Source organism: Campylobacter showae (assembly GCF_900573985.1).
In the GTDB taxonomy this organism is placed as follows: Bacteria; Campylobacterota; Campylobacteria; order Campylobacterales; family Campylobacteraceae; genus Campylobacter_A; species Campylobacter_A showae_E.
The window spans coordinates 344,165-400,159 of record NZ_UWOK01000001.1 but is presented as its reverse complement, the minus strand read 5'-3'; the positions used below and the strand labels follow the sequence as shown (position 1 = coordinate 400,159).

At 44.6% G+C, this 55,995-nt stretch carries 60 protein-coding genes, 5 tRNA genes, 1 other RNA gene and 1 pseudogene (2 of these 67 only partly in view); 32 read left to right on the top strand and 35 right to left on the bottom strand.

Annotated features, from left to right (window positions below):
* On the top strand, positions 1–130 hold the end of the coding sequence (locus EE116_RS02105; protein WP_122873036.1) for a surface array protein. It extends 908 nt beyond the left edge of the window; 130 of the gene's 1,038 nt are visible here — the last part of the coding sequence; the start codon falls outside the window, past its left edge; its stop codon occupies positions 128–130.
* Between the two features lie 267 nt (positions 131–397).
* Here the strand turns inward: EE116_RS02105 and EE116_RS02100 are convergent, their stop codons facing one another.
* Complete coding sequence (locus EE116_RS02100) at positions 398–1,216, bottom strand: CsgG/HfaB family protein (RefSeq protein ID WP_122873035.1); 819 nt, start codon at positions 1,214–1,216, stop codon at positions 398–400.
* Positions 1,217–1,328: 112 nt separating this feature from the next.
* Here EE116_RS02100 and EE116_RS02095 point away from each other — a divergent pair, with 112 nt between their 5' ends.
* The 7 genes from EE116_RS02095 to EE116_RS02065 all read left to right on the top strand — a co-directional run bounded on the left by EE116_RS02095 (position 1,329) and on the right by EE116_RS02065 (position 8,072).
* Positions 1,329–1,724, top strand: coding sequence for a hypothetical protein (locus EE116_RS02095; RefSeq protein WP_009494763.1), 396 nt, complete (start codon positions 1,329–1,331; stop codon positions 1,722–1,724).
* Between the two features lie 84 nt (positions 1,725–1,808).
* Positions 1,809–3,149: a Na+/H+ antiporter family protein gene (locus tag EE116_RS02090; protein ID WP_122873034.1), complete on the top strand. Its 1,341-nt coding sequence runs from the start codon at positions 1,809–1,811 to the stop codon at positions 3,147–3,149.
* Positions 3,150–3,432: 283 nt separating this feature from the next.
* The gene (gene flgE / locus EE116_RS02085) at positions 3,433–5,691 is read left to right on the top strand and encodes a flagellar hook protein FlgE (RefSeq protein WP_122873033.1); all 2,259 of its coding nucleotides are present in this window, start codon (positions 3,433–3,435) and stop codon (positions 5,689–5,691) included.
* Between the two features lie 73 nt (positions 5,692–5,764).
* Positions 5,765–6,043 carry a BrnT family toxin gene (locus EE116_RS02080; protein ID WP_122873032.1) on the top strand — a complete coding sequence of 93 codons (279 nt, stop codon included), beginning with the start codon at positions 5,765–5,767 and terminating at the stop codon, positions 6,041–6,043.
* Positions 6,040–6,252, top strand: coding sequence for a CopG family antitoxin (locus tag EE116_RS02075; RefSeq protein ID WP_122873031.1), 213 nt, complete (start codon positions 6,040–6,042; stop codon positions 6,250–6,252). The genes EE116_RS02080 and EE116_RS02075 overlap by 4 nt, the downstream gene beginning before the upstream one ends.
* Before the next feature lie 84 nt (positions 6,253–6,336).
* Positions 6,337–6,957 carry an FAD-dependent thymidylate synthase gene (gene thyX / locus EE116_RS02070; protein ID WP_122873030.1) on the top strand — a complete coding sequence of 207 codons (621 nt, stop codon included), beginning with the start codon at positions 6,337–6,339 and terminating at the stop codon, positions 6,955–6,957.
* An 86-nt stretch (positions 6,958–7,043) separates the two neighbouring features.
* Positions 7,044–8,072, top strand: a complete 1,029-nt coding sequence (locus EE116_RS02065; RefSeq protein ID WP_122873029.1) for a DUF6892 domain-containing protein — start codon at positions 7,044–7,046, stop codon at positions 8,070–8,072.
* A gap of 94 nt (positions 8,073–8,166) precedes the next feature.
* Here EE116_RS02065 and ruvC read toward each other — a convergent pair whose 3' ends face one another.
* Complete coding sequence (gene ruvC / locus EE116_RS02060; protein WP_122873028.1) at positions 8,167–8,640, bottom strand: crossover junction endodeoxyribonuclease RuvC; 474 nt, start codon at positions 8,638–8,640, stop codon at positions 8,167–8,169.
* Positions 8,641–8,753: 113 nt separating this feature from the next.
* Between ruvC and dnaA the strand changes: the two genes are divergently transcribed.
* The 6 genes from dnaA to EE116_RS02030 all read left to right on the top strand — a co-directional run bounded on the left by dnaA (position 8,754) and on the right by EE116_RS02030 (position 16,936).
* The gene (gene dnaA, locus EE116_RS02055) at positions 8,754–10,064 is read left to right on the top strand and encodes a chromosomal replication initiator protein DnaA (RefSeq protein WP_009494753.1); all 1,311 of its coding nucleotides are present in this window, start codon (positions 8,754–8,756) and stop codon (positions 10,062–10,064) included.
* A 138-nt stretch (positions 10,065–10,202) separates the two neighbouring features.
* The gene (gene dnaN, locus EE116_RS02050; RefSeq protein ID WP_122873027.1) at positions 10,203–11,270 is read left to right on the top strand and encodes a DNA polymerase III subunit beta; all 1,068 of its coding nucleotides are present in this window, start codon (positions 10,203–10,205) and stop codon (positions 11,268–11,270) included.
* 17 nt (positions 11,271–11,287) lie between these two features.
* Positions 11,288–13,597: a DNA topoisomerase (ATP-hydrolyzing) subunit B gene (gyrB, locus tag EE116_RS02045; RefSeq protein WP_122873026.1), complete on the top strand. Its 2,310-nt coding sequence runs from the start codon at positions 11,288–11,290 to the stop codon at positions 13,595–13,597.
* A 1-nt stretch (position 13,598) separates the two neighbouring features.
* Positions 13,599–14,990, top strand: coding sequence for an EAL domain-containing protein (locus EE116_RS02040; RefSeq protein WP_122873025.1), 1,392 nt, complete (start codon positions 13,599–13,601; stop codon positions 14,988–14,990).
* A 9-nt stretch (positions 14,991–14,999) separates the two neighbouring features.
* Positions 15,000–15,710, top strand: a complete 711-nt coding sequence (gene queF, locus EE116_RS02035) for a preQ(1) synthase (RefSeq protein ID WP_122873024.1) — start codon at positions 15,000–15,002, stop codon at positions 15,708–15,710.
* The gene (locus EE116_RS02030; RefSeq protein WP_122873023.1) at positions 15,707–16,936 is read left to right on the top strand and encodes an HD domain-containing protein; all 1,230 of its coding nucleotides are present in this window, start codon (positions 15,707–15,709) and stop codon (positions 16,934–16,936) included. Before queF ends, EE116_RS02030 begins: the two co-directional genes overlap by 4 nt.
* Before the next feature lie 5 nt (positions 16,937–16,941).
* Here the strand turns inward: EE116_RS02030 and ffs are convergent.
* An RNA gene (gene ffs, locus EE116_RS02025) (signal recognition particle sRNA small type) lies at positions 16,942–17,039 on the bottom strand.
* A 53-nt stretch (positions 17,040–17,092) separates the two neighbouring features.
* Between ffs and EE116_RS02020 the strand changes: the two genes are divergently transcribed.
* Both EE116_RS02020 and EE116_RS02015 read left to right on the top strand, forming a co-directional pair.
* Entirely contained in the window at positions 17,093–17,527 is a 435-nt protein-coding gene (locus EE116_RS02020) for a hypothetical protein (RefSeq protein WP_122863124.1), read from the top strand.
* Positions 17,528–17,615: 88 nt separating this feature from the next.
* Positions 17,616–18,245 (top strand): DUF5625 family protein, encoded by a 630-nt coding sequence (locus tag EE116_RS02015; RefSeq protein ID WP_163028013.1) that lies wholly within the window; start codon positions 17,616–17,618, stop codon positions 18,243–18,245.
* 61 nt (positions 18,246–18,306) lie between these two features.
* On the opposite strand, the gene EE116_RS02010 is transcribed toward EE116_RS02015, so the two are convergent.
* On the bottom strand, positions 18,307–18,993 hold the full coding sequence (locus EE116_RS02010; protein WP_122873021.1) for an anaerobic ribonucleoside-triphosphate reductase activating protein: 687 nt from the start codon (positions 18,991–18,993) through the stop codon (positions 18,307–18,309).
* A 17-nt stretch (positions 18,994–19,010) separates the two neighbouring features.
* Positions 19,011–19,172: an anaerobic ribonucleoside-triphosphate reductase gene (gene nrdD / locus EE116_RS02005; protein WP_004321737.1), complete on the bottom strand. Its 162-nt coding sequence runs from the start codon at positions 19,170–19,172 to the stop codon at positions 19,011–19,013.
* Between the two features lie 148 nt (positions 19,173–19,320).
* Between nrdD and tpx the strand changes: the two genes are divergently transcribed.
* Positions 19,321–19,845: a thiol peroxidase gene (gene tpx / locus EE116_RS02000; protein ID WP_122873020.1), complete on the top strand. Its 525-nt coding sequence runs from the start codon at positions 19,321–19,323 to the stop codon at positions 19,843–19,845.
* Positions 19,846–19,993: 148 nt separating this feature from the next.
* Here the strand turns inward: tpx and EE116_RS01995 are convergent, their stop codons facing one another.
* The 4 genes and pseudogenes from EE116_RS01995 to purB form a co-directional block, all read right to left on the bottom strand.
* Entirely contained in the window at positions 19,994–20,389 is a 396-nt protein-coding gene (locus EE116_RS01995; protein WP_122873019.1) for a TIR domain-containing protein, read from the bottom strand.
* A 10-nt stretch (positions 20,390–20,399) separates the two neighbouring features.
* Positions 20,400–20,813 (bottom strand): annotated as a pseudogene (locus EE116_RS13200) (RipA family octameric membrane protein).
* A gap of 31 nt (positions 20,814–20,844) precedes the next feature.
* Positions 20,845–23,220, bottom strand: a complete 2,376-nt coding sequence (locus EE116_RS01990; protein WP_122873018.1) for a ribonucleoside-diphosphate reductase subunit alpha — start codon at positions 23,218–23,220, stop codon at positions 20,845–20,847.
* Entirely contained in the window at positions 23,220–24,563 is a 1,344-nt protein-coding gene (gene purB / locus EE116_RS01985) for an adenylosuccinate lyase (protein WP_122873017.1), read from the bottom strand. Before purB ends, EE116_RS01990 begins: the two co-directional genes overlap by 1 nt.
* A 126-nt stretch (positions 24,564–24,689) precedes the next feature.
* Between purB and EE116_RS01980 the strand changes: the two genes are divergently transcribed.
* Genes EE116_RS01980 through EE116_RS01970 form a run of 3 tightly spaced genes read left to right on the top strand, consistent with a single transcriptional unit; the run spans position 24,690 to position 26,089 of the window.
* On the top strand, positions 24,690–25,598 hold the full coding sequence (locus tag EE116_RS01980) for a pseudouridine synthase family protein (RefSeq protein ID WP_122874422.1): 909 nt from the start codon (positions 24,690–24,692) through the stop codon (positions 25,596–25,598).
* A 10-nt stretch (positions 25,599–25,608) separates the two neighbouring features.
* Positions 25,609–25,791, top strand: a complete 183-nt coding sequence (locus EE116_RS01975) for a hypothetical protein (protein WP_122873016.1) — start codon at positions 25,609–25,611, stop codon at positions 25,789–25,791.
* The gene (locus EE116_RS01970) at positions 25,736–26,089 is read left to right on the top strand and encodes a hypothetical protein (protein ID WP_163028012.1); all 354 of its coding nucleotides are present in this window, start codon (positions 25,736–25,738) and stop codon (positions 26,087–26,089) included. The genes EE116_RS01975 and EE116_RS01970 overlap by 56 nt, the downstream gene beginning before the upstream one ends.
* A 156-nt stretch (positions 26,090–26,245) precedes the next feature.
* Here the strand turns inward: EE116_RS01970 and EE116_RS01965 are convergent, their stop codons facing one another.
* The 5 genes from EE116_RS01965 to hisF form a co-directional block, all read right to left on the bottom strand.
* Positions 26,246–26,479, bottom strand: a complete 234-nt coding sequence (locus EE116_RS01965) for a hypothetical protein (RefSeq protein ID WP_241091613.1) — start codon at positions 26,477–26,479, stop codon at positions 26,246–26,248.
* A 77-nt stretch (positions 26,480–26,556) separates the two neighbouring features.
* The gene (bcsF, locus tag EE116_RS13195; protein WP_122873014.1) at positions 26,557–26,661 is read right to left on the bottom strand and encodes a cellulose biosynthesis protein BcsF; all 105 of its coding nucleotides are present in this window, start codon (positions 26,659–26,661) and stop codon (positions 26,557–26,559) included.
* Positions 26,658–27,749 carry a dual-specificity RNA methyltransferase RlmN gene (gene rlmN / locus EE116_RS01955; protein WP_122873013.1) on the bottom strand — a complete coding sequence of 364 codons (1,092 nt, stop codon included), beginning with the start codon at positions 27,747–27,749 and terminating at the stop codon, positions 26,658–26,660. The genes bcsF and rlmN overlap by 4 nt, the downstream gene beginning before the upstream one ends.
* A complete protein-coding gene (locus tag EE116_RS01950) occupies positions 27,746–28,411 on the bottom strand; it encodes a purine-nucleoside phosphorylase (RefSeq protein ID WP_122873012.1) in 666 nt (221 codons plus the stop codon). The genes rlmN and EE116_RS01950 overlap by 4 nt, the downstream gene beginning before the upstream one ends.
* Before the next feature lie 37 nt (positions 28,412–28,448).
* A complete protein-coding gene (gene hisF / locus EE116_RS01945) occupies positions 28,449–29,204 on the bottom strand; it encodes an imidazole glycerol phosphate synthase subunit HisF (protein ID WP_122873011.1) in 756 nt (251 codons plus the stop codon).
* 199 nt (positions 29,205–29,403) lie between these two features.
* Here hisF and rsmA point away from each other — a divergent pair, with 199 nt between their 5' ends.
* The 4 genes from rsmA to EE116_RS01925 are packed head-to-tail and all read left to right on the top strand — an operon-like array spanning position 29,404 to position 34,109.
* Entirely contained in the window at positions 29,404–30,267 is an 864-nt protein-coding gene (gene rsmA / locus EE116_RS01940) for a 16S rRNA (adenine(1518)-N(6)/adenine(1519)-N(6))-dimethyltransferase RsmA (RefSeq protein ID WP_122873010.1), read from the top strand.
* Complete coding sequence (locus EE116_RS01935; protein WP_206159228.1) at positions 30,215–32,365, top strand: ribonuclease J; 2,151 nt, start codon at positions 30,215–30,217, stop codon at positions 32,363–32,365. The genes rsmA and EE116_RS01935 overlap by 53 nt, the downstream gene beginning before the upstream one ends.
* A 9-nt stretch (positions 32,366–32,374) precedes the next feature.
* Entirely contained in the window at positions 32,375–33,334 is a 960-nt protein-coding gene (locus tag EE116_RS01930; protein ID WP_122873009.1) for a KpsF/GutQ family sugar-phosphate isomerase, read from the top strand.
* A gap of 1 nt (position 33,335) precedes the next feature.
* The gene (locus EE116_RS01925) at positions 33,336–34,109 is read left to right on the top strand and encodes a pseudouridine synthase (protein ID WP_122873008.1); all 774 of its coding nucleotides are present in this window, start codon (positions 33,336–33,338) and stop codon (positions 34,107–34,109) included.
* 399 nt (positions 34,110–34,508) lie between these two features.
* Here EE116_RS01925 and EE116_RS01920 read toward each other — a convergent pair whose 3' ends face one another.
* From EE116_RS01920 to EE116_RS01850, 15 genes are all read right to left on the bottom strand, one after another.
* The gene (locus EE116_RS01920) at positions 34,509–35,018 is read right to left on the bottom strand and encodes a hypothetical protein (RefSeq protein WP_122873007.1); all 510 of its coding nucleotides are present in this window, start codon (positions 35,016–35,018) and stop codon (positions 34,509–34,511) included.
* Entirely contained in the window at positions 35,015–35,968 is a 954-nt protein-coding gene (locus tag EE116_RS01915; protein ID WP_122873006.1) for a hypothetical protein, read from the bottom strand. The genes EE116_RS01920 and EE116_RS01915 overlap by 4 nt, the downstream gene beginning before the upstream one ends.
* Positions 35,965–36,639 carry an ABC transporter ATP-binding protein gene (locus EE116_RS01910; protein WP_122873005.1) on the bottom strand — a complete coding sequence of 225 codons (675 nt, stop codon included), beginning with the start codon at positions 36,637–36,639 and terminating at the stop codon, positions 35,965–35,967. The genes EE116_RS01915 and EE116_RS01910 overlap by 4 nt, the downstream gene beginning before the upstream one ends.
* Positions 36,636–37,745, bottom strand: coding sequence for an ABC transporter permease (locus EE116_RS01905; RefSeq protein WP_122873004.1), 1,110 nt, complete (start codon positions 37,743–37,745; stop codon positions 36,636–36,638). The genes EE116_RS01910 and EE116_RS01905 overlap by 4 nt, the downstream gene beginning before the upstream one ends.
* On the bottom strand, positions 37,735–37,923 hold the full coding sequence (locus EE116_RS01900) for a hypothetical protein (RefSeq protein WP_122873003.1): 189 nt from the start codon (positions 37,921–37,923) through the stop codon (positions 37,735–37,737). The genes EE116_RS01905 and EE116_RS01900 overlap by 11 nt, the downstream gene beginning before the upstream one ends.
* Positions 37,920–39,056, bottom strand: coding sequence for a nitrous oxide reductase accessory protein NosL (locus tag EE116_RS01895; protein ID WP_122873002.1), 1,137 nt, complete (start codon positions 39,054–39,056; stop codon positions 37,920–37,922). The genes EE116_RS01900 and EE116_RS01895 overlap by 4 nt, the downstream gene beginning before the upstream one ends.
* Positions 39,057–39,070: 14 nt before the next feature.
* On the bottom strand, positions 39,071–39,916 hold the full coding sequence (locus EE116_RS01890; RefSeq protein ID WP_122873001.1) for a tetratricopeptide repeat protein: 846 nt from the start codon (positions 39,914–39,916) through the stop codon (positions 39,071–39,073).
* Between the two features lie 12 nt (positions 39,917–39,928).
* A complete protein-coding gene (gene ccsA, locus EE116_RS01885) occupies positions 39,929–42,625 on the bottom strand; it encodes a cytochrome c biogenesis protein CcsA (protein ID WP_122873000.1) in 2,697 nt (898 codons plus the stop codon).
* An 18-nt stretch (positions 42,626–42,643) separates the two neighbouring features.
* Positions 42,644–43,615, bottom strand: a complete 972-nt coding sequence (gene nrfD, locus EE116_RS01880) for an NrfD/PsrC family molybdoenzyme membrane anchor subunit (protein ID WP_122872999.1) — start codon at positions 43,613–43,615, stop codon at positions 42,644–42,646.
* Between the two features lies 1 nt (position 43,616).
* On the bottom strand, positions 43,617–44,300 hold the full coding sequence (locus EE116_RS01875; RefSeq protein WP_122872998.1) for a 4Fe-4S dicluster domain-containing protein: 684 nt from the start codon (positions 44,298–44,300) through the stop codon (positions 43,617–43,619).
* A 36-nt stretch (positions 44,301–44,336) separates the two neighbouring features.
* On the bottom strand, positions 44,337–45,149 hold the full coding sequence (locus EE116_RS01870; protein ID WP_122872997.1) for an FKBP-type peptidyl-prolyl cis-trans isomerase: 813 nt from the start codon (positions 45,147–45,149) through the stop codon (positions 44,337–44,339).
* Positions 45,150–45,203: 54 nt separating this feature from the next.
* Positions 45,204–47,270, bottom strand: coding sequence for a cytochrome c3 family protein (locus EE116_RS01865; protein WP_122872996.1), 2,067 nt, complete (start codon positions 47,268–47,270; stop codon positions 45,204–45,206).
* Positions 47,271–47,367: 97 nt separating this feature from the next.
* Complete coding sequence (locus EE116_RS01860) at positions 47,368–48,807, bottom strand: ATP-binding protein (RefSeq protein ID WP_122872995.1); 1,440 nt, start codon at positions 48,805–48,807, stop codon at positions 47,368–47,370.
* Positions 48,791–49,486: a response regulator transcription factor gene (locus EE116_RS01855; protein WP_122872994.1), complete on the bottom strand. Its 696-nt coding sequence runs from the start codon at positions 49,484–49,486 to the stop codon at positions 48,791–48,793. The genes EE116_RS01860 and EE116_RS01855 overlap by 17 nt, the downstream gene beginning before the upstream one ends.
* 138 nt (positions 49,487–49,624) lie before the next feature.
* Positions 49,625–49,700: transfer RNA gene (locus EE116_RS01850), tRNA-Ala, on the bottom strand.
* A 118-nt stretch (positions 49,701–49,818) separates the two neighbouring features.
* Between EE116_RS01850 and EE116_RS01845 the strand changes: the two genes are divergently transcribed.
* The 5 genes from EE116_RS01845 (at position 49,819) to EE116_RS01830 (ending at position 50,384) form a co-directional block, all read left to right on the top strand.
* Positions 49,819–49,893, top strand: a tRNA-Gly gene (locus tag EE116_RS01845).
* Between the two features lie 25 nt (positions 49,894–49,918).
* Positions 49,919–50,005, top strand: a tRNA-Leu gene (locus EE116_RS01840).
* A gap of 10 nt (positions 50,006–50,015) precedes the next feature.
* Positions 50,016–50,089, top strand: a tRNA-Cys gene (locus EE116_RS01835).
* 19 nt (positions 50,090–50,108) lie between these two features.
* A complete protein-coding gene (locus tag EE116_RS12380; protein ID WP_163028011.1) occupies positions 50,109–50,264 on the top strand; it encodes a hypothetical protein in 156 nt (51 codons plus the stop codon).
* Between the two features lie 30 nt (positions 50,265–50,294).
* A tRNA-Ser gene (locus tag EE116_RS01830) sits at positions 50,295–50,384 on the top strand.
* A gap of 127 nt (positions 50,385–50,511) precedes the next feature.
* Here the strand turns inward: EE116_RS01830 and EE116_RS13190 are convergent.
* The 4 genes from EE116_RS13190 to EE116_RS01815 all read right to left on the bottom strand — a co-directional run bounded on the left by EE116_RS13190 (position 50,512) and on the right by EE116_RS01815 (position 52,798).
* On the bottom strand, positions 50,512–50,757 hold the full coding sequence (locus EE116_RS13190; RefSeq protein ID WP_122872993.1) for a DUF4209 domain-containing protein: 246 nt from the start codon (positions 50,755–50,757) through the stop codon (positions 50,512–50,514).
* Entirely contained in the window at positions 50,730–51,044 is a 315-nt protein-coding gene (locus EE116_RS12560) for a hypothetical protein (RefSeq protein ID WP_206159227.1), read from the bottom strand. Before EE116_RS12560 ends, EE116_RS13190 begins: the two co-directional genes overlap by 28 nt.
* Positions 51,045–51,221: 177 nt before the next feature.
* Positions 51,222–52,283: a DUF7380 domain-containing protein gene (locus tag EE116_RS01820; RefSeq protein WP_206159226.1), complete on the bottom strand. Its 1,062-nt coding sequence runs from the start codon at positions 52,281–52,283 to the stop codon at positions 51,222–51,224.
* A 26-nt stretch (positions 52,284–52,309) separates the two neighbouring features.
* Positions 52,310–52,798, bottom strand: a complete 489-nt coding sequence (locus EE116_RS01815; RefSeq protein WP_122872992.1) for a YbaK/prolyl-tRNA synthetase associated domain-containing protein — start codon at positions 52,796–52,798, stop codon at positions 52,310–52,312.
* A gap of 205 nt (positions 52,799–53,003) precedes the next feature.
* Here EE116_RS01815 and ung point away from each other — a divergent pair, with 205 nt between their 5' ends.
* Positions 53,004–53,690, top strand: coding sequence for a uracil-DNA glycosylase (gene ung, locus EE116_RS01810; RefSeq protein WP_122872991.1), 687 nt, complete (start codon positions 53,004–53,006; stop codon positions 53,688–53,690).
* A gap of 212 nt (positions 53,691–53,902) precedes the next feature.
* On the opposite strand, the gene EE116_RS01805 is transcribed toward ung, so the two are convergent.
* Positions 53,903–54,208, bottom strand: coding sequence for a hypothetical protein (locus tag EE116_RS01805; protein ID WP_122872990.1), 306 nt, complete (start codon positions 54,206–54,208; stop codon positions 53,903–53,905).
* An 80-nt stretch (positions 54,209–54,288) separates the two neighbouring features.
* On the opposite strand from EE116_RS01805, the gene EE116_RS01800 reads away from it, so the two are divergent.
* Entirely contained in the window at positions 54,289–54,807 is a 519-nt protein-coding gene (locus tag EE116_RS01800) for a pyridoxamine 5'-phosphate oxidase family protein (protein WP_122874420.1), read from the top strand.
* Positions 54,808–54,921: 114 nt separating this feature from the next.
* On the opposite strand, the gene EE116_RS01795 is transcribed toward EE116_RS01800, so the two are convergent.
* On the bottom strand, positions 54,922–55,194 hold the full coding sequence (locus EE116_RS01795; protein WP_122872989.1) for a DUF5339 family protein: 273 nt from the start codon (positions 55,192–55,194) through the stop codon (positions 54,922–54,924).
* 156 nt (positions 55,195–55,350) lie between these two features.
* Here EE116_RS01795 and EE116_RS01790 point away from each other — a divergent pair, with 156 nt between their 5' ends.
* On the top strand, positions 55,351–55,995 hold the beginning of the coding sequence (locus EE116_RS01790) for a TonB-dependent receptor domain-containing protein (protein ID WP_122872988.1). The gene runs 1,509 nt beyond the window's last position; only the first 645 of its 2,154 coding nucleotides appear in the window; the start codon lies at positions 55,351–55,353; its stop codon lies beyond the right edge, outside the window.

The window sequence follows — 55,995 nt, the reverse complement described above, 5'->3', positions numbered from 1 at the left end:
CTATTTTCCGCGTAAATTTCTGCACGATACGTGGTTTCATCTAGTGCCCGAGGCCAGAGATATGCGCACGCAAAAGCTAATCGAAAATCTCGAAAAGTCAAAATACGCAAAAGAGCTACACGCGAAGTAAAATTTAATATTTGCTAGCGAGCGTAAATTTGAGTTTTTGGTTTATGGCTAGATCAAATTTGAGTAATTTTTACTAACCGCTATAATTTTTCGAACTAGAATTTAAAGTAAATTTAACACAGGTTTTTGAAATAGGAAACCCAAATTTGACGTAGAAAAATATGTAAATTTGAGCCCGAAAGCTCAAATTTAAGCTCAATGTAGAGATTGCTTTGCGCTTATAAAAGGCTAGAGCGATTCTGGTCACTCTAGCCTAACGAAGATAAAATCAATCCGCTACTTTCATCGCGCCGCCCGCGCCCAAACCGCCTTTTACGGTTTGCATTTTGTAGTTTCTGACGGCTTCTATTAGGTTATTCATCGAGTCGGTGAAGGCTGCTACTATGACTTTGCCCTCAGGCGTGTTGGCATAGGCTCCTAGCGATCCGCCGGCTTTGCTGCCAAATAGTCCTCCAAGTCCTGCAAAGTCCGTATTCCTAGCGCTTCCCTCGGCTGCCGCTAACTGTACGCCCGAGCGATTTTCGATTAGCGTTAGAACAGTACTTACGTCGCTTGTGCTAAACCCGCCGGCTACGGTACCTGCAACCGAGCCGAAAAATGCGCCGACAACGCCGCCTAGTCCGCTAGTATTGCTCTCGCTAAATGTTATCGTAGGAGTTAAGGTATAGTCCGCGGCGACCATCTGACCTTTTTTGAAATTTGAGTTCTTTCTAAGCTCGCCCGACTCCATCAACGCGCGCTCTTCTAACATTTGGTTAAATGCCTTGCTACGCTCGACGACTACGAAGCAGTTTGACTGCTGAGCTAGGAGCCTAAGAACCGGGATAGTAGATGTTAGTTTGTACTGCCCGGTTACGACGGAGTACCAGTCGCTATTTCTATCCTCATAAATCGTAACCGTACCCATAGACTCGGTACATCTGGTTAGTCCAGAGTTAGTATTGTGCGCGCTTGAACCCGCAGCTGAGCCAGTAGCCGTCGTTTTAGCCCCAGGCGATCCCATACTCATCGACGACATACAACCCGTCAAAAGAAAAGGCAAAGCCAAAGTCGCAATCTTCGATGCGTTAAAAAACGATTTTTTCATTTATAACTCCTTAGATAAATTTACAAAATTGTAATATATTTGCGCTAAAAATTTACTTTATTTTAAATTTGATGTTATAAAATGATTTAGAAATAACCAGAAAGGATTTAACATGAAAAAACTTGTTTTAATCGCTCTTTTTACAGCGTTTTGTTTAAATTTGGCAAACGCTTACGACCGTTATTCAAACGAATCTTTAATAGTCATCCCGGATAACAGCTACAAATACAAAAAACGCCGCCACCGAGATAGATACGACGACGACGTAGTGATATATATGGACCCTCCGTACGGCGGCTACAAACAAACCGACCGAGGCAGAGACTATCGCGACAAACTAGTCGATCAGTACATAAAAAACAATAACATAAAAAAAGGCGGCTCGAGCAAATCGGACGACCGAAGCTACGAGAGAGGCTATGACGACGGATATGATGACGGATACCGCGACAGACGCGATGATTATTACTATTCGCCTCGCCCGCAAGTAGGCATCCGCGTTAGATAAATTTGACGCCCGTTCGCCGCTAGTCGTCAAATTTGACCGGCGGCGAAATTTGATTTACGAATTTGATTTACAAAAAGGAAAATAATGCTAACCAATCCCGTCGTGATCAGTATCCTCGTGATGACTGTGCTTTGTTTGTTAAGGTTTAACATCCTGCTTTCCATCCTCGTCTCCGCCCTAGTCGCGGGTCTCATCTATCACGGCGGATTTGCCGGCGTAGGGGCGTTTTTCGACGCGCTAACAGCTACCACATCAACGCTGATAACGGGCATGAAGGGCAACCTAGAAACCTCGCTCAGCTACATCCTGCTCGGCGCTCTCGCAGCCGCGATAGCCAACACAAACCTAACCGCGATCCTCATAAACGCCGTTAGCAAGGCTCTAGCAAAAACTAGCACCTATTTTGCTCTGATAATCGCCGCGATTGCGTGCTTTTCGCAAAATTTGATCCCGGTTCACATCGCTTTTATCCCGATTCTCATCCCACCGCTTTTGCCGCTGATGAACCGCCTAGGCATCGACCGCCGAGCCGTCGCGTGCGCGCTAACTTTCGGACTAGAGGCGCCGTACGTGAGCCTTAGCGTTGGTTTTGGACTTATTTTTCACGGTATCATCAAAAAAGAGCTCGCAAACAACGGCGTAGAGGTGCAGATGAGCGAGATCTCAAGCGTAATGTGGATCGGTGGCCTTTCTATGCTAGTGGGCTTGCTTTTAGCCGTTTTCGTCTTTTACCGCAAAAAACGCGACTACGCGCACACCAAATTTGAAACAAGCGAAGAGCAAGAGGCGCAGTTGGCCGCAAGCCTAAAAATGACGAAAAAAGAGTGGGCGGTGCTTGGCGGCGCGGTTGCGGCGTTTGGAGTGCAAATTTATACCGAGAGTATGCCGCTTGGCGCGCTTTTAGGACTGTTAGTTATGGTCATTTTCGGCGGTATCGAGTACCGTAAAATCGACAAAATCATGGACAGCGGCCTAGCGATGATGGGCTTTATCGCATTTATCATGCTCGTTGCCGCGGGCTTTGGCTCGGTTTTACGCGAGAGTGGCGGTATCGAGCAGCTAGTGAGCTTTGCTAGCGCGGTCGCAGGCGGCAAAATAGGCGGCGCGATACTGATGCTGGCTATCGGCTTGCTCGTTACTATGGGTATCGGCACGAGCTTTGGCACGATACCGATCATCGCGGCGATCTACGTGCCGTTTTCGCTTTCGCTGGGATTTTCTCCGGCGGCTATCATCCTGCTAGTTGGTATCGCGGCGGCTCTGGGCGATGCGGGCAGCCCTGCTAGCGACAGTACACTAGGGCCTACGAGCGGTCTAAATGCCGACGGCCAGCACAACCACATATATGATACGTGCGTGCCGACTTTTATATTCTTTAATATACCGCTACTAATCGGCGGCGTTATCGGAGCGATGATTCTCTGATCTAGTCTCGTCTTTTGAGTGCTTTTTGCGGAGTTTGCTAAAATTTTGCTCGGCAGACCATATGTCTAGCCTATGCAAAATTTTAGCCGCACAGCCCCAAAAATCATCTCAAAATACTTCGCCTTAACTTTTTCTGCTTAAATTTGAAGTAAATTTACAAATTTTAACTCATATACTCTTTTTCGCTACTACCTTCGCAAATACTAAACTAAAATCAAATTTAAATTTGGAACGTCTTTTGCTTAAGTCATCTTAAAATTCACTTTTCAAAAAGGATAAAGCTATGATGAGATCACTTTGGTCGGGCGTTACGGGACTACAAGCTCACCAGATCGCTATGGATGTTGAGGGTAACAACATCGCTAACGTCAACACAGTCGGATTTAAATACAACCGTGCAAATTTCGACGACCTTATCTACCAAACTTCGCGTATCGCCACCGCACCGCAAAATCAACACGGCGGCGTAAATAACATGGAAGTTGGCCTCGGCACGCAGATAAACTCCACTACGAGGATTTTTAAGCAAGGCTCGCTGCAAACCACCGACAAACAAACCGATATCGCGCTTCAAGGCGATGGATTTTTCATGGTGAGCTCAGACGGCGGCAAAACCACCTACTACACCAGAAACGGCGACTTTTCAAGAGACAGCGAAGGTAACTTCGTCGATAACGGCGGAAATATCGTGCAAGGCTGGATGAGGGACGAGGAAACGGGAGAGATAGATCCTACTAGACCTATCGGCGATATAAAGATTCCAGTCGGCCTAACCGTGCCTGCTCGCGCTACAACAAACATCGCGCTAAAAGGAAACTTGGACAGCGGTAACGACGTAGGAAATAAAAAGATACCTATCTATAAGCTAGATCAGCATCACAACTGGGTTGATCTCAATAACGACGGCGCAAGAACTGCCAACGAAATACACGATGAAAATAACGTCGGAGAAAATAGATTCTACGTAAATAGGAACGGCGAACAAAGGATGACGGAGCGCGGAGCCGATTTGGGAGTATTGTTTAATAGCAACGGCGATGCATATAACCTAAGAGACGCCCAGGGAACCGGCGGACAAGGCATATGGGCTAGCTATGCAGACGCCAAAACCAATGCGCTAGATTTAGGTGCGGCTGCAGACGGTACTTTTGCTACCCCTCCAGCCCCAGGCAAAAATCTTAACATAACTTTAAATGGGCAGAATATAACCGGTACTAATATAATGACCATAGGTCAATTAGCAGCTCTAATAAACGGAAAATATAGCGAAACCGGCGTAGAAGCAAGCGTAACAAACGGTAATAAGCTAGTTCTAACAAATAGGAACAATATTGGAACTACAGTCAATACAAAAAATATAAAAATGACTGTAAATAATCCTGCTGATTGGACAGGAACAGATTTTGTCAATACTAAAATAATAACCGCATATCAGTATGTTTACAATAAAACTAATGTGGCCGCTACGCATACTTATGATGATGCGCATGAAAGAGAAGTAACAACAACTGAGGACTTGCGTGAAGCTATGCAAGAGGATGCTAGAAAATTTACAAACTATACCCATGAGCAAAACCCAACTACTCTAGCTGCGACCAATGATAACAACGGCGTAGAAGTAACGGTAAACGAACACGGTCAATATCAATTTAAAAATCCTAGCGCTGCAGGCGCCAAGGATATGAATATCTCTGTAACCGGTTTAACGAACGCTACTAAAAACGTAACGGAAAACGTCAAATTTACCGCATCTATGGCGCCAATTTCAGGATCTTTAAGCGCAGGCGGTTCAACTAGGGTAACCGATAGCCTAAACATGGCCGCTCATAGCTCTAGCACCGATCTTTACGATAGCTTAGGTACGAAGCATAATATAAAAATGGACTTCGTAAAACGCGGTTACACAGAAAACGGCGGAACCGAGTGGACGATGGTTATCCAAGTAGCCGAACCAAACTCTATAAATACGGTCGAGCCTAGAAACGTAGTAACAGGTTACGTGAGATTTAACCCGGACGGCTCGCTAGCGACGTATAGTCCTGCCAGTATCACTTTCGGCGCGCAAAACGGTTCGGCTATCGGCCAGCACATCGAGCTAAAATTCGGTACTACGCAGACCACCGACGGACTAACGAGCACCGATAATAACTCAAGCACCGCTGATATCAGCCAAGACGGCTACGCTAGCGGCGAGCTAAACGGTATCAGGATAGATCAAAGCGGAACGCTAGTAGGATCATTTACGAACGGTAGAAGCCTAGGACTAGCGCAAGTGGGCGTAGCTAAATTTGCAAACAATCAAGGCTTAGCCGGCGAAGGCGGAAACCTCTTCTCACGCACGGCAAACTCCGGCGATCCTATCATCGGCGCTGCTCAAACGGCCGGACGCGGTAAGATCTCAGCCTCAAGCCTAGAGATGAGTAACGTCGATCTATCTCGCTCGCTAACTCAGCTCATCGTCGTACAGCGCGGCTTCCAAGCCAACTCAAAGACGATCACCACGAGCGACGAAATGCTAAACACGCTGCTTCAATTAAAATAATTTTACCTCATCGGCTCTCTTTTTGAGAGCCGAATTTATCTTTTTATAATTATTCTATCATTATAATCACATTATGAATTACGAATGGAATTTGATCAAAGAACGGCTAAATGTCGCAAAGCACGGGGTCGATTTTGAAGAAGCTAAAAGCGTATTTGCCGACGAATTTGCGTTAGTGCTTTTTGACGAAGATCATTCAAACGATGAAGAAAGATTTTTAATTTTAGGCATGAGTCAAAAGGAGAGAATTTTACTCGTCGTACATTGTTACCGCGAAAACGATACGATCAGAATAATCTCTTCAAGAAAAGCAACAAAAAGCGAAGCCAAACAATATAAGGAGCGAAAATGAAAAAAGAATACGACTTCTCAAAAGCGATAAAAAATCCGTATGTAGACAAGCAGTTAAAAAAGCAAATTTCGATGAATATAAATGCCGATACAATAGAATATTTTAAAAATATGGCAAATAAAAAAGGCGTACCATACCAGACGCTCATTAATATTTTTTTAACCGACTGCATGAATAAAAAACTCGACATCGCAATCGTACAAGGGTAAATTTGCCCAACTATTGGATATAAAATCAAATTTTTATTGATTTTTAGCTAAATTTACCGCTAAATTTAGCTAAAAGAGTCAAAAATGCAAGTAACGCTTCTAAATTACACCCCGCTAAATATCTGCTCGCATGCGATCCGCACATGTTGGCAAAGCTTTGAAAAAGGCGACAACGGCGGAGAAAAAGACGTCGAGCTCATCGAGCGTGTCGGCAATAAATTTAAACACGCCAGCACGCTTGAGCACCTTTCCTACAACTTCTACATCCAAGGCATCTCGCGCGCCCTGCTACAAGAGCTAGCCCGTCACCGCGTAGCAAGCCTCAGCGTCAAATCAACGCGCTACACGCTAAAAGAGCTAAAAAAAGAGGCTAAATTTGAGCTTGGCGACTTTGAGCGGGCGGCGAGATTTATAGTATTAACGGGCGACGAAACGGTCGATAACGCAAGCATCAAAGCGCTAGAAAACCTGCGCGAAATCCTAGCAAATACGACAAAAAGCCTCGACATCGTCAAATACTGCCTGCCAGAGTGCTACAAAACCGAGCTCACGTGGAGCGTAAACGCGCGCAGTTTGCAAAATTTCCTCTCGCTTCGCAGCTCAAAATCAGCGCTTTGGGAGATCAGAAACCTCTCGCTAAAGCTTTACGAGTCGCTACCACAGGAGCATAAATTTATCTTTGAAGATCACGTAAATCAAGAATAATAAAGCGCTTTGTGCCGCCTCCAAGATAAAAGCAATGCTGTGTGAAAATTTAAGACGAAATTTAAGGAAAAATCAGGAGCGACAAAATGGGACTATTTGATATTTTTAAAAAGGATAAATTCAACGTCGACGTGCGCTCAGACGGCGTTTTCATCGGCGGCGTAAACTGCGGGTTTGATCTGGCTAAATTTAACGAAGCCTTGGGCCAGCCGCGCGTGATCGATGACGGAGATGGAAAAAGCCGCTATTTTTGGGATGAGGCGGGGATTTTCGCCTTCGTGCGCGCAGACGGGCGCGCAGGAGAGCTCGCAGAACCGAAGCTTTCCGAGATAATTTTGATGCTTGAGGTCGCAAAGGGCGTGCAGCACGAGGTTCCGCGCAAGCTCTACGGCGGCGCGTTCACGATAGATGGCAGGCCGCCGCTTGAGGCCGTACCCGAGCAGGAGCTGCGCGGCGCATATATATTTTTGGAGCTTAGCCTAGGTAAATTTGAAGTATCGCTAGCACTCGCGCAGGCCGTGCAGGAGCGTATAGGCGCGATGGACTTCGCCGAGCGCTTCGCTAAGCGCGACACCGACGAGATCGCAGACATCGTGCGAGCTGCGAAAATGCCGATAGGGCGCGTCTGTATCAATCAGAAAACGAAAAAGGTAAAACGAAAGCCGAGCGATAAATTTAAGCTTCCGCGCGCGGCCGGTGAGACGCTAGCGTTTAAAAATTTCAATTTCAAAATCGCCGTGATGAACGAGCTGATGTATGAAAAAGCCCTGCTACAGCCTAAATTTGACGTGTTTGAGTACTGCGAGGAGCGCGGCATCGATCCGTATGCGGACTTCGGCGCGCTGCCGCAAGCCAAAAAGTGGTTCAAGGACTATCCGGTCCCTGCGGATTTGGTGGAGCGGGTGAGCGAGCTCTATCTTGACGGCGGAAATGAAATTTACCTGCAAATCGCGCCTGATTGGGACGGCGAGGACGATCTTTTCGACATTAAAAACATCGATGCTGCCGAGCTTGTGCCCCTCAAAAATCTTAAAAAAATCGAAACGACCGGCATAGGCATATCCAAAAAGGCGCGAAAAGCCTGCGCGGATGCGGGGATCGAGGTAGTTGATTGAGCGCGGAGATAAATTTTCAAGCAATCAAATTTTGCGCTAAAAATGGGCAAAATTTGAAGCCAAAATTTAATAAATAACAATCAAAAATTTGAACTTATTTTAAGCGTAAATTATTCGCATGCGTTAGCGCGATAGCGATAGCGTCGGTGATGTCAAGCGGTTTGATCTCCTTTGTTATACCGAGAATTTTCTTAACCATAAAGGCCACCTGCTCTTTGTCGGCCTTGGCTTTGCCCGTGACCGTTTTTTTAACCTGAAGCGGCGTATACTCGGCAAAATCACCGTGAAGCTGTAAAATTTTAAGACTGAGCGCGCCTCGAAACTGCGCGAGCTTTAGAACCGTTTTTGGATTATAAGCGAAAAATATGTCCTCGATCGCCACTTCGTCAAATTTATGATTTTTAAAAATCAGGTCAAGTCCCTCGCAAAGTTCGGTGATTTGATACTGCAAAGAATTCAGTTTTATTTTGATTAGTCCCGCCTCGATCAAAATAGTTTTCACGGGCGTCTTTTCGACGATTGCATAGCCGCAATTTCGCGATCCCGGATCGATTCCTAAAATTTTCATCTCATCCTTTTCAACGGTTTTTCACGCTTTTTTCACGGCGTGAAAAACGAATTTCAACGCCATTTTAACAAATTTAAGATAAAATCTAGCGAATTAATCTTAAAGGCAAAAATTTGGTCGCAAACGAGGTTTTGGAGCTACTTTCCAAAGAAATTTTACCGTCGGAATTTGAATGCTACATCAAGCAGCTTAAATTTAACGAAAAAAGCTCAAATTCGACGAACGTCGTATTTAACGCGCCAAACGAGATTATCGCCAAATTTATCCAGACCAAATACGCCTCCAAAATCGCTCATCTTTTTGAAGTAAAAACTGGACAAAAGCCCGTAATCAACGTCCTAGCCGCGACCAAAACGCAAAGCAAACCGGCTAAAAAAGTGGACGTAAAAGAGATAAAAGCGCAAAGCAGCCTGCTAAATCCAAGCTACACTTTTGAAAATTTCGTCGTCGGCGACTCGAATCAATTTGCATTTTTAAGCGCGAAAGCCGTATCCGAGCAGCTGGGTAAAATTTACAATCCGCTTTTTATCTACGGCCCGACGGGACTTGGCAAAACTCACCTTTTGCAATCAGTCGGAAATTTTTGCCTAAACGGCGGCAAAATGGTTATTTGCGTCACGAGCGAGCAGTTTATAACGGATTTTACCTATAACCTCAACAACCACTCGATGGAGCGATTTCGCGAAAAGTACCGAAACTGCGACGTTTTACTCATCGACGACGTACAGTTTTTAGGCAAAACGGATAAAATCCAAGAAGAGTTTTTCCATACGTTTAACGAGCTTCACGCTAAAAACGGCCAGATCGTGATGACCTCGGACCGCCAGCCAAAGCTACTAAAAGGCTTTGAAGATAGGCTAAGAACGCGTTTTGAGTGGGGTATCATCGCCGATATCACGCCACCGGAGCTCGATACCAAAATCGCAATCATCAAGAAAAAGTGCGAATTTGATAAAATTTACCTCGACAAAGACGTCATAAACTATATCGCAACAAACATGGGCGACAACATTCGAGAAATCGAAAGCGCAATAATAAATTTAAACGCTTACGCAAGGCTCATGAGGCAGGAAATCACGCTAGAGTTTGCCAAAAATATCCTGCGCGATCAGATAAAAGAAAAACGCGAAAATATAAACCTAGAAAATATCGTTGAAATCGTGAGCAAAGAGCTAAATGTCAAACCAAGCGATATGAAAAGTAAATCCCGCTCGAAAAATATCGTCGAAGCTAGACGCATAGTGATATATCTGGCTAAAAATTTGACGCCAAACTCGATGCCGCAGATCGCACAATTTTTCAACATGAAAGATCACTCGGCAGTAAGCCACAGCATAAAAAAAATAAACGAACTAATAGAAACGAATGAATATTTTAAAGTTCGCGTCGAAGAACTAAAGAATAAAATTTTAACCAAAGAGTAAAAACGTGAATAAAAGTGAAAAAATAAACCGTTTTTTTAACGCCGCAAATGTCCTATTTAAAGCAAATAAAAGCAGTTTTAAACTTTTCACGCCCCCTACTAATGCTACTAAAAGAAATTTAAAAACAAAAGGAAAAAAATGAAAGTCGCGATTAATAAAAACGCTTTAGAAAGCATCGTAACAAATAGCAATTCTTACCTAGAGAAAAAAGATCTAAGCGCTATAACTTCGCATATATTTATCGGAGCTAAAGACGGTATCCTAAATATCAAAGCAACAGACCACGAGATCGGTCTAGCCTATAAACTCTCAAACGTCAAAATAATGGACGAAGGAAACGCTACTGCAAACGGTAAGAAATTACTTGACATCATAAGAAGCTTAAAAGACGAAGAAATCACACTAGAGACGGTAAATAACTACCTCTACATAAAACAAAAAAACTCAAAATATAAGCTTCCGATGTATAAATTTGAAGATTTTCCAAATTTCCCGACGATAGAAAATAAAAATAAATTTGAAGTCGATGCCGTAATGCTTGGACGAAGTTTAAAGAAAATTTTTACAAGCATCGACAATAATAACCCTAAATTTGAACTAAACGGCGCACTTATAGACATCAAGCAAAACTACATAAATATCGTCGGTACCGACACGAAAAGGCTTAGCGTATTTAGATTTGAAACGCCGACTCAAAGCGAATTTTCTTTGATAATCCCGAAAAAAGCCATTAGCGAAATTCAAAAGCTATTTTTTGATAAGATCGAAATTTACTACGACGATACGACCCTGATCGCTCAAAGTGCAAATTTCGAGTTTTTTACAAAGCTTATAAACGGCAGATTTCCTGACTACAACAGAGTAATCCCGCAAGAAATCAAACGAAGACTAAGACTAAGCAGAGATAAAATGGTAGAAGGCATCAAAACCGTCTCAATCATCTCTGAGAGCACGAAAATCGTATTTGCTCCTCAAACCATAAGCTTTGAAAGCATCGTAGAGGATAACTCTGAGGCTAAAACAACGATAGAATTTGCAACCGGACTAGAAGAAGAAATCTACGTCGGCGTGAAAAATAGATACTTGCTTGATTTCTTACAAAGCATCGAAGAGGAGCATTTCGAATTTGGATTTAACGACTCGAATTTAGCCTTTACGGTGAGCTCAAACGAGCTAAAAACGGTAATCATGCCGATAAATTTATAAAATAACAAAGGTAAATAATGCAGCAAAATTACGGCGCGGAAAATATTAAAGTTTTAAAAGGGCTTGAAGCGGTTAGAAAACGCCCCGGCATGTACATCGGCGATACTAACATAAGCGGCCTACATCACATGATCTACGAGGTCGTCGATAACTCAATAGATGAGGCGATGGCTGGCTACTGCGATACGATCGATATTGAGCTAACGCGCGAAGGCTCAGCGATAATCAGCGATAACGGACGCGGTATACCGGTAGATATGCACCCTACGGAGAAAATTTCAGCCGCAACGGTCGTTTTAACCGTACTTCATGCAGGCGGTAAATTTGATAAAGATACTTATAAGGTTTCAGGCGGTCTGCACGGCGTCGGCGTTAGCGTCGTAAATGCGCTTTCTAAAAAACTGGTCGTAAATATCAAACGCGACGGCAAACTACATAGACAAGAATTCTCAAAGGGTATTCCTCAAAGCGATCTTGAGGTTATCAAAAACACAAATAGAACTGGTACTCAGGTGGAGTTTTGGCCTGATGATAGCATTTTTGAGGTTACGGAATTTGACGATGAAATTTTAACCAAACGCTTTAGAGAACTAGCCTATCTAAACCCAAAAATCACGATAAATTTTAAAGATCAAAGAAACGGTAGAAGCGAGAGTTTTCACTATGAAGGCGGACTTGAAAGCTTCGTAACTGATTTAAATAAAAACGAAGCCGTAAGTAAAGCGGTATCTTTTAGCGGCGGCGAAGAGGACGTTTTGGTCGATTTTGCCTTGATGTACAACGACACTTATAGCGAAAATTTACTAAGCTTCGTAAATAACATCAAAACTCCTGACGGCGGTACGCATGAGGCGGGATTTCGCGCTGGTCTAACACGCGTGATAACAAACTACATCGCCGCAAACGCCGCAGCCCGCGAAAAAGATACAAAAATCACGGGCGAAGATATCCGCGAGGGCCTCATCGCAGTTATCAGCGTAAAGGTACCAGAGCCGCAGTTTGAGGGCCAAACTAAGGGAAAACTAGGCTCAAGCTACGTAAAACCGATCGTTCAAAAGATGGTTTTTGAGGTACTTAGTAAGTATTTTGAAGAAAATCCGATCGAAGCTCGTGCGATAATGGAAAAAGCGCTGATGGCGGCGCGCGGACGCGAAGCGGCGAAAAAAGCTCGCGATCTAACGCGTAAAAAAGAGGGTCTAAGTATAGGAACGCTGCCTGGTAAACTAGCCGACTGCCAGAGTAAAGATCCTACCATTAGCGAGCTTTATCTGGTGGAGGGCGACTCTGCGGGCGGCTCGGCTAAACAAGGACGAGATAGAGTGTTTCAGGCTATTTTGCCGTTAAAAGGTAAAATTTTAAACGTCGAAAAATCGCGCTTAGATAAAATTTTAAAATCAGACGAAATAAAAAACATGATAACCGCGCTAGGTTGCGGTATCGGCGACGAATTTGACGCTGAAAGGCTTCGCTACCACAAGATCATAATCATGACCGATGCCGACGTCGACGGTAGCCATATTCAGACGCTGCTTTTAACGTTTTTCTTTAGATTTTTGCATAAAGTCGTGGAAAACGGTCACATCTATCTAGCTCAGCCGCCTCTTTACCGCTATAAAAAGGGTAAAAAAGAGATTTATCTAAAAGACGAAAGAGCGCTCAATGAATTTCTAATAGAAACCGGCATCGAAGGGGTCGAGTTTGAAGGTATAGGAAATGCTGATCTTATAGACTTTTTAAAGATAGTCGCGGCTTACAGAAACGTGTTAAAAGAACTTGAAAAGCGATTTAGCGTGATTTCCGCGGTTAGATATATGATCGAAAATCCTGATATCGTTTCAAAAAACTACGGCGAAATTTATGAAATTTTGAAAAATTATTTAGAGGCGCAGGGACACAATATCCTAAACTCATACGTCAGCGAAGAAGAAGCTAGAATTTACGTACAAACCGAAAGCGGCCTAGAAGAGCTTTTGGTAAATGAAAATTTGTTTACAAATCCGCTTTACGAAGAGGCACTTTATATCAGCCAAAAAATAAAAGAGCGCGGTATCGAGCTAAAAGGCGACGTGATAGACGTACTAGACGAGATCGAAAAAAATGCCAAAAAAGGCGCCTATATACAGCGCTATAAAGGCCTTGGTGAGATGAATCCAGAACAGCTGTGGGAAACGACGATGAATCCAGAAAATCGTCGTTTGCTAAAAATAAACATAAACGATGCCGTAAGCGCGTCGGATACGTTTAATCTATTTATGGGCGATGAGGTCGAACCGCGAAGAAACTACATACAAGAGCACGCAAAAGACGTGAAACATTTGGACGTGTAAAATGCTAAAATCAGAACTAAAAGAACGATCAAACAGGTTTAAAACCGCGCTTGAAATCTCTTCTATTTTTATTTTAAGCGTTATCATTTTGATGTATATTTTCGTTAAAAAAGATCAAATAGATTTTGACGTCAATGACATCATTTTGATCACTATTTTGGTTCTATGTCAAGTTTATTTTACGGCTTATAAAATTTATCAAAGCTTTCAAACGAGCGTACTCGATCAAGTAACAAAAGCCTATAATAGAGACGAAATTTTAAGACTTTTATCAAAGCAAGCTTCTAAATTTAAAGGCAAAAGCGGCGGCAATATGCTAATGCTAAAGATAGAAAATTTAAACGATATAAACGAGCGTTATAGCTTTGTTAGCACCGATATTTTGCTAAAACGACTAGTCGAGCGGCTGGAAAAATTTCTAAACGAAAAAGTGTCTAAAAACACTCTCATCGGTAGATATTCAAACGAATATTTTCTGATCTTTTGCGAGAGTAAAAGCACCGAGCTCATCCACCTTTTAAACGTTTTTGAAAAGAGCATTTTGAGCGACGGAATCTACAATATCGAGCTAAAGATCAAATTTGACGCTATAGACATAAATCACTCGGCAAGCCTCAAAAACTCGGTCTCATATCTCATCCAAAAGCTAAACGAGAGCGATAGCGAAGATAAAGTGGATATCACGGACGATCTTGAAAAAGACGTATGTAACTGCATCGATATGCAAAGATTTATCTTTCAAACTCAGCTCGTAAAAAGCCTTCGCTTCGGGCAAAATTTAAAAAATATCATCGTAAAAGTCTATACCGATAAGCAAGGTCTCGTCTCAAAAGCAAAAGTGCAAAATATCGCGAACAAAAACGGCTATGAGGTGCTTTTTGACATAAACGTCATCAAAAAGCTATCCGAGCTTAAATTTAAAGACGAAGATCCGATCGTGGTCGAAATTTCGTCGGTTTCGATTAGAAATTTAAAATTTACGAATTTTATAAAAGAGTTCGTACAGCTAGGTAAAATCGATCCAAATCGCGTTATTTTCGAGTTTAGCGAGAAGTTGGTATACGACGAGATAAATAGATTTAGAGAAATTTTAACGGAGTATAAAAATCTAGGTTTCCGATTTGCGCTTAATAAATTCGGCGGCAACAACGCGGGCTTTGAATATTTTAAATATTTGCCGATAGATTTTGTTATCTACGACATCGAATTTAACAAAAATATCAAAAACGACAAATTTAAAACGCTTTTTGAAAATCTAAATTTGACCGCAAAAAGAGTAGGCGTAAAATCCATCGTGAGATTTGTGGAGGACGACGAGTTTTACAACATCGCGGAGCGCTATCAGACCGACTTCGCGCAGGGCTTTTTCATAGAGAAGCCAAAAGAAATTTAAAGGAAAAAAATGCAAGAAAATGAGGTCGTAGAGCCAAAATACGGCGAGAAAATAATAAACGAATTTGACGTAGAAAAAGACCTGGAAATCTGGGAAAATAAGCACGAGCGCGACTATAAGATCAAGATCACGTTACCGGAGTTTTGCTGCCTATGCCCGCGCTCTGGGTATCCAGACTTTGCTACAATTTATCTCGAGTACGTGCCGGCTAAATTCGTCGTCGAGCTAAAAGCTATCAAACTCTATATCAACAGTTTTATGACGCGCAACATCAGCCACGAAGATAGCATAAACGAAATTTACGAAGTTTTAGAGCGAAAGCTAGCTCCAAAATGGATGAAAATCACGGGCGACTTTAACCCTCGCGGCAACGTCCATACGGTGATCGAAATTTGCTCGGACGAGATAATCAAAAAAACGCAAGAGCAAAGCTTTGAAGCGCCGAAATTTGAGAAATTTACGAGAGATAGCGAGCGAAGTTTCGATAGAAGCGGTTACGGCGGACGCGAGTCTAAATTTAGCAAAGACGGCTCTCGCGGTAAGAGTTTCGGAGCCGATAGAAGAGATACAAAAACCGGTGATAGAAAACCTCGCGCGAGTAGTAAAGATAAATTTGACGATAAACCGCGAAGATCGGGCAGCAAAGACGGCTTTAAAAAGCCTGAATTTGCCGGCGAAAAGCGTGCCCGCGTCGTGAAAAAATCATCGGAAGATAAATGATAAGCGCGCAGCTGATCGAGCACATCTTTAAGGCCGCGTCCATCTCGCGCTGGAATGACTATCCAAAGATGACGAATTTAGTTGAGCTTGATAAGCAGGCCCATAAATTTATCATCGCGTATTTTATCGCAAAGCTCGAGCACGGCGCCAATATGAACTACATCATCGAGGCCGGTATTTTCGAGTTTCTCGCGCGAGTCGTGGTCACGGATATACGCCCCGATGTGTTTCATCAGATGCAAAAAACCAAAAACGAGCAGATAAACGCCTGGGTATTAACGATCCTAGAAGGGCTCGTAAAAGACGTCGAGGACGGTAAATTTTTAGAACGGATGCGCCGCTATCTCACGCACAAAGACAAAGCTCACGCCAAAGAGCGCCTGATCCTAAAGGCCGCTAGCTATCTCGCGACGCGCTGGGAGTTTTCGATCGTTTATCAAACGAGCAAATTTTTAAGCGACATAGACGAGCTAAAAGCGCGCGTGGAGGAGGAGCTGGAGGATTACTACGAGCTAATAGGCGTGCGTAAAATCGTGATGAATCAAAAGCTAGCCAAGCTAGTAGATCTAGCCGGCAGACTGCGCTTTCAAAAGCGCTGGGCGCAGACGCCGCGTATACCTGAAACGGCGGTTCTAGGCCATATGTTAGTCGTGGCGATTTTGAGTTATTTTTACTCGCTTGAGGTTAAGGCCTGCAAATCAAGGCTAGAAAATAACTTCTTTTGCGCGCTCTTTCACGATCTGCCAGAGTCGTTAACGCGCGATATCATTAGCCCCGTAAAATACGGTATCGAAGGGCTAAACGAGATAATCAGCGAATACGAAATGCGCCTGATAGACGAGAAAATTTTGCCTTTCGTGCCTGAAAATTTTAGAGACGAGTTTAGTTACATCCTCGGCATCCGTATGGAAAATGGCAAATTTATCAAAAACGAGTTTGAAAATAGGGTCTGCGAGAAAAAGCCTCTGCATCACGAAGGCACGATGGAAAACGTAAATGAGGATAAATTTAACGCCATCGACGGCAAAGCGCTTAAATTTTGCGACAAGCTCGCGGCTTTTTTCGAGGCTGGGATATCGATCAGCTATGGCGTAAAGTCAAACGAACTAACCGAAGGCTTTAATAATATGGATAAATTTTTTCAGAAAAATCAGAGCTTGGACGGAGTGAATTTCTTAAAAGTTTGCGTTGATTTTAAGGAGCATTTTTCGCTTTTGCAGGTTTAAAAAACCCTCTCTCAGATGACTGCGGCACACGCCTAGCCTAAGTGCTCTGCTGTGTTCCCACCCTGAAGCGGTGCCTAGAAGAGACATTGCACAGGTCTAAGAAAGGGCAAGAGCGATTTTACTCAAATTTTACTTAAATATATTTTAGGCGGCAACATGGGATTTGATATAAAATGTAAATTTTTGTCGTTGTTTAGGGAGTTTTTGGTCTATCACCACCGCTCGCTGGAGTTTCGCGCGAAGGTCTTTGCGGCTATCATCTCGGCTAAACTCAATCCCGAAGAGGACGATTTTGAAAATTTATACGATATCTCGAGTGAAATTTACGGCGGCGACGAAAACCGCAAACGCGTACTTATAGAAACCACCAAAGAATACGTCTCCCGTATCAAACGCAAAGACCCGATGACGCTTGATAGCTTGCTCTTGGCGATCGATCAGGCCATCAGAGCTAACAAAAACTACGCGCTAAAGATCGACTTCGAACACCTACGCAGGCTCATCGACGCCGACGAATACGAAGGTCTCGTGCAACAACGCGTGTATGATTTCTTGTTATATGAGGTAAAAACCTACGCGCCAAACAGATAAAACGTCAAATTTGAAGGTCAAATTTTGTCTATTTTTACTGCTCTTTAGCGGTGCTTTTTATGCGACTTTTTATTATGGGTTTGATTTTTTGGGTGACGATGCGCTTGATGACGGCATTTACAAAGAGGCCGATATGTCGGAGGCCGGCAGCGCGACCGATATAAATTTTACCGTCAAAAAGACCGGTATCTACGAGATAAGTTTCATCTACGCGCAAGATCCGCAAAAGCAAAAAGAGGAAGAAAAACGTGGCGAAGAGGTATTCCCGGGATACGGTAGCGAGGCGTTTACGAAGTGGTTTTGCCAGAAGACTACGACAGCTAAGCTAGCCGGATACTACGGTTATACGACGCAAGGCGTCCCTGAGCCAATTGGTACGAGCGAAGAGGAAAAAGCGGCCTGTACGGGCGAAAAAATCTTGCTAAAAGTAGCGCTAAAATCCATGCAAAACCGCAAAATAAGCTACGCAAAAGGCGGCGAAATGAACGATCTAAAGCAAAATTTGAGCGCCCTAACCGAAACCTTTGATCTGTCAAAATACGGCGCAACTTCATGGTACAGCGCGCCAAACGGAGGCTTTGCGCACGATAAAGTTTTGCTCCGAGCAGAGCTCGAAAAAGGCGAATATAGCGTAAAAGTGCAGGCTCTAAGCGACGTGCCCGAGCTAAAAAAGATCGTGACGTTTATTAAAATTAGTAAATATCACAACTGGAAGTGATGATTTGTGAGATTTTGGGCGTCAAATTTGCTCCTCTGAGTGCCAAATTTGACTAAATTTACTAAAAATTCCTAAGCCCTATTTCTAAATTTGAACGTATCAAATTTGGATCAAATTTGACCTTCGCCTGCGTCAAATTTCCGAAATTTTCGCCCGTGTCGAGAAAATTTTGTAGATAGTAAACGCCTCTATATCCGTGCTCGTACAAAATCTCGCTCATCTCTGAGATATCGGCTTCGTCTAGCAAGTCCGCGTGCACCGTCGTTCTAACCTCAAATTTAAGGCTGCTTTGCAGCAAAAACTCAAGCGTTTGCAAGAAGTTTTTATATAAATTCGAGCCGGTAACCTTTAGAAATTTCTCTTTCGGTGCTTTAAAATCAAGCGCGATATAGTCGATCAAATTTAACGAGATAGCCTGTCCAAGCGCGGTCAAATTTGAACCGTTGGTATCGACTTTGAGCGAAAATCCGCGCGACTTTACTTCGCGAGCTAGCGGTAAAAACGCTGGGCTAAGCGTGCATTCGCCGCCGCTAAAAACCACACCGCTAAGCTTGCCTTTGCGCTTGTCTAAAAAGTTGATAAACTCGGCGCAGCTGATCTGTCCAGCGCCTGTGACGATAGGGACGTTGTAGCAATAGGCGCAGCGCATGTTGCAGCCCGCAAACCACGCTATACAGGCCGTTTTGTCGGGGTAGTCGAGAGTCGTAAAGGGGGTGAGCGAGTAAAGCGGAAAACCAGCGTCTTTCACGTTCTACTCGCAGGAGTTTAGCGGGATTTTGGCTCGCAAAATTTGACGCGCTCTTTATGCTCGCCTTTTTTACCGAGGTTAAAGCTCTCTACAGGGCGGTGATAGCCCATTACGCGGGTGTAAACGACGCATTTCGTGCGCTTTGCTTCGAGCGAAGCTAAGATTTCTTTGTCGCTCATTTGTCACTCCTTGATAATTGATGTCAAATAGTATAGCACTTTGTAGATAACTACCGTCTTAAATTCCGCTGCATACTTTTGTTTTTCAGCCATTGTTAAAAGTATGGTAATATCCGCGTTACGATTAAATTTAAAACAAAGGAAAAATATGGCAAAAGTCAAATTTCACGGCGCAGACGTCGTGCTAAAAGGCGAAGAGGTATTTGTAGGCTCATGTGCGCCCGAGGTCGCGCTAGTCGGGCAGGATCTAGGCGAGTTTAAGGTCGGCGGCAACAACGGCATCGAGATACTAGTCGCAGTTCCGTCGCTAGATACGGGCGTTTGCGCGACGGAAACGCGTAAATTTAACGAAAAAATGGCAGCCAAAGCGGCGATCAAACTAAGCGTGATTTCTATGGATCTGCCGTTTGCGATGGGTAGATTTTGCTCTACGGAGGGCATCAAAAATTTAAAAGTCGGTAGCGACTTTAGAGCTAGAGAGTTCGGCGAAAAATACGGCGTAATCATCGGCGAAGGACCGCTTGCTGGGCTTTTAGCCAGAGCTGTTTTCGTTATCAAAGACGGCGTCATCATCCACAAACAAATCGTCCCCGAGATCACGGACGAGCCAAACTATGACGCGGTATTTGACGCAATAAAATCAAGCGGAGGCTGCGGCTGCGGGTGTATGTAAGCCGCGAAATTTAAAGGCCGCGAGAGCGGTCTTTTTTATACAAATCTTAAATTCCTTACCAAATAGTGATAGTATAAATTTACTAAATTTTTACAAATAATCTTATATAGATAACAAGGGTAAAAAATAACTCATGTAATTATTCCTACTAACAAAGTTCTCGTATCGCATCAACAATAGAATCTGTACTCCACTTAACTATCCTGTCGGCAGAGTTTTTAACTACCATAGAGGTTCTTTCTGCTGCCCAAGGTTGTACAGCAATTATTTTCTTGTTCATGCTTTTTGCCAACTCTATTTCAATATTAATCCATTTGCTATAAGTAGCATATACTCCAGCCAATATAATAATGCAACTTGCTGGCTGCATTTGCCTTTTTATTGCTTCTTTCAGCTCCCAATCACTACCCGCATTATGAATTGGATTATTTTTAGGAACTGAATAATTTTTATAATAAAAATATGGTTTTGCATTCAATAGCTTTACAAGATTATCATATGCTTCTCCATACGCCCAAGAGTGACTAATAAACAAATTGTACATAAATTTTTCCTTACGAATAATTACATATTAAAATAATAATTAAAACAATATAAGATACTATAAATATTGACGGAATAAAATACTCAAGTATTGTCCTATCTATATATTTTCTATCTTTTAAAAGCTCCCATTCTTTAATAAATGGTTTCTCTGGTAGTTTGTTTTCAATATCATTAATGACTTTAAATTTTTCACTATTTAGAATTCTAAAATTTCTTAATATAAAAATCCAAGCAAAGCATAATAAAACACCAATCAAAGAAACAATTAAAGATTTTAAATCCTATATAATTGAAATAGCTGTTAGAATTGCCATGTTGAGAGTTACAAACAAATTGTTTAAAGTATCTCGCCTTTGGCTTATAGAATTTGCCATTTCTACACAGGTTTGCCATTTAGCTAAAATAATATCTTTATTTTCCAAATTTATCCTCTCGTAATTTTACTAAATAGATTTACTGACATCCCTCGCACTCGATCGAGCGATCGGCGACGTTATTTAGCTTTTCGCTATCAGGGCTTTCGGAGCGTAGATAGTAGGTCGATTTTAGTCCCAGCTCCCACGCAAGCGTGTAAATTTCGCTCAGATATCCGCCGCTGGCTTTGTCTAGACTCATGAAAATATTTAGGCTTTGGCCTTGGTCGATCCACTTTTGGCGGATGGCGCCGGCACGCACGAGCATGCGCTGATCTAGCTCGTAGGCAGGCGTGTAGAACTGCCACGTCTCTGGGCTGAGATTCGGCACGACGTTTGGTATCATGCCACTCAGGTTGTGCTCGAACCACTTGCGCTTATATACGGGCTCGATCGTCTGGGTGGTGCCCACGAGTATGCTGATGCTCGACGTCGGCGCGATCGCCATCAGATAGCCGTTTCGCATACCGTCTTTTTTGACCTTTTCGCGTAGTTTGCTCCAGTCGCAGGCGTTCTCGTCAAACAGCCCGCCTCTATCGTTTAGAAGCGCTTTGGCGTTTACGTTTGCCGTATCGATAGGCATCACTCCCCTGCTCCACTTTGAGCCTTCAAAAAGCGGATACACGCCCTTTTCTACCGCCAAATTTGAGCTGGCGTAGATGGCGTTATAGCTTATGTTTTCCATCACGCTATCAATCAGCGCTAGGTGCTCGTAGCTGCCCCATTTCACGCCGCGTTCGGCTAGCATCTGCGCCTCGCCCATCACGCCAAGGCCGATCGAGCGAGAGACTAGGTTGGTGTGTTTGACCTTTTTGTGCGGGTAGAAATTTAGATCGATGACGTTATCTAACATACGTACGGCGATCGGCACGACGCGCTCGATGTCATCTTTTTTGTTGATTTTGCTTAAATTTATGCTCGCGAGGTTGCATACGGCGGTTTTGCCCTCGACGCTTTCTTTTTCGACGATGAAAATTTGCTCGCCGCCGATGCTATCTAGCGCGCTTAGCTTTTTGGCTTTTTTGGTTATGCCGCTATCGACCGTGACGTCTTCTTCTTCGTCAAATAGCCGCTCGGAGCCGTTATCAAACGTGATCTTGATCTTGTAGTAGTTCGGTTGCGTATTTTGGAAAATTTCGGTGCATAAATTTGAGCTTCTGATGATGCCGTCGTGGTCGTTCGGATTGGCTTTGTTGGCATTATCTTTAAAGCACAAAAACGGCATGCCAGATTCAAAATAGCTAGTTAAAATTTTCTTCCACAGTTCCTTTGCCATGACGACGTTTTTTTGGATCTTTTCGTCGTTTTCGTATGCTAGATAGCGTTCCTCGAACTCATCGCCGTATAGATCGCACAGATCGGCGACTTCTGCGGGGTCAAAGAGAGTCCAGCGCGCGTTTTCTTTGACGCGTTTCATGAAAAGGTCGTTTATCCAAAGCGCTGGAAATAGCTCGTGCGCTCTTCGGCGCTCCTCGCCCGAGTTTTTGCGCAGATCCAGGAAGTCGCTCACGTCCATGTGCCACGGCTCGACGTAGACGGCTATCGCGCCCTTTCTCGTGCCTAGTTGATCGACGGCGACGGCGATGTCGTTCGTGACTTTTAGAAACGGAATTATACCGCCGGCCGCATTTTTATGTCCGTCGATGCTACCGCCCATAGCGCGCACCTTGCACCAGTCCCAGCCGATACCCCCGCCAAATTTGCTAAGCAATGCCATCTCTTTATAGCTATCGAAAATTCCCTCGATATTATCTGGCGTACTTCCCACGTAGCAGGAGCTTAGCTGGTGGCGCGTCGTGCGGGCGTTTGAGAGCGTCGGAGTGGCTAGCATGACTTCAAATTTAGATATAAGGTCGTAAAATTTCTTCGCCCAGCCTTGGCAGTCTAGTTCGTTTTGCGCGAGGAACATCGCTATGGCCATAAACATCTGCTGCGGTAGCTCGATCGGCGCACCGCTGCGGTCTTTTATGAGATAGCGGTCGTATAGGGTCTTGATACCTAGATATGCAAACTGCAAGTCGCGCTCGGGCCTAATGTAGTCGTTTAGGTCGTCCAGATCGTATTTTTCTTTTAGTCCAGGGATGACGCGGCCTGCTTTTTCGCCTTTTTGCAGATAGTCGCGTAGGTGGTTGTAGCCGCTAAAGCCCGTGACCTTGTGATAAAGGTCGTATAAAAACAGCCTTGCTGCGACGAAGGTCCAGTTTGGGCGGTCGATGTCGATCTTTTCGACGGCCGTTTTGATTAGCGTTTGCTGGATCTCTTCGGTCGTTATCATATCGCGAAATTGAATTTTCGCATCCACCTCAAGCTCGCTTAGGCTCACGTTTGCTAGCCCAGCGACCGCCTCGCTCGTGTATTTTTTGATCTTGCTTACGTCAAGCTCTTCCGTGCGTCCGTTTCGTTTTAGTACTTTCATTAAATTTCGTCCTGCTTTCCAAAAACTCTTTTAAATATCCCATCCACGTGCCTGGCGTAATACGCATAATCAAAGCACTCTTTGATCTCTGCCTCGCCCAGGCTCGCGCGTAGCTCCTCGTCGGCGAGCAAATTTTGCAAAAATAGGCTCTCGCCGTTTTCGTTTATCGCTTTTTTGCCCTCTTGTAGATCCGCCCAGACCTTCATAGCGTTGCGCTGTACGATCTTATACGCGTCCTCGCGCGAGATCCCGCGCTGCGGAAGCTGCAGAAGCACGCGCTGAGAAAAGACGAGCCCACCGGTCAAATTTAGATTTTTCATCATATTTTCCGGATAAACTACCAGATTTGCGATCAAATTCGTAATGCGCGCGAGCATAAAATCAGCCGTGATAAAGGCGTCCGGCAGGATAAATCGCTCGACCGAGCTGTGGCTGATGTCGCGTTCGTGCCAGAGCGCGACATTTTCGAGTGCCGGCGTCACGTATGAGCGCAGCATCCTGCAAAGGCCAGTGATGTTTTCGCTAAGTACGGGATTGCGTTTATGTGGCATCGCGCTGGAGCCCTTTTGGCCGGGGCTAAAGTATTCCTCTGCCTCGTAAACTTCCGTCCTTTGGAAGTGGCGCACGGCGACGGCGATCTTTTCGCAGGTGGCGGCTAGGACGGCGATCGCGCTGATGACGTGGGCGTAGCGATCGCGCTGAATGACTTGATTTGACGCTGGGGCTGGCTTTAGGCCGAGCTCGGCGCAGGTTAGCTCCTCAAACTCGAGCGGTGCGTGAGCGAAATTTCCCATAGCGCCGCTTAGCTTGCCGTAGGCGGCGACCTCTTTGGCGTCTTGTAGCAGCTTGAGCGCGCGCGCGACCTCGTCGTACCAGACCGCAAGCACGAGCCCGAAGGTGATCGGCTCGCCGTGGATGCCGTGGCTACGGCCGACCATCATCGTGTTTTTGTGCTCCTGCGCTCTGGTTTTGATCGCGCTCATCAGGCCTTTTACGTCCTCGATAATGAGCTCCATGCTGCTTTTGATCTGAAGCGCGACGGCGGTGTCAATGCAATCTGAGCTAGTCATGCCGTAGTGTACGAAGCGGCTCTCCTCGCCCAGGCTCTCGCTCACGCTCGTTAGAAATGCGATCACGTCGTGCTTGGTCGTCTTTTCAATCTCGTCGATGCGTGCTACGTCAAATTTTGCGTTTTTGCAAATTTTCTCGCAGTCCGCATCGCTGATAAAACCCAGCTTATTCCATGCCTTGACCGCAGCCTTTTCGACCTCCAGCCACGCGCCGTATTTTGCCTGCATATCCCACTTCTGCGCCATCTGTTCACGCGAATATCTCTCTACCATCTCTTTAGCCTTTTTTATGCGAATTTTTGTATAATTTTTTAAGGAAAGATTATATAAAAACTGGGCTGAAAAGGCGGTTAGTATCCGCTAAATTTGCCCTTAAATTTTAGATTTAAAGAGTTAAAATTGCCTTATATTCATAAATTTATCGCACGTGCCGAAGGGCAAAAAGCGTATGAAATTTTGCTGCAAAACGGCTATAAAATGCGCGAAGCCCAGCGCCTAATCGACAAAGGCCGACTTATCTGCGACGGCGCGGTCGTCAGCGAGAAAAACGCATTGCTAAGCGGTGAAATTTGTCTGATAGATTATGAGACGAATCCGCGCGGTTTACAGCCGATTTTTGAGTGCGATAAATTTGCGGTTTTTGATAAACCCAGCGGCGTGCTCAGTCACCCAAACGGCAGGCACTGCGAGTACTCGCTAAATGACGAAATTTGGTCGCTCTACGGCCGCGAGGCGTCAGTAGCGCATCGTCTGGACTGCGAAACTAGCGGACTCATCGTCGTTGGCAAAGACAAAAATGCGGTCATAAATTTGAAAAAACTTTTTGAAAATCGCCAGGTTTATAAAAGCTACGTCGCGCTCGCACACGGCAAAATAAGCGAAAATTTGTGTATCGAAGCGAGTATGGATCTAGCAAACGACTATGACGACGTGAAAATGCGAATGCGAATTTGCGAGGATGGCAAAAGTGCGGTTACGGAGATTTTGCCGTTAGAGTATTTTGCCGATATCGATGCGACGCTGGTTCGAGCCGTACCGCTTACGGGCAGACAGCATCAAATTCGTTTGCATTTGTTCCACGTGGAACATAAGATTTTAGGCGAACCGCTTTATGGTCTAGCGCGACCGCAAATCGAGAAAATTTTAGATAAAGAGATGAGCGAAGCTGAGCGAATTTTGATGACCGGTGCACCGAGATTGCTGCTACATTCGAATGAAATTAGTTTTAAATTTGACGGCGTAGAGTACAAAATAAAATCCAAATTTGACGCTAGAAACGAGTTTTGCAAGATCATAAAATCAAAATAAAAGATAAGCAATGAAGTTAGATATCGAGCAACTAAAATCAGAATTTGAACGCGAGCTAAATACACAAAATTGGTTTAAAAATATCGGCAATCACTCGCTAGATATCGGTAAAAATTTTGCTCCGTTTTGCGTCAAATTTGCAAAATTTGAGCAGCTATCAAAGCTCAAACGAGTGGAGCGATATCGATCTTGATATTTTTGCCGAAATTTGTCGTTTTAGCGATCAAATTTTACGGCAATACTCGCTAATGGATGAGATCGCAGCTGCGGCTCGGGAGATTTTATCGGTTAAAAAAGAGAGTTTGATTCAGGATGTTCTGACGTGCGGCTTGCCGATTGAAGCCTATGATTATTCGGTGCTTCCGATTGTTCTGCGTAGATTTCAAGAGTACGGCATACGTAAAATTTACCCGAAATTTCGCATTGATTTCAATATAAATTTGCTAAAAATATTAAATTTTAGGCCACCCTCCTTGCGGCTGGAAGCATGATACGCCAAAGCTCTGGTAGGCTTATAATCCGATTACATTTGTGGGCGATAGCGTAAGGTGGCAGAATAAATTTAGCTACTGTGACGGAGTGTTGTATATTTATTAAAAAATAAAATTTAATCGCAACTCATAAACTTTACGGTTTTGTTTTTGCTGTTATTGCATTATAAATTTTCTACTGATTTGCCTCATGATTTGGAAATAATCTCCGAATTTTTCTTCGACTTTTTTAAAGTTTTTCATCTTATACACATCTTTTTTATCGCGATGACTGAGCATCAAATAGGTCGTAAAGCGTAAAATATCTAAAATCTTAGCCCTTAAATTTTTATCTTCTATCTCGTTTTCTAGGCAGATTTTTAGGATTTTTTTGAGAATTTTTCTTATCAAAATAACAAAAATCGTAGAGAAAAACGAAAAACGAGCTGTCGTTATTTCTGTCTATTTGCTCTCTTAAGAATACTATTTCATCGGTTGGATTTGTCATAAAAAGCCGTTTTTATAATCAGTCCAAGCCCTATAAAAACCACGATACAGACGAAAACTATCTGTGATATATCAAGTAGTGTCATTTTGCCGTCTTAGCTATCGTTTTGCCGTTTATTTGATTGTCGCGCTCTTTTAGCTGTCCGCACGCTGCGCTGATATCTAGCCCCTTGCTCTGCCTGATGGTGCAGGTTACGCCGTGGTCGCGCAGATACGTCTGAAATGCCTCCATATCGGCTTTGTTCGGACGACCGTATTCGCTGCCCTCGTGCGGGTTAAAGTAGATCAAATTTACCTTTGCCTTGATGCCGTGCAGCAGCGAGACGAGCTTTTTGGCGTCCTTTATGCCGTCATTCATGTCTTTTATGACGAGGTACTCAAACATCACTCGCTTGCGCATATCGATGGGAAACCCTCTCACCGCCTCCATAACGGACTCGATTTTGTAGGCGTTATTTATCGGCATCAGTTTGCTACGAAGCTCGTTAGTAACGGCGTGCAAAGATATCGCTAACAGCACGCCCAGATCCATCTCGCCGAGCTTTTTTATCTGGCTGCCTAGCCCGCTAGTACTAACGGTTTGGCGGCGCGGAGCGATAGCTAATCCATCGTTCTCTTTTAAAATTTTTATGGCTTTACTAACGTTTTCTAGATTATCCAGAGGCTCGCCCATGCCCATATATACGACGTTTACGCGGCGCTCGTATGGGATTTTGTTTTCTCTTTTTATCCATAAAATTTGCCCTACGATCTCGCCCGGCGTTAGGTTTCTTGTTAGTCCGCTCTTGCCTGTTAGGCAAAACGAACAGCCCATGCGGCAGCCTACCTGTGAGCTAACACAGATCGTATAACGAGCATGGCGTGCCACCTCACCGTTTTCGTCGCTGATCTCTTCTTTCATCGGCAGCAACACGCTTTCGATACGCAGCCCGTCTTTGAGCTCGAAAAGATACTTTATAGAGCCATCGGCGCTACGTTCAAATTTGACGCATTTTAGCGGATCAAGGTAAAACTCCTGCGCCAAATTTGTACGCAGATCCTTCGGCAAATTTAACATCTCATCAAAACTAGTTGCGTTTTTCTTATATAGCCACTCGAAAATTTGCTTCGCGCGAAATGGCGGCGAGAGCTGTGATTTTAGCTCGTCTAATGTAAAATCAAGCAAATTTTTCAAATGATTTCCTTTTGTTTTAGGTATTTTTCGAGCTCCTTTTTTGCTTGCTCGTGATTTTTGCTAAAGTCTGCGTGCGCGTTTTTGTCGCAGAAATTCGTTGCGACGAATATGCCGTAAGCGGGGATTTGAAATTTTTGCGCGACTTTGAGGACGGCAAAAAATTCCATATTTTCTAAAAAATATCCTCTATCAAAAAGCTTGTGAGCTAAATTTTGATCGGTTGTGATAAAATTTGATGAGTTAACCTTGCATGTTCCACGTGGAACAACAGAAGTGATTTCACTCTCTATCGGCGAATAGCTTTTGTTTTCTAGGCTTGAAATTTCGATGTTTGCCGCGACTGAGCTCTCGTAAATTTCAAAAACTTCGCCGTCTTTGTAAAGTCCTGCCGAGCCTATAAAAATGATTTCTCTCGGCAGCGCATTTAAAATTTTATCCGGATTTTGTGAAGTTTTCGCGCTTTGCAAAATAGGTGAATTTATCAAATTTAGCCTTTCGTCAAGCTGTCCATTAGCCGCCAAATTTTGCTTGTATCTGTCGCAGCTATCAACCATAGTTCGCTTTTGCAAAAGCGCCGTCAAATTTATGCTCATATCCACTAGCCCCACGCCCATAGGTAGAGCAAATGCAAATACTTCATTTCGTCCCGCAGAAATAATCACGCCCTGCCCTTTTGTGCGTCAAATTTGAACTCAAATTTCATAGCCTAACCTCGATACCTTGATTACGCAAATATGTCTTAAGCGCCTTGATTTCGATCTCTCTAAAGTGAAAGATAGAGGCTGCCAAACACGCGTCCGCACCTGCTAAAAATGCGTCCTTAAAGTGCTCTATTTTGCCCGCACCGCCGCTTGCGATGACGGGGATGTCAAGCTCGCTAAAAATGCGCGTCAAATTTAACTCGAAGCCGTTTTTAACGCCGTCGCAGTCCATCGACGTGAGTAAAATTTCGCCCGCACCGCGCTCCTGAGCTTCTTTTGCCCAAGCAAGTGCATCCCTGCCGGTATCCAGCCTGCCGCCGTTTATAAAAACCCTATAACTCTCGCCCGTCCTCTTTGAATCGATTGCGACTACGACGCACTGCGAGCCGAATTTATTCGCCGCTTCGTCTATCAAATTTGGATTTTTTATTGCGGCTGAGTTGAGGCTTATTTTGTCGCAGCCGACGTTTAGGAGGCGTGAGATGTCGTCGATCGTACGGATACCGCCGCCAACGGTCAGCGGGATAAAAAGCTCGCGCGCGACCCGCTCTACGACGTCCACGATCGTATCGCGCTCAAGGTGTGACGCCGTGATATCGAGGAAGCACAGCTCGTCCGCACCCTCCGCGTTGTAGCGTTTGGCTATCTCGACCGGATCGCCCGCATCCACGAGACCTACGAAATTTACGCCTTTTACCACGCGTCCGTCTTTGACGTCTAGGCACGGGATTATGCGTTTTGCAAAATGATTCATCGCTCTTCTTTAGCTAAAATTTCACTTTATTTTAGCTAAATTTGACTTATCTAATCATTACATAAGATATTTTTGGGTAAAATCGGCGAAAATTTAAGGTAAATTTACGCCGATGCTGCAAACATCGGTGTGCTTTAGGTGGGTGCAGGGAGCTTGCTCCCGCCCGTAAAGAGTGGCTTCGCCACTCTGCGGAGTTAAAATGGAAAATATTAAAGCAAAAAAATGCTTTGGGCAAAATTTTTTACACGACGAAGCGACGCTAAACAAAATCATCCAAGCGATTCCCAAAGATACGCAAAATATCGTTGAGATTGGGCCTGGCTTAGGTGATTTGACATTTAGAATTTTGCGGATTTGCGACGTAACTAGCTACGAGATAGATACCGAGCTTTTTGCGTTGCTGCAGAAAAAATTCGCAAACGAAATTCAAAACGGACGATTGAAACTTTTTTGCAAAGACGCGCTGGATCAATGGAGCGAAGACGGCCTGAGCGATGAGCCGTATTTTTTAGCAGCAAACTTGCCCTACTACGTCGCTACGAAGATGATCCTAAATGCGATCGAAGACGAAAAATGTCGCGGCCTAGTCGTGATGATACAAAAGGAAGTCGCGCTCAAATTTAGCGCGAAAAGCGGCGATAGAGATTTTAGCTCTTTGGCGATTTTGGCTTCGCTTCAAGGTAGCTGTGAGCTGCTTTTTGACGTGGCTGCGAGCTGCTTTAATCCGCCGCCCAAGGTGACTTCCTCGGTTATAAAACTGCAAAAAAGTAAAAATTTAATAGGTGAAACGGGTATATTTGAGAGTAAATTTGAATACGAAAAATTTAAAACTTACCTCAAAATCGCCTTTAGCGCGCCTAGAAAAACGCTGATGAAAAATTTGAGTTCAAGCTATAATAAGCCTGAAGTCGAGCGAATTTTTAGCATGTTAAATTTGAGCGCAAGTATCCGTCCGCACGAACTAAATGTCGATCTTTATCTAGAAGTTTTTAGAAATTTAAAGGAAGATAATGAACGACAAAAGCGAAGAAAAAGCGGTAGTTTCTCAGGGCAAGAGCAATAAAAAGCGCAGATTTCGCCCGAGAAATAAAAATAAACAAGAAAATTTAGACCAAAACGTACAAAACGGCGAGCAAAAAGCTAGCCAAAGCGTGATAGATAATTTCTTTTTAGAGCCTTTTGACGGCGGCGAACAGCACGCGCAAAACGGCGAACAACCTAACGCTAACAAACAAAACGGTAAAAGAAATCGTAGTAAAAACAACAAACAAAACTCTCAAAATAGCGCGCAAAACGATAATAAAAACGCTAACAAACAAACCGCTAACGCCGAAAATCAAACGGGCGAAGCTAAACCGAAAAAACAGCGAAAACCGAAGAAAAATTTACCCGCTAAGCTAAACGGCAACGAGCAGTGGCAGCAAGATATAGCTAGCGCCATGGAGGCTAACAAAGCCGTCCATGAACTACGCCTCGAGCCGATGAAATACCTAAACTCGACCGATCACAGGATCCGCGTCACGCCTCTTGGAGGGCTGGGCGAGATCGGCGGAAATATGACGATATTTGAGACCGACACGAGCGCAATCATCGTGGATATCGGCATGAGCTTTCCTAGCGAGAGCATGCACGGCGTGGATATCCTGATCCCGGACTTTGACTACGTACGCAAGATAAAAGACAAGATAAAAGGCGTCGTCATCACGCACGCACACGAGGATCATATCGGCGCGGTGCCCTACTTTTATAAAGAGTTTAAATTTCCGATTTACGCCACGCCGCTACCGCTTGGTATGATAAATAACAAATTTGAAGAGCACGGGCTAAAGCAGGAGCGTTCGCTTTTCCGCTCGGTCGAAAAGCGCAAGCCGTATTTGATAGGGGATTTTGAGGTCGAGTGGATACATATCACTCACTCTATCATCGACGCCAGCGCACTTGCCATCACGACAAAGGCAGGCACCATCATTCATACGGGCGACTTTAAGATCGACCACACGCCGATCGACGGCTACCCAACAGACCTTGGCAGACTCGCATACTACGGCGAGCGCGGCGTGCTGTGTCTCATGAGCGATAGCACGAACAGCTACAGAGAGGGCTTTACTAAAAGCGAAAGTAGCGTGGGCAAGACCTTTGATGCGATTTTCTCAAAAGCCAAAGGCCGCGTGATAATGAGCACGTTTAGCTCCAACATCCACCGCGTCTATCAGGCGATCGACTGGGGGCTAAAATATAACCGCAAGGTCTGCGTCATCGGTCGTAGCATGGAGCGCAACCTCTATACGGCGATGGAGCTTGGCTATATCAAGCTCGATAAGAAAATTTTTATCGACGCCAACGAAGTCGGTAAATTTAAAGATAACGAAGTGCTGATCGTCACCACCGGCTCTCAGGGCGAGACGATGAGCGCGCTGTACCGCATGGCTACGGATGAGCACAAATACATCAAAATAAAGCCGACCGATCAGATCATCATCAGCTCAAAGGCGATCCCGGGCAACGAAAGCAGCGTATCGACGGTACTAAATTTCCTCATCAAATCAGGCGCTAGCGTCGCGTATCAGGACTTTAGCGAGATACACGTGAGCGGTCACGCGGCGCAAGAGGAACAAAAACTGATGCTGCGCCTAATAAAGCCTAAATTTTTCCTCCCGGTCCACGGCGAGTACAACCACATCGCAAAGCATAAAGAAACGGCCGTAGCATGCGGCGTGGACGAGCGAAATATCTATCTGATGAGCGACGGCGATCAGATGGAAATTTGCCAAAAATACATGAAGCGCGCCAAGACGGTAAAAACGGGCAAGGTATTTATCGATAACCAAATCAACAAGCAAATTTCAGACGACGTCGTGATCGATAGGCAAAATTTGGCTGAAGCGGGCGTCGTGATGATCATCGCGCAAATCTCTCGCCACGGCGCTAAGCTCATAAACAAACCTCGCGTCATCAGCTACGGACTCGTGGGCGATAAGCAAGACGGCGAGTTTAGAAAAGAGATGGAGGGCGTGCTGGAGCAGTATCTAAGCAACGTCAAAGAGGAGCTTCTAAAAGACGGTAGGATGCTCGAGGGGCAGGTGCGTCAAGTCATCCGTAAGCATATCTTTAGAAAAGTCAAAAAATACCCGACCATCGTGCCGATCATATACCTGATGTAAGGGCGCAAAATGAGCGATACAATCAAAATAGCCGCTAACGTGCTAAAGACGGAGGCTAATGAGCTAACGAGAAATGCCGAAATTTTAGACGGCGAATTTGAAAAAGCGGTCGAGATTTTATACCAAACCAAAGGCAAAGTCGTAGTCACTGGCGTAGGCAAGAGCGGGCACGTGGGCGCAAAGATCGCCGCGACGCTTGCTAGCACGGGCACGCCTAGCTTTTTTATGCATCCGACCGAGGCGATGCACGGCGATCTGGGTATGATCGGCAAGGATGATACGCTACTAGCTATCAGCTTTAGCGGCGAGAGCGAGGAACTAACTAAAATCCTACCTCACGTGCAGCGTTTTGGCGTGCCGATAGTTGCGATGGCGAGGGATAAATTTAGCACGCTAGCCAAATTTAGCGACGCCTTTGTGAAGCTTGACGTTAGCAAAGAAGCCTGCCCGCTAGATGCCGCGCCAACTAGCTCGACGACGCTAACGTTAGCCCTAGGCGATGCGTTAGCCGTTTGTTTGATGGAAAAGCGAGGCTTTAAAAAAGAGGATTTTGCAAATTTTCATCCAGGCGGAAGTCTTGGCAAGAGACTATTTCTAAAGGTAAAAGACGTAATGAGAAGCGAAAATTTACCGATAGTACGCTGGAATGCGAGCCTAAAGCAGGCGATCGACACGATGACGCACGGCAAACTCGGTACAGTTTTGATCGTCGATAAAGACGGCATTTTGGACGCTATTTTAAGCGACGGAGACCTTAGGCGCGCGCTGATGAGAGAGGACTTTGATCTAAACGACGCTGCGATCAAATATGCGACGCTAAAGCCAAAAGAGCTAAATGATAAAGAGATGTTAGCGATAGATGCGTTAGCGCTCATCGAGCGGCACAAGATACAGCTACTAGCCGTCGTAGAAAACGGCGTTCCGGTCGGCGTTTTACACATACACGACCTTGCAAATTTAGGACTATAAAATGCAAAAAAGCAGACTAAACAAATTTATATCGCATAACACGAGTTATTCGCGTAGAGAGGCTGACGAGCTAATAAAGCAGGGCAAAGTTAGCGTAAACGGCCGCGTCGTTAGCGAGCTGGCTACTAGCGTTAGCGAAGAGGATAAAGTAAAAATAAACAGCCGCATAGTAAGGCTAAAAAAAGAATTTACCGTGATCGTTTATCACAAACAAAAGGGCGAACTCGTTAGTAAAAAGGACGACCGCGGACGCAAAACGATCTATGATAGTTTGGATCGTCAGTTTGCAAAATTTGTTAGTATCGGGCGGCTTGACTACGCTAGCGAGGGACTACTTTTACTAACGGACGCTCCCGCGATCGCCACGGCGCTGATGAACAGCGACGTAGAGCGCGAATACTATCTGAAAGTAAAGGGCGAGATAACGCCTGAGGTGATAACGGCGATGAACGAGGGTTTTTTCGCTGCGGACGCTACTAAGGGCGCGCATGCTAAAACTGCGATAAAATCGATGGAATTTAAGCCGTTTTTAGACTATAAAGTTTTTGGCTCGAGCGGCGGTTTTACGAAGCTAAAAGTCGTGATAAACGAGGGACAAAACCGTGAACTACGCCGATTTTTCGGATATTTCGACCTTGAGGTGATGGATCTAAAACGCGTTAGTTTTGGTCGTGTCGATCTTGGTATGCTAAAGCCAGGCAAATGGCGATACTTTGAAAACGGTGAATACGAAGCGTTGAGGGATTTTTTGAAGGTTAATAATATTAGATACTAACCTTTTGTAAGGCGGTTTACCGTTAGTTATATATCGCGGCTAAAATTAGCCGTGTTATATTCTGTGGTATCATAAGATCACTTGTTTGTGAATATCGGTTTTTGAAAAAACGTTAGTGATATTTTGTCAAATTTCTAAACTAACGGAAACACCTAAAACGCTTTAAAATTATTTATATAAATTGGCGATACGTGCAAATTTAGCTAGCAAATATAAAATTGTAATCTTTGCCATAGCCAGCCATCTTTCTTGTAGCGGTAAAATATTTGTCAAATTTCATACAATAGACCGATTGTTAAGTATTTGCGGTGCGGTAACAACTGTCCCCTTTTAACCGTTTTTACTTTGGAGAGACAATTTGCTTCTTGGAGAATAAAATAGCCAAATGGGCTCTAAAAGCTAAATTTTATTCTCCGAAAGCAAGATAAAAATGAGCGGATTTATCAGCGTCTCTCCCCGTGCGGCGTAGAGCATTACGTCCTCGAAATAGTTGTCGTTGATGCCGTAAACGTGGTATTCGTACGCACCGATACCGTATCCCATCGGAGTGATGTCTACGCGCGAGTACCAGGCGTCTTTAGCTAGGATATATCGGCTTGTGTCTTGCGAATACACCCACAGCACGACGTCGTCTTTATTTTTTTGCCGCATGAGCCAAGTAAACGAGTTTGAGATGTCGTAGAAAAAGTACGTATCGCCGTTTGGCATCACCGCCTGAGCCGTGTTGTTTAGGTCGCTAATGAGCACCTTGCTCTCAAAGCAGAGGTATTTGCCAAGCTCGATTTCTAGCGGCTTTTTTTCTATATTGCCGTGGCGAACTACGATTTTGCCCTCGCTAGTATCCACGGAAAACGCGAGCAGCGCCACCACGCCGATAAGTAGCACGGCGGCGAAAATTTGCCTTATCATAATAAAACTCCTCGCAAAAGGTAGTATTTAGCGACGAAAAAGCTGCAAACAAGAGCATTTACGATCAGCCAAAAAGAGGAAATTTTGAGCAAATGCTCGTAAGGTTTTTTCACGATTAGCTCGACCAAAAACGCCGATATGCCGTAGAAAATACCCAAAAACAGCGAACCCCAGATGAGGTAACCGACGTAAAAATACTCGCCTTTTAGCATGCAGTACGGGCATTTGTGATTTGGCTGTTCGTAGACGTAAAGCCCGAAAAAATAAGTAATCGCGTAGTATGCGATAAATAAAAACAGCAGGTTACAAACAAAGCTCGCCATCGTCTGTTTGAGTAAATTTAGCGTCAAAATGACCGCAAAAACGGCGTAGTAAAATATGACCAAATTTAACTTCGTATAGCCAAACGGTAGCTTTGGCGCCTGGAACACGACCGAGCAGCAAAAGACGGGTACTTTTAGCGGTACGTTGCTAAAAAACAAAATCTCAGCGGCAAATTCGATCAAAACGCCGATAAAAAGCGCGGTGAAGATGACGTATTTTCGCTTTAAATACGGGAAATTCGTCGCCTTTAAATCAAGCGAATTTATAATGAGCCACAGCCCGAAGCCAAAAATGAGTAGCAGTTTTAGCAGTAGCAAAATGCCGCCAAATTGATTTGAACCGATGACGCCGGCAGAGCACATGGCGCCGGGTACCACGTCTGCTAGCTCGTTTAGAGATAGCGCAAAAAATACGAATAAAACGATCTTGCAAACTACGGCGAAAAACAAAATCGTATTTACGAGGTAGTTGCGCTTTTCTAGGTCGTATTGCAAATTTGACGTCGAGTTAAAGTCCCACAGGCGCATGATGCGCACGACGAAATACTGCGAAATACCCATTAAAACAATTATTATAAGCTCGATCAACAAAAACGCGATAACTTCGTCAGATAAAAATACGCTCACAGCATCTCTCCGTCCTGCATCCTCACGTAGCCGTCCACGAAGTCCAGATCGTCAAATAAAATATCGTGCGTGGCGACGACGACGGTCTTTTTTAGCTCTTTAAATTTTTTTAGCATTTCGATAAAAATAAGCGAGTTTTGTTTGTCCAAATTTGCCGTCGGTTCGTCGGCTAGTATGACGCTAGGATCCATCGCTAGAGCCCTTGCTATCGCGCATCGCTGCTTCTCGCCGCCGCTTAGCTTTGAGATGATTTGATCTTTTTTGTGCGCGATGTTGGCGAGATTTAGCGCGCGCTCGATTTGCGAATTTAGCTCGGTTTTTTTAAGACTTGTTAGGCTTAGCGGCGCTAGCACGTTTTGATAGACGCTAAGGCCCTCGATCAGGTTAAAGGACTGAAATATAAACCCTACCTCGCTATGTCTAAAATTTGAACTCATGATGTCGGGTAGCTTTGAGACGTTGCGGCCGTTGATCAGTGCTTCGCCGCTACTTGGTTTGCTAAGCGCGCCTAGAATGCCTAGTAGCGTACTTTTGCCGCTACCGCTAACGCCTTTTAGGATAACTAGATCGCCGCTTTTTACAGTCAAATTTATATTTTTTAGCGCGTGAAATTCGTTGGGTTTATTTTGATTGTAAATTTTACATAGATTTTTTACTTCTATTGCGTTCATTTTATCGCCTCGCTCATGTCGCTAACGGCGATGCGCCACGACGGGATTATGACGAATGCCAAAAACGGAATCACGCTAAAAACGAAGATCAAAAATAGCATATTAAAGTCTATGATCGGCGTAAAATCGGTAAAATTCGCCACCTCGCTGCCTAAAAATATATCGCGTAAAAACGGCGCGCCGAATAAAAACACGTAGATATAGGCTCCCGCGACGCCTAGCAAATAGGCGCTAAAAGAAACGACGATGTTTTGGATAAATTTAAGTGCGATGATATTTCTAACGCTAAAGCCGATACTGCGCAATATCGCGATCTCCTTTTTCTTCTCGCCGTAAGCGAGCGAAATTTGATTTTTCAGCAGGATGAAAAACGAAACCATCGCCACGACGTAAAGCACCATGAAAATGCCGCCTTTGTAGTAGTAAAGGTGCCTTATTTTGGCTACTCCGTCCTCGATGCTCGTAACCTCGGTGTTTGGATAGACGTTTTGGATCTTTAGGGCCACTTCGCTGATCTCGTTTACGTTTGGTACCTCGACGTAGAGCCTCGTGTATTCGCCCTCTTTTAGGCTTAGCACTTCGCGCGCGGTGGCGGGATTCATATAGATGACGTCGTTTGAGACGATACCCGTTTCATGCGGTGCGGTTTTGTTGATCTTTATCGGTATCATCTTTTCTTCGGTTAAAAAGTTAAAAACGTCATCGTAATAAAGCTCCGCCATCTCTTTTTTCACGCCTTCGCCCACGATCATCTCGTTTTCGTCCAAATTTTCATCGCCGACGATGCGAAACCAGACTCTCTTTTGCGCGAAATAATACTCCCCCTCGACCGCGCCCTCTACGCTAGCTACGCCCGCGATCTTTGAGACGTCGTAGATGTAGCCGTCGTGCATCAGATCGCGTTTGCCGGCGCGCAGAGCTTCGACGACGACTTCGGGCTTTGATCGGGTCAAATTTGTAAGGTCGCTTTGGATGGAGCTTGAGACGAAAAGAACAGCGCTTAAGATAAACACGATAAAAGCGAAGATAAAAAAGCTAAAAGCGTGATCGGCGCGGTCTTTATAGAGCAGCGTAACTGCGTAATCGATAAAATTTTTACTCGGCATAGACAAACTTCCCGTACTCTTTTGAAATAAAATTCGTCGAAATTTGCGCGTCTTTGACGGATTTTTGGATCAAATTTAGCTGAGCCTCCTTGCCCGCTCTATCAAAGCCTAGATAATGTGCCCCGATACAAATGTAAAGGATCGCAAAAAAGCCCGCTAAAACGCAGATGAGCCTCACATCAACCTCTCAACTAAAAGAGTCGTGATCTCGTCAAATTTGACGATCTGTTTGCCGCCGTGATCTTTGGCGAAGGTCTTAGCGTCCTCTTCGCTGGCAAACGGTATCAGCTCGTTGCCCATAGGTCCGAGTACGTTTGAGCCGGTTACGTAGTAGGCGGTTCTAGCGTCGATTTTGTTTAGCTTGTAGTAGTCGCTAACGAAAATTTGATCGTCTTTTTTGCCTTTTTCGAAATAATACTTCATCATATCCTTGACGCCGTCAAAGTAAAGCTCCTCTTTGCTTGTTTTCATCATCGTCGCCCACTGCGGGTTTTTGCCGATTAGCATACCGCAAACGGGGCAGCGCGCGCCTTTTGGCACGACGATCCTCTCGGCTTTTTGCGTTTTTTGCTTAGATTTTGAGGCTTGATCGCTCGTGCCTAAATTTGCCGGAGCGTCCCATAGGTAAAGTGCTGCTGCTTGTAGGTGTTTGTCGTACTCAGGGGCTTTGCCGGCACCCTTTGCGTCGCATGTTTTTTTGAGATGGGCTTTTAGCTCGGAGATAGCTTTAAAGTTTTTTGGATTGGTTTTCTCGCAGTTTGCTTCGTAAAATTCCTTGCCGTGCGCGTAAACGCCGCTCTCGCGTTTGGCTTTGATCATCTTGTTATCGCCCTCAAAGTCCTGTCCCGCGATCTCGTAAGCCTTAGCGAAATTCATTATCTCGCCGCCGTTTTCGGCTTGGAACTCTTTTGCGTCGGCCTCGGTTGAGAAGGCGTATTTGCTATTTCTAGTCATCGTGCCGCCGATCTTGCTGCCGACGACGTAAAAGGCTTTATTTGCATCGATCAAATTTAGATTTTTCGTATCGACGACCTGCGCGTCGCTTGGGATCTTGCCCTCCGTGAGCTCGTATAAGCAGTGCAGCGATGCTACTTGTTTGCCGTTATAGACGTGGTTGGTTTTATAAAATTTAACCAAATTCATGCCGCAAACGGCGCAGTACTCTTTATCCTCGCCGCTTCCTACTAGCGTAGCTTTGCTTGGATCTACGCTTTGAAACATCGGCTTCATCTTGCCGGCTTGTTCGTTTGCTTCGGCGCCAAACATTAGCGCCGCTAGTAGCGCCGAACCCAAAATAGAACGTAAAATCATATTATCTCCTTAAATTATTTAGTTTTATTTGTTTCCGGTTTTAAAAACTCCGCATTCTCGCACGCGACTTTTAGGCCTTTTGCGCAGCTTTTGTCAAAGAGCTCTTTGGCCTTGGCGACATCGGCCGCGACGCCTTTGCCCTCGGCGTACATTATGGCTAGGTTGTTGCAGCCTTTGTCGTAGTTTAGGGCGCAGGATTTTTCGTAAAATTCTTTAGCTTTAGCATAGTCTTGCTCCGTGCCTTGACCGAATGCATACAAAAAGCCTAGGTTGTCGCAGCCGATACCGACGCTGCCCGCGCAGGCCTTTTCGTAAAAGGCTTTTGCTTTGACGTAGTCTTTTTCTACGCCCATGCCTTCAAGGTGCAGATAGCCTAGGTTATTGCATCCCATCATATCGCCGTAGTCGCAGGCTTTGGTGTAGAGCGAGATGGCTTTTTTGATATCGGTTTTGACGCCCGCGCCGTTTGCGTAAAGTAGCCCTAGCGAAGTGCAGCCTTCGTCGTCTTGGCAGGCTTTTTCGTAGTATGCGGCTGCTTTAGCAAAGTCCTGAGTCGCGCCGTTGCCGCTTTCGTAGATGTAGCCTAGATTGTTGCAAGCAAGCGCAAATTTGGCGTTGCAAGCTTTTTGGTATAAATTTATCGCCTTTTCATAATTTTTCTCTACGCCGCCAGTGCCTTCGAAATACACCACTGCAAGGTTGTAGCAGCCCGAAGCCTTGTTTTCCTCGTGGCAGGCTTTTTCGTAGATTTCTATCAGCTTTTTATGGTCGCCGCTTTGCTGGGCTTGCATGCCCTCTTGGATAAAGCCCGCGTTTGCGCTAGCGCATAAAACCGCCGCCGTTAGTAGTTTTTTATACATTTTTTCTCCTTTTTAAATCGTTTTTACGTCGCGCCCTCTAAAGGCTAGCGCGGTTATCAAGAGCATGCATCCAAGCGCGATATATACGCTAATGTGCACCGGCGGCAAATCTCCGCTGGCGTAAGAGTGCATGCCCGTTAGGTAAAAATTTACGCCAAAATAAGTCATCGCGATCGAGGCGTAAGAAAACACCGATGCGATCAAAAATACGTAGAGCGAATTTAGCTTCGGTATAAAGCGCAGATGTAGCGCGATCGCGTAAACCAGGATCGAGACGTACGACCATGTTTCTTTGCTATCCCAACCCCAGTAGCGCCCCCAGCTCTCGTTCGCCCAGATTCCGCCGAAAAAATTTCCAAGCGTCAGTAGGCAAATGCCGATAATCAGGCTTGCTTCATCGATCGCCGCGATATATCTAATCTGCTCGTTTAGTCTAGCCTCGTTGGCTTTGTTTTTAAACGCCATGAGTCCTAGCGCGATAAGCCCAAGCACGCAGCCAAGGCCCAAAAATCCGTAGCTAGCCGTGATGACCGAGACGTGGATACTGAGCCAATAAGACTTTAGTACCGGGACTAAATTCGTTATCTGCGGATTTACGAAGCTCATGTGAGCCACTAGCATCACGATGCCGGCCAGCAGCGCCGACGCCGCAAGCGCAAGCAACGAACGTCTAAAAAATATCATCCCAGCTAGCGCTCCGGACCAGCCGATATAGATCATTGATTCGTAGCTATCGCTCCAAGGCGCATGCCCCGAGACGTACCAGCGTAGCGCCAAAGCTGCCGTATGCACCGCAAATCCAAGCGCAAACGCCGCTAAAATCGCTCGCTCAAGCGGTAAAATTCGCCTCGATAAAAACACTGAAGCAAGCCCAAGCAAAAGCGCGGCAAAGCCCAAAATCCAGTAGAAATAAACCAGTTTTTTAAACACCGAAGCACGATTGTAAAAGACTTCGGCATCGACTCTGCTAACGCTAGGTAAAATTTCCGCCGAAGCCGTTCGCTGATAGTTTCTTAGTGCGGCTAGTGCGGAGTCGGCCTTGCCCCAGTTATTATCCGAGATGCCTTCTTGCAGGCCAGTTATATAGTCGTTTAGCATGCTTTTTGCATTGGTATCGACTCGCTCGTCGCCAAATGCGTCGTTTGGCGAGAGCCAGGCATTTTGCGGGTCGTTTGCTACCGGGATAAATTTAAAAAACGTGCCCTTAAACGTTAGATACGCGATGTTTAGTCGCTCGTCAAATTTGATGAGGTCGTTATCGAGCGTGCCTCGTTTTGATAGAGGTTTTTCGTTCGCGGCTTCGACCTGTGTGGCCAGTTTATACTCGCCGTTTGCGTCAAACGCATCTCTAAAACTCGCGTAATCTCCGCTCAAATTTAGCATCTTTTTTATCTCGCCGTTTTTTATCTTGACGATTTTTATCTCTTGCCACAGCGCGGGATTTAGATTCATACCAAGCACGATTTGTTCGGCGCTTAGGCCGTAAAGCGAGTCCGTGCCCGAGATTTTATTTACGATTTCGCCCGCTTCGGTGCTAAGCGGCTTTATCCTGCCCGCGTAGTCTTGCACGAGAAGCTTTGCAAATTCGCCGTTAGCGTGAGCGGCGGTGTTTGCGGCGAAAGTTTTTAAAATCTCGCTCCCGTTTTGCTCGGCCGCGTTTGCATTAAAATTTAAAAAACCAAGCGCGATAAAGGCCGCGACGAGCGAAAATCTGCTGTTTTTGATGAAATTTATGAGCTTTAAAAAGCGGCTATTTTTAGTAAAAAAGTTGCCGATAACGCCGGCGCAAAGCAAGAAATATCCGATATAGGTCGGGATTTTGCCCGGGTCGCGGTTGACCTCTAGCACCGTGCCTTGCTCGTCCGCGTCGTAGGATGATTGAAAGAGTTTAAAGCCTTGCAAATTTAGCGGATGATTCATGTAAATTTTATATCTCGTTAAAACCTCGCCCGCGTCTGAAAGCGCCTCTACGTCGCTAGAGTATGAGGACGGGCTTTGAGAGCCTGGGTAGCGTTCAAGCTCAAATTTAATAAGCTTTATCGAAAACGGCAAGCTAACTAGCCTTGAGCCCCAGGTTAGCATTATCTCCTCGCCGTCAAAATTTAGCATACTAGGCTCGCCCAGCCAGCCTACGCCGCCGTGGATTTTGGCTGTTTGTTCGCGCTGCCCTTCAAAGCCCGATTTTACTACGAGAGTACCGCGCTCGCCTTTTGGCGCGGGCTTATATGAGTCAAATTTGACGGTGAAATTTTTTGAGTTTATGGTTTGCGTGAAGCTAAAATTATTATCGCCGATTTGGGTTAAATTTAGCGGATACTCGAAAAATGCGTCTTTGGTGCGTATTTGCAAAAACGGTTTTACGCTCACCATCTCATTTCCGCTCTCACCCGCCCTTACGTGCAGTACGCCCTCAGCGCCCAGATAACGCGTCAAAGCCGCACCGATAAAGATGACGATAAATGCCGCATGCAGAACGAATGAGCCGAAGCGGCGCCACATTTTTGTTTTTATGATTATGCCGAGCAAGCAAAGCGCGAGCGCGCTCATAACGCACTCGTACCAGCGCGCCTCGTAGACTAAAATTTTAGCCGTTTGCGTGTCGTAAATGCTCTCTAAAAAGGTTGCGACGCCGGCGCCTGCGGCTAGGATAAAGAGGAGGCAGAGCGCAAATTTGTAAGAAGTGAAAAATCTAAATAAATTTACGCCCAAAATCGCCTCTCCGAGTTTTTACATTATTATATCGTAAGTTTGACCTGCGTATAGTATAAACATTCTAAGAAGTAATACTCCGACCACGCTAGCAAGCGCGCTAACGTAGAACGCAAACGCGGTGTGAGCGATCTTTTTGCCCAGTGCGAAATTTAAAACTAGCGGTACGCAAAATCCTACGCCTACGACGCCTAGCCAAAATAGCTGAGCGTAAATTCCATCGCTAAATGCGGCGCTCGCGGCTTTCTGCACGTCGCTGCCCGTTACTAGCGAGACGAAAATCATACCGATTAATAAAATTTCCATCGCTAAAACCGGCCACTCGACCGCGTGTAGAATTTTTAGATCGCCGCCGTGCGGGTCTGCTTTAAAGAAAAGCGCGGCTATGAGGCTAGAGCCTGCGATACCCGCAGATAAGCCAGACGCCACGAAAAGCGCAGGTAAAACAGCGGTATTAAGGATAGGAAATCTAACCAAAACCGAGATCAAAAAGCCCGTATAGGCGCAGATCGCGACCGCAAAAACAAGCGTAAGCGCAAGAAGTAGCGGGCGAAGCGCGTTTAAAATTTTCATTACGAGCGTGAAAAGCCCTTTTAAAAAAGTAAGTCTGCGTGATAAAAATCCGCTAAGATCAGCTTCAAACGCATAAAGGCAGGCTACGAAGCTAAGCGGGATATAGACGCAAAGCGCCGCCACGCCCACGGACATAACCGAGGTGAAGTTATAGTTAATCAAAATTTTCCAAAAAAGTAGCGGCCGCTCTAAATCGGCTACCAGGCAGACCATACCCAGAAGGATTGCTACGAAAGATAGCAACGACGCAGCCTTAAACAGCGGCGTGCTTTCGGTCTGCTTTTTATAAAATTTGACGAGGATCGCGACTACCAAAGCGCCGCCGCTCATACCCGCTAGCAAAAGATAAACCGCAATCGGCCAGCCCCACTCTACGCCGTGCGAGAAGGTCGCAGTGAAATTTATAGCTCCGTTCATATCACACCCCCAATTTAACCGCAGGAATATAGCGAAGGCTCGGCTTCGTGCCGCACTCAGGATGCATTCGTAGGCTGTCTTTGACGCGAAGTAGCTTGCTGATGTGCGACTCTTCGTCGTTTAGATCGCCGAACACGATCGCCTCGTATCTGCATGCCTCGATGCAGGCAGGCTCGTGGCCGTCTTTTAAATTCGTATCCAAGCAGAAGTTGCAGCTCTCTGCGGCTTTGGTTTCGTGATTTATAAAGCGCACGTCGTAAGGACAGGCGACGATGCAGTATTTACAGGCGATGCAGTCGTCGGTGTTCATCGTCGTGATGCCGGTTTTTTCGTCCTTGTGGCAGGCTTTTGTCGGGCAAACGGTCACGCACGGCGCGTCCTCGCACTGCTGGCAGGAAACCCTGACGTAGCGTTTTTCTTTTAAATTTAGCGGATCGGTTTTATCCTGGATAAAAAGCCTCATCTGGCCTTTTGGAACCAAATTTACTTTTTGACAGGCGACCTCGCAGTCGGTACAGCCGACGCATTTATTCTGATCAAAGATCATGCCGTAGTGCGGCTTTTTGCCGTTTTCCGTAGGGGCGTCTAAATTTATACTCTTGCCTAGTACGCTAGTCGCTCCCGCAACCGCCGCTCCAGAAGCAAGGAATTTAAAAAACGTCCTTCTTGTATTTTGCTCTTTCATATTCTTCTCCATCCGTATGGATTAAATATCCTAAATTTATCTACCAACGCTACTTCCGTGGCTATGCGCGCCATGGAAATTTCGCGGCTGAGTTTCGCTTAGTTTTTTGGCTGCGCCGGCTAGCTCGCCAGGTTTTAGCGCCTTTACTAGCTCGACTTCAAAAATCAACGTCGAGCCGCCCGGTATCTCGTCTGCGCCCTCGTCTCCGTAAGCTAGGTGAGACGGGATGACGAATTTATATTTTGAGTTGCCGTTCATCATCATGAGGCCCTCTTGCAAGCCGTCTATCAAATTTACCATCGAAAGGATCGCAGGCTCGTTTCTAGAGTACGTGTCGTCAAAAACTTTGCCGTTTATGAGGTAGGCTTTGTAGTTTAGCGCGACTACGCTCTCGGGTCTTGGCTTATCGCCGTCGCCGACTGCCATGACTTCGTACTGAAGCCCTGATTTAGTCGTTTTGACCTTTTTGTTTTTGGCGTTTTTCGCCATAAATTCTTCGCCCTCTTTTAAATTTTTTTCAAGCGCTTTTTTAAGCGCGTCTTGGGTTAGCTTATTTAATTTTTCGTCCCTTTGATTGAGCAGGGAGATTATTTCTTCGTCTGTTAGTTTTTGTTCTTTTTTAAAGGCGTCTGCAAAGCCGTCTAAAATGGACTTGCTGTCAAATTTAACACCTAGGCTTTCTTGTTTTTTTAGTTGTGCGGATATATAGGTTCCGGTTGAAATTCCGATACTGTATGATTCTTTTTGCTCTTGCGTCATCGCCTCTTTATCCGCCGCACTAGCGCATAAAACGCAGCCGGCCGTTAGGCAAAGAGCTAAAAGCGGGTTTTTGCTAAATTTAAAACGCATAAATTTTACCTTATTAAATTTGGACGCCGCAAAATCGCGGCGTCCGTAATCGCATCATAAATTGTTGTTTATGATTCTTTGGGCTTCTTTGATGTACTCTTTAGAAGCGTCGAGTCTTTGTTTTGTATATTTAAAGCCGTGCATACCCCATGAGCCGTCTTTTTGTAGCAAGTCAACTGTGTCTTGCGCTTTTTCGATTAGCTCATAAACTCTTGTCTTATCGCTAGGGCTTAGTTTCTTAGTTTCTAAGATAGCGTAAAGTCCCTCGATACCGATTTTGACTTGAGAGAAGTCGTTTTTAACAGGAGTTTGCCATCCCATTACTTCGTCGTAAACCTGTTTTTGGTTCTTGAAGTGTAGGGTAGGTTTTAGCTCAGATAGAACAGGGCTATGGCAGCCTTTAGTATCTTGCATATCTTTATCCGCCCAAGACGTTCTAGCGCACGCCCACATTAGGTCAACGAAGTTGTGTCCGTTTTTATCCCTTTGGAAGTGCCAATCTTTAGCGTCTCTCGGTCCTTTAGCAGCGTCGCCCGCAACTAGAGATTTTCTAGTAGGATCTACGTCGATCTTCCAGATGTGAGATCTTCTTTGAGTATCAAATCCAGCATTGTCTTGGAACTGGATAGCGTAGAAGTTCTCGCAGCTCATCATGAACGGCATGTGGCAAGATGCGCAAGTGTTATCTTTATGCGTATCGGCTCTTGAAGCGATATATGCTTGCTCTTTGTGGCAATCTTGACAATCTTTTCTGATTTTTGGTTTGGTGTAAAGCGCACTTAGGTAGCCTTGCTCTGAGTTATAGTTTACGCCCTTGATAGTCTTATCGCCTACAACCGGACCTGTGTTATCGTGAGGATCGTGGCAAGTGGTGCAGCGCATGCCTTTATCGTAGTGAGCGGTAAAGTATGATTGTGAACCCTCAGATCCGCATCCTGGCCCCATTGATTTAAATTTAGAGCTTAGAGATAGGTCAAGCTTGCCTTGGTTTAGAGGATTGGCTCTAGCTAGGTCTGGGCTATAGTTAAATCTTTGGTGACAGCGTTCGCAGTTTGATGTTCTAAAGTTTGTAGCTCCGTCAAGGTGACCGCCGGCTCCGTGACACTCCTCGCAGCTTACGCCTTTAGAGATAGTGTGCTTTTGAAGCTCTTTAGCATTACCAAGAGCCGCATAGAACTCTTTCTTGGTTTTGAAGTCAAATTTGAACGGGTGGCAAACTTCGCAGTAAGAGCCGTTTGCTTGGAAGAACATTGACTTTTTGTATTTAGCGGCGTATGAGGCTAGACCTCTGACGTATCCGCCGTTATCGCCGTAATCAGCTAGAGTTTCCGGAAAATCAGGAACGAAATCTTTGATTTTCTTAACTGTTTCAGGAGTTAAATTTAGCGCCCAAGTTCTTTGGAATTGGTTACCGCCTGCTACGACTTGACCAGTACCGTCTTTTAGGTTACCGCCCTCTATGTGGTAAGTTCCTCGCAGCAACCACGCGTCTACGTAGCCGAATTTGGTTCTTAGGTGTCCGACGGTGGCGTAAATAACGTCCGGGGTAATACCTTGAGGCAAGATAGACGCAGTATCAGGGCTAAATACCGGATCGGTTAGGTTGTTGTTAACCTCCGGGTGCTCGCCGGGGAAGCGGATAGTAGTGGCGTGGCGCGATCTGCTCCATACCTCGTACTGCGCAGGGTGGCACTCGCCGCACTTTTCTGATCCTACGAATTTGTTAGGGAACTGCAAAGACGAACCAGCAGGTATCCTATACATCATAGAGCTGTAGCCTTTACCGCCGTCTCTTTTACTAGCTTTTGACATATCAAAGCCGTGACCTTCGGCAAGCCACTCAAGTCCACGGTCGTGAACATCTAGTTTACCGACTGTTTTACCGCCGTATTTTGTGAAAATCGGGTGGTTTTTAAACAGCCACTCATACATCTCTTGCTCTTCTACGATGTAGTCTTGCAAGGATATTACGCCTCTACTTTGAAGCGTGCCTTTTGGGTTTGCTATGACGTCTCGCGCTTGTTGAGACATCTGCATGTTGTGTTCTTCGCAACAGGCTTGCGATGCGAAGACGCTAACGCCCATAAGCAAACCTAATAAGGTTTTACTTAAATTCCTCATTGCGCCCTCCTTATAAATTTTGGATCTAAAATCAAAAAGATTTCATACTGATAATGCTATCGTAAAAAGGGGGCGAAAAAAGGGGAAATTTAATAAATTATGAATTTTTAAATTTAATAGTAAATACTACGCCGTTATTTATATTTTGCGCGTAAATTCGGGCGTTATTTTTTTCGGCTATCACCTTACTCATATATAGCCCAAGCCCGCTGCCTGACTTTTTCGTAGTAAAATGCGGCTTGAAAATTTTATTTATCACCGCTTTATTTATATTGCCGGCGTTATTTTCGAGCGTGATCGCGCGTTCTCCGTTTTGTAAAAGGGCGGTTATTACAATTTGCCGTCGGTTTGCTTGCGCCCGCTCTTGCGGTAGATTTAAAAATGCTTCTTTGGCGTTATTCATGACGTTGATTAAAATTTGAATGAGCTCGTTTATATTTCCGTAAAGCGTAAAATTTTCTTTTATCTCGACTTTTACGTCGATGACGTGCCTTTTGAGCATCGCGTTTAAAATTTTACAAGCTTGTTCTATGGCCTGTTTTACGTCAAATTCGCTCTTTGGCATATTTGGATTAAAGAAATTTTTAAAATCCTCGATAGTGCCGGACATAAATTTGACCTGCTCGTTTGCCTCTTCGATGGCCTCTTTTAGCCTCTGCTCGCTTAGCTTGCCTCGCTCGGAGTAAAGCTCCAAATTTACCAAAGTCGAGCTGATCTGCGCTAGAGGCTGACGCCACTGGTGCGAGATGTTGCCGATCATTTCGCCCATGGAGGCTAGACGGCTTTGATTTATCATCAAAAGCTCGTTTTGCAGTTTGGTTTTTTCGTTGCCTTTGTGGATTTTATAAACGAAAAATAAAAACGCCGCAAAGATCGCCGTGATCGCCACGCCGCTAACGATAAATTCTTGTTTATGATAAAGCAAAATGCTTTTTACCGGGATTTTAAAGCTCACCATCGCTATCGTGTCGCCGACTTTGCCCTCGAAATTATTTAAATTTCCGTATTGTTCGAGCATTTTTTTAGGCGCGCTGTTTATGTTGTGGCACTCGACGCAGGACGGGTGGGAGTTTTTGATCGGAAGGCCGACGAAAAAGTACGAGGCGTTTTGGTCTTTGATTACGTCAGAGTAGACCTCGTATTTGCCCTCCTTAAACCCTTCTAAAATTTCATTTTCGAATTCCGTGCCTTCGTGTTCGGGATTTAGCGGGTTTGTCGCCGTTAGCCTGTAGTCGTAGTTTATATTTTTTTTGGCGAGCTGGATTTTGTAAATTTGACGCGTGATGTAGGATGAGGACATGAGTCTGGGGTCAAAAAGGTCTTTGTCTATCGCGCCGTGATCTTTTAACTCATCTATGAGCGGGCGCTGGACGGTAGAGATGTAGTCGCGTATGCCGTTCATCGCATCTAGCACGTAAACTGCCTCCTGCTTGGCGTCTTTTAGTGCGAGATCGCGGTAAAAGTTAAAAACCAAAACTGTAATGGCGCCGTACAAAACGACGAGCAGCAGGATGATAAATTTAAATTTGGACTTCACATAGATATCCTACGCCGTATAAATTTCTGATCGTGTCCTTGCCGATTTTTCGGCGCAGTTCTTTTACTATGGTTTTGATGGCTTCTTTGGTCGGCTGTTCAAATTCCCACATGTAGTCAAACAGCTGCTCGTAAGTGATCGTTTGATTTTTGTTGTTTAAAAAATACTCCAAAAGCTTGCTTTCGCTTTTGGAGAGGCGACAGGCCTCTTCCTTTATATATATGATTTTTTTGCTAAAGTCGTATTTGAGCTCGTCGTTGATACTAAACATCGGCGTATGGTCGATGAGCTCCATCGCGACGTCTTCTAGCGCTTTTATAAACGTATCTTTGTCGTAAGGCTTTGATAGATATCTCGTGATCTTTAGCTCTACTGCGCGCCACAGATACTCCTGCTCGGTATGGCTTGAGATGATGACAATAGGGATTTTGTGGTTTGCGCAGCGGATCTTTTTAGCTACCTCTAGTCCGTCCATGTGCGGGACGCTGACGTCAAGGACGAGCGCGTCATATGAGCCGCTCATAGCCTCATCTAGCGCCTCGATGCCGTCGCTTACGCCTTTTACTTCGGCAAAAAACAGCTCGAGGGAGTCGATCATATTTTTTAATATATAAGGTTCATCCTCTAAACAAAGGACTTTTTTATTGGATAAAACGTCTAAAATGGAGTAATCTTGCATCTTTTTCCCGTGCTAAATTTTGCCGATACTAACACAAGCAAGCTTAAAATACTATTTTTAAGGATTGAGATATTAACCATAAAACATAAAATAATCAAAGTTTTTGATGATGTAAAATTTGAGGAAGAAATTTAAAGATGGTGGAGTTAAGCGGGATCGAACCGCCGACCTCTTGAATGCCATTCAAGCGCTCTCCCAGCTGAGCTATAACCCCAATTGTCGAAAATATTTTGGAATTATATCATTTTTATCTTACGAAATTTTGAAATTTGATGAAATAAAATAAAATTTTAAGCAAAAATCAGCTAAAATCACATTTCTCAAACAAAAATGCGGGAATAGCTCAGGGGTAGAGCACAACCTTGCCAAGGTTGGGGTCGCGAGTTCGAATCTCGTTTCCCGCTCCATCGGTTTTAAATTTAGGGAATTTTTGCCCGGGTGGCGGAATGGTAGACGCAAGGGACTTAAAATCCCTCGGTATTTTTTACCGTACCGGTTCAAGTCCGGTTTCGGGCACCATTGACTTTTGGGCGACATAGCCAAGTGGTAAGGCATGAGCCTGCAAAGCTTTGATCCCCGGTTCGAATCCGGGTGTCGCCTCCAAAAATTATAAGGAGAGAAAATGCGTTATTTACTAGTGCTATTATCTGCTACTTTGTTTATGGTTGGCTGTTCAAATACTTGGCGCGGAGCCAAAGAAGATACAAATAACGCCGTTGAATGGTCAAAGGAAAAAGTCAACAAAGGCGCTTCCTATGTTAAGGAAAAAACCGAATAAATTTGGCTATAATTAGCCAAAATATTTTTGCGGGAGATGGCTGAGCGGTCGAAAGCGGCGGTCTTGAAAACCGTTGAGGTGTGAAAGCCTCCTGGGGTTCGAATCCCTATCTCCCGGCCATTATCTAAATAATATACTAATCTCCAATATATTAATATTTTTAATCTTCTAGTTATATTTTTGCAAATTTAAATAATTTTTCTTGATTTTATTACGTATTTTATTTATAAACTAGAGTAAGCAAAATCTAGTAAATGCCCTCAAATAAAACACAATTATTAACCACTAGCTTAAGGCAAAGCCACCAAATATAAATATCGACACTGTTTGGGGATTCGCTGACCAGCCCGTGACATATTTTATTTCTGTAGTTTAGCCCCATCGGCTCCGTTAGTAGAAATTTTAGTTCTTCCGTCAAATCTCTCCCGAGCAATTCATATATTTTTGGTTCTTGTAAAAGCGAGTTTATGCTTTTTCCGATTCTACGCCGCATTCATCGATAGTAGTCGTAGGGATTTTTTCTTGTTGCAGTAAAATTCTCGCTAAATGCTCTATTTGAGGTATCAGCAAATGGCTTGAAACCAAAAAGTCTCTATCAAAACCGTAATATAAACCTTGCGCCCAGATGTCTACCCTGTCTGCAGGAACTACGCTAGAGTTTTTGCAGATATTATAAATGCAGCGCATAGACACTCTATGCTCCTCTAAAATTTGCCAAAACGCAGGCAATATACTGCAGTCTACCGTCAACTCGACATGTATATGGTATTGCTGGTACATTTCATGTTTTAATCGATCATCTTTTGTAGTTATTTGCGATAATTTTCTTCCGCCAGCATCTACGTAAATTTGAGTAATAAAATTTGAAAACAGAGGCTTCTTTAAAAGTTTCTCGGATGACTTTTTGATATCTTCATATAGTGGATTTGCTGTGATATTAGCTAGGCATAATACCGCTTAAGATAGTTGCTTGCCTTTTACCGCTAGCTTTGCATTATTTTTATAGCGCGAAATATCGATCTTATCGGTAGCAATTAAGCTCATTTCGCTTCCAATATCTTGGTTATTTTGCTCTATCAGCTTGTGTATCTCGTCTATTTTTTGATCGATTCCGAGCTCATTTCTATCTTTTGCAGGAATGCTTCTGAGCTCTTTTAGTGCTTGCTCTAGGTCTATTTTTGACGATATAGCGCCGATTTCTTTTGCTTTTTCTATTAAGATATTAGCTATTTTGAGTGTGGTTTCGGCTATTTTACGGCTATTTTTGAGCTTCTTATACCATTTTTGCGACTCTTGATAATAGTCTATAGCCGCTATAAATTCTTCCTCTTCTGTAAAGGTATCGGCAAAATTTTCTAATTTTTCAGCTACGCTTGATTGCAGTTTTCTGTTCAGCTCCGCGATATCCAATAAATACGACATCCTTAAGCAGTAGTATTGATCGGTTGGCTCCGCCTTATTAAAACATTCTAAAATTTTATTCGATATTTCGGCGTATTGATTTTTTGTGATTTCGGATAGTCGAGATAGCCTGATAGCTCTCCCAAACGCATTTATCTCAAACTGATTTACCAATTTTGGCTCTAGAGATATTTTCGAGTACTCATTTACGGCGATCTCTAAAAATTTGATATTTTTAGGGCTTTTTAAAATCCATAAAATATCTGCTATCCTTGATTTTAGTCTGCAATCGGTTATTTCATCCAAAATACTCGCTAAAAATTTTAAATCCTGCTCGGTAAAATCTTCTAATATCGCCGATCTGCAATCGCCTGCGATACACCCGGCCTCGTACGGCTCATTTAGACTTCCGGGTCTTAAGGCCATAGAGCAAGCATTTCTAAATAAATAAAATACCTTGCTCGCTTTTAAATTTCCATTTCTAAAATTTTCCTCGAACAAGTCCGCAAATTTAAAACTGTAATCGTCAAAATATTTTGCGTCTTTGAGTATTTCGTCCAAGTTTATACCCAAAAAATCATCTTTAGTTATTGTTGTTTGATGTATTTCTTCGATCAAATTTCATCCTTTTTAAACTAAATTTCTCACTCCACCATCGCAAATTTGGCTAGTCTCGGCCGCGCGATGCGTTCATAATCCTTTGTATTTAAAATAATAGAGTGATCTAGCAAACCCGCATTAAAGGCGAGCTCGGCATAGCGCGTAAATAGGCTCGGATCAGCGATCAGCTCCAGTTCCTCGTGAAAGCTAAACGGCGGAACGCTACCAAAGACGCAGTCGGTGAGTCGCATGACCTCATCGGGGCTGGCTAGGCTTGCCCTAGTGCCGCCCAGTGCGTGTGCGATGAGCTGTAAATCAGCCTTGTAGTCCGCTGGCAGTACGGCTAAAACATATCGCTTTGCACCCCCGCCTTTTACGACGCAAACGAGCGCTTTTGCCCCCTGCCCTAGCTCTGTGCCGCGCACTACGGCAACCTCGGCCGAGGTTTTGGCACTTGCGTGAGATACGGTGCGAAAGTCTGCATTTTGCGAGCTTAGCAGCTCTTTTAGCTTCTCAAAAATTTGCTCGGACATCGTTGTTCCTTTATTTAAAATTTAGTTTAAATTATACAGCAAATTTTTAAAACCGCCCTGCTCTTTTTTGAAAATTTAACAAGATAAATGCGTCTAAATATGACCGCATCTTGAGTCGCTTAAATTTAAATATTTTTGGCTATCATTTCGTAAATTTGCCTTAAAATGATCGTAAAGAAAAAGAGCAAATTTACAAAGGAAAATCATGCAGATCGATAAAATACAAATCGAATCAAGCTGGAAAGAGGCGCTAAAAGAGGAGTTTTTGAGCGAGAATTTCGCCCGCGTGAAGGAAAATTTCCTGCGAGCAAAGGCCGCCGGCGAGGTATATCCGCCAAATGCGCTGATATTTAACGCCTTTAATCTTACGCCGTTTAACACCGTCAAAGTCGTGATCCTGGGGCAAGATCCATATCACGGCGCGGGACAGGCGATGGGGCTAAGCTTCTCCGTGCCTCGCGGCGTCAAAATCCCGCCAAGTCTTGCCAATATCTATAAAGAAATCCGCGACGATCTGGGCGTAACGGAACCAAACTCGGGCGATCTGAGCTACTGGGCGAAGCAGGGCGTACTGCTGCTAAATGCGACGCTAAGCGTTAGTGCAGGGCAGGCTAACTCGCACTCGAATTTCGGCTGGCAGGAGTTTACGGACGCTGCAATCAGGAAGCTTAGCGAACGCGCCCAGAACGTTGTTTTCATGCTCTGGGGCAACCCGGCTAAGGCCAAAACCCCTCTCATCGACGCTAACAAACACCTTGTACTAACGGCGGCTCATCCAAGTCCGTTAGCGCGCGGCGCATTTTTTGGTTGCAGGCACTTTTCAAAGGCGAATTTGTATCTCGCCGAATACGGCAAAGCGCCGATAGATTGGGATTTAAATAACGCGGTTTAGGGCGCTTTGATGTGAGCCGTGACAAAACGAGCTTTTATGATTTGGCTAAAGCGAGTTTGCAAAATTTAGTAAGCATGCGGTTTTGATTGCACCGGGCTACGTCAAATTTGCATTCAAAAGCTTGCCAGACTAGGTTTGGCAGGTTTCAAATTTGATTGTAGAGCTTTTGACTCTACTCGGCAAAAGCGGCTCAAATTTTCTATAAAACAGGCCTACTTTTGCGCCTTTTCTGCTCTCATTTCATCTAGCACGGATTTTATCTTGGCCGATTCGCGCTCGCAAAATTTCTCGTCGCCGCTTTGTATGATTAGCGCCGCTTGGCCCTCCTGAGCTTTTTGCAGCTCGCTAAATTTGAGCTCAAACAGCCTAAATGCTTGCGGATCGTCTTTTAGCTGCTTGGATTTTGTTTCGTAAAGCTCGTTTAGGTAAATTTTGCTTTGCTTTACGTACTCCTCGCACGCGTTTTGAGCGCCTAAAACCAGTGTGCCCAGAGCACAAAATGTCAATATTTTTCTCATCGCCGTCCTTTAAATTTGTAAAATTATACACTTTTTTAGGTTTTAAATTTTATAATTTTCAAAAATTTAAAGGCGGAAAAATGAGACGAAAAGATAGAGAACTAAGCGCGCAGGAGGGGCTTGCGATCATCGATGCGTGCGAGTACGGCACGATATCTTGCGTTGGTGAAGAGGGCGAGATTTTTAGCGTGCCGATCTCGGTCGTGCGCGAGGGCGAGAGCGTATTTTTGCACGGCGCTCCCGTAGGCTCTAAGGCAAAGCTGCTAAAAGACGGCAAGAGCGTGACGTTAGTTTGCGTGAGTTACGCGCGGGTGCCGGTTTTGACGGACGAGCAGCTAGACGCGATCAAGGACGACGGCAAGGCGCTTGGCGCGAAGGTCTTTACGACCGAATACAAATCCGCCGTCGCCGTAACCAAGGCCTACGTCGTGACGGACGAGGCGGCGAGGCTGCACGCGCTACGGCTACTTAGCGAAAAATACACGCCAAACTACATGCGAACCTTTGACGTCGCGGCGGCTCACGGGCTAAAGGCGATGAATATCTACGAGCTAAAGATCGCGAGCATAACGGCAAAGGCGAAGATTATTCGGGATTAAATTTGTGCTTTGAGGCGGCAAATTTGATGCTAAAATTTTGATAAATATATAAAATTTAGATAGAAACTAAGAATTTGAAAAAACAAAAAATCCCTCCAAGCGGAGGGATAAAAATTATTTAGGTAGCGTAGCTATAACTTGCTTCATTTGGTCAAGAGCAGGTTTGCAAGCAGCCTCTTGAGAGTCTTTCGGAAGTTGAGCAAACTGGGCTTTTTGGTCTTCGTAAGTAGATTTCATAGCTGCCATTTGCGGGTTGTCTTTTGTTTTTTCAACAAACTCGTCAACTAGCTTAAAGTACTCTTCGCAAGAAGGCGAAAGCTCGACCGTGGCAGCGGCATTTGCGCCCATTAGACCAAGGGCGGCGATTACTAACAATGACTTTTTCATATATTCTCCTTAGATGAAATAGGCGGGCATTATATCCTTTTTCTTTCCTTTTTTCGTAAATGAAATTTAAAAATTTCGTTAAAAATAAAAGTTAATTTAAATAAAAAGTAGATAAAATTATACCTATTATCAATTTCTTAATATAAAGGGGATGTTATGGGTAAATTTAGCATTATAGCGGCTGCGGTTTTACTGAGTGCAGCCTCGGCTCTCGCGCAGACGGGAGGAGCGGATGGCAAATTTAAGCGAGCCGATAGCAATGCAACCGGATCTGTAAAGCTAGATATGGTTTCCGTCACGGCAAACAGGAGTGAAACAGACGTCGCTAAATACGCGGGCCAAGTCAGCGTCCTAAATCAAAACGACCTAGTTAAATCGCCGTCCGTTATCGACGCTATCGGCTCGGTGCCTGGAGTGATGCTCGGTAACGACCACGGTAGACAAGTCGGCCAATACTACAACATCCGCGGCTTTGGTTATCAAAGCGAAGCGCGCGTCATCATCGAACAAGACGGCATAAAGCGCTCGCCTTCGCTTTTTTCTAATCAAATTTCAACCTTTCGCGTGGATAACGACTTGCTAAAACGAGTCGAGGTCGTAAAGGGGGCTAGCTCCGTGCTACACGGTAGCGGCGCGGTCGGCGGTATCGTTAGTATGAGAACAAAAGACGTGAGCGACTTTATAAACCCGGGCAGCGACTATGGCGTCACGATCGGCCACCGCCAAGAAAGTAATCACATGAACTCAAATCGAGCCGCCGTCGCAGCTAAACCGACGGAAAATTTCGGTATTTTACTCTAC

What these genes read in the sequence shown, in the direction of transcription:
- EE116_RS02100 (WP_122873035.1), bottom strand. Translation starts at nt 1,216, where the DNA reads ATGAAAAAATCGTTTTTTAACGCATCGAAGATTGCGACTTTGGCTTTG.
- EE116_RS02095 (WP_009494763.1), top strand. Translation starts at nt 1,329, where the DNA reads ATGAAAAAACTTGTTTTAATCGCTCTTTTTACAGCGTTTTGTTTAAAT.
- EE116_RS02090 (WP_122873034.1), top strand. Translation starts at nt 1,809, where the DNA reads ATGCTAACCAATCCCGTCGTGATCAGTATCCTCGTGATGACTGTGCTT.
- flgE (WP_122873033.1), top strand. Translation starts at nt 3,433, where the DNA reads ATGATGAGATCACTTTGGTCGGGCGTTACGGGACTACAAGCTCACCAG.
- EE116_RS02080 (WP_122873032.1), top strand. Translation starts at nt 5,765, where the DNA reads ATGAATTACGAATGGAATTTGATCAAAGAACGGCTAAATGTCGCAAAG.
- EE116_RS02075 (WP_122873031.1), top strand. Translation starts at nt 6,040, where the DNA reads ATGAAAAAAGAATACGACTTCTCAAAAGCGATAAAAAATCCGTATGTA.
- thyX (WP_122873030.1), top strand. Translation starts at nt 6,337, where the DNA reads ATGCAAGTAACGCTTCTAAATTACACCCCGCTAAATATCTGCTCGCAT.
- EE116_RS02065 (WP_122873029.1), top strand. Translation starts at nt 7,044, where the DNA reads ATGGGACTATTTGATATTTTTAAAAAGGATAAATTCAACGTCGACGTG.
- ruvC (WP_122873028.1), bottom strand. Translation starts at nt 8,640, where the DNA reads ATGAAAATTTTAGGAATCGATCCGGGATCGCGAAATTGCGGCTATGCA.
- dnaN (WP_122873027.1), top strand. Translation starts at nt 10,203, where the DNA reads ATGAAAGTCGCGATTAATAAAAACGCTTTAGAAAGCATCGTAACAAAT.
- gyrB (WP_122873026.1), top strand. Translation starts at nt 11,288, where the DNA reads ATGCAGCAAAATTACGGCGCGGAAAATATTAAAGTTTTAAAAGGGCTT.
- EE116_RS02040 (WP_122873025.1), top strand. Translation starts at nt 13,599, where the DNA reads ATGCTAAAATCAGAACTAAAAGAACGATCAAACAGGTTTAAAACCGCG.
- queF (WP_122873024.1), top strand. Translation starts at nt 15,000, where the DNA reads ATGCAAGAAAATGAGGTCGTAGAGCCAAAATACGGCGAGAAAATAATA.
- EE116_RS02030 (WP_122873023.1), top strand. Translation starts at nt 15,707, where the DNA reads ATGATAAGCGCGCAGCTGATCGAGCACATCTTTAAGGCCGCGTCCATC.
- EE116_RS02020 (WP_122863124.1), top strand. Translation starts at nt 17,093, where the DNA reads ATGGGATTTGATATAAAATGTAAATTTTTGTCGTTGTTTAGGGAGTTT.
- nrdD (WP_004321737.1), bottom strand. Translation starts at nt 19,172, where the DNA reads ATGAGCGACAAAGAAATCTTAGCTTCGCTCGAAGCAAAGCGCACGAAA.
- tpx (WP_122873020.1), top strand. Translation starts at nt 19,321, where the DNA reads ATGGCAAAAGTCAAATTTCACGGCGCAGACGTCGTGCTAAAAGGCGAA.
- EE116_RS01995 (WP_122873019.1), bottom strand. Translation starts at nt 20,389, where the DNA reads ATGTACAATTTGTTTATTAGTCACTCTTGGGCGTATGGAGAAGCATAT.
- EE116_RS01990 (WP_122873018.1), bottom strand. Translation starts at nt 23,220, where the DNA reads ATGAAAGTACTAAAACGAAACGGACGCACGGAAGAGCTTGACGTAAGC.
- purB (WP_122873017.1), bottom strand. Translation starts at nt 24,563, where the DNA reads ATGGTAGAGAGATATTCGCGTGAACAGATGGCGCAGAAGTGGGATATG.
- EE116_RS01975 (WP_122873016.1), top strand. Translation starts at nt 25,609, where the DNA reads ATGAAGTTAGATATCGAGCAACTAAAATCAGAATTTGAACGCGAGCTA.
- bcsF (WP_122873014.1), bottom strand. Translation starts at nt 26,661, where the DNA reads ATGACACTACTTGATATATCACAGATAGTTTTCGTCTGTATCGTGGTT.
- hisF (WP_122873011.1), bottom strand. Translation starts at nt 29,204, where the DNA reads ATGAATCATTTTGCAAAACGCATAATCCCGTGCCTAGACGTCAAAGAC.
- rsmA (WP_122873010.1), top strand. Translation starts at nt 29,404, where the DNA reads ATGGAAAATATTAAAGCAAAAAAATGCTTTGGGCAAAATTTTTTACAC.
- EE116_RS01935 (WP_206159228.1), top strand. Translation starts at nt 30,215, where the DNA reads ATGAACGACAAAAGCGAAGAAAAAGCGGTAGTTTCTCAGGGCAAGAGC.
- EE116_RS01930 (WP_122873009.1), top strand. Translation starts at nt 32,375, where the DNA reads ATGAGCGATACAATCAAAATAGCCGCTAACGTGCTAAAGACGGAGGCT.
- EE116_RS01925 (WP_122873008.1), top strand. Translation starts at nt 33,336, where the DNA reads ATGCAAAAAAGCAGACTAAACAAATTTATATCGCATAACACGAGTTAT.
- EE116_RS01920 (WP_122873007.1), bottom strand. Translation starts at nt 35,018, where the DNA reads ATGATAAGGCAAATTTTCGCCGCCGTGCTACTTATCGGCGTGGTGGCG.
- EE116_RS01910 (WP_122873005.1), bottom strand. Translation starts at nt 36,639, where the DNA reads ATGAACGCAATAGAAGTAAAAAATCTATGTAAAATTTACAATCAAAAT.
- EE116_RS01905 (WP_122873004.1), bottom strand. Translation starts at nt 37,745, where the DNA reads ATGCCGAGTAAAAATTTTATCGATTACGCAGTTACGCTGCTCTATAAA.
- EE116_RS01895 (WP_122873002.1), bottom strand. Translation starts at nt 39,056, where the DNA reads ATGATTTTACGTTCTATTTTGGGTTCGGCGCTACTAGCGGCGCTAATG.
- EE116_RS01890 (WP_122873001.1), bottom strand. Translation starts at nt 39,916, where the DNA reads ATGTATAAAAAACTACTAACGGCGGCGGTTTTATGCGCTAGCGCAAAC.
- nrfD (WP_122872999.1), bottom strand. Translation starts at nt 43,615, where the DNA reads ATGAACGGAGCTATAAATTTCACTGCGACCTTCTCGCACGGCGTAGAG.
- EE116_RS01875 (WP_122872998.1), bottom strand. Translation starts at nt 44,300, where the DNA reads ATGAAAGAGCAAAATACAAGAAGGACGTTTTTTAAATTCCTTGCTTCT.
- EE116_RS01870 (WP_122872997.1), bottom strand. Translation starts at nt 45,149, where the DNA reads ATGCGTTTTAAATTTAGCAAAAACCCGCTTTTAGCTCTTTGCCTAACG.
- EE116_RS01865 (WP_122872996.1), bottom strand. Translation starts at nt 47,270, where the DNA reads ATGAGGAATTTAAGTAAAACCTTATTAGGTTTGCTTATGGGCGTTAGC.
- EE116_RS01855 (WP_122872994.1), bottom strand. Translation starts at nt 49,486, where the DNA reads ATGCAAGATTACTCCATTTTAGACGTTTTATCCAATAAAAAAGTCCTT.
- EE116_RS12380 (WP_163028011.1), top strand. Translation starts at nt 50,109, where the DNA reads ATGCGTTATTTACTAGTGCTATTATCTGCTACTTTGTTTATGGTTGGC.
- EE116_RS13190 (WP_122872993.1), bottom strand. Translation starts at nt 50,757, where the DNA reads ATGCGGCGTAGAATCGGAAAAAGCATAAACTCGCTTTTACAAGAACCA.
- EE116_RS12560 (WP_206159227.1), bottom strand. Translation starts at nt 51,044, where the DNA reads ATGTACCAGCAATACCATATACATGTCGAGTTGACGGTAGACTGCAGT.
- EE116_RS01815 (WP_122872992.1), bottom strand. Translation starts at nt 52,798, where the DNA reads ATGTCCGAGCAAATTTTTGAGAAGCTAAAAGAGCTGCTAAGCTCGCAA.
- ung (WP_122872991.1), top strand. Translation starts at nt 53,004, where the DNA reads ATGCAGATCGATAAAATACAAATCGAATCAAGCTGGAAAGAGGCGCTA.
- EE116_RS01805 (WP_122872990.1), bottom strand. Translation starts at nt 54,208, where the DNA reads ATGAGAAAAATATTGACATTTTGTGCTCTGGGCACACTGGTTTTAGGC.
- EE116_RS01800 (WP_122874420.1), top strand. Translation starts at nt 54,289, where the DNA reads ATGAGACGAAAAGATAGAGAACTAAGCGCGCAGGAGGGGCTTGCGATC.
- EE116_RS01795 (WP_122872989.1), bottom strand. Translation starts at nt 55,194, where the DNA reads ATGAAAAAGTCATTGTTAGTAATCGCCGCCCTTGGTCTAATGGGCGCA.